Raw genomic sequence first — 41,067 nt, forward strand, 5'->3', positions numbered from 1 at the left:
GTGGAGTAGTCCGACTCGAGGCGAGACTCAAGGCAGAGCCGGCGTCGAACCATGACCACCGGGCCCCCGCGCAGGCAGCGGTCAGGGGGCAGGGGGTGGGGGTGGATCTGTGGCGCAGGCGCCGGGCTGTGCCACCAAGATCCCCGCGGACTCACTCCTGCGCGGCCCGGTGTTCACAGCGCTGACATGAACGTGCCCGGCGTCGAAGCGCCCAGCGCAGATCGTTGGAATCCTGCGGTTCTTCTGCGGCGTGCAACGCCGATGCGCCTGTGATGTCAGCGCTGTGGACACCCACACCCCGTCATGCCTCGCCTTGAGGCCACCCTCGCCTCCAGGACCACCAGCCTGTCCAAGGCTCCCGCCCGAGCGAGTGCCTCAGAAGCCACGACACTCACATGTCCCAGAAGTGAAGAGACAGCACACAATCATCTAGGAGCGGTCGTGGCCGGAGCCCTGGTCGGGGCGACGTCGGGGTCGGTGGGCTTGGTTGATGACGGCCCGGGTCCTCATGGGGTGGGGGCCAGCGTGTTCACACCGATGTCGCTGGCGCTGGTCGCGGCCGGGTTGGGGCTGGCGGCTCGCACGGCTCTGGGCTGCGGCGCCCAGATGCTGGAGTGGGGTCTGGTGGTGGCTGGCGTAGGGGTGGGACTGGCGCAGTCCTTCGGGATTGCCACGGCGATGGACACGGTGCCGGCCGAGGCGGAGGGCTCGGGAGTCGCGCTGCTTGCGGCCGAGGAAGAGGACTGGCTGGAGAGCCTTGCTGTCAGAGTCGAGCTGGTGGCCTCCACTCCAGAGCTCGAGCAGGCCCTGTGGGCGCAGTCGTCGGTCTGGACTACGGCGCTTGCCGAGCAGTTACCTACTGAGGCCCTTAGCGCCCGCGTACAGGCCCGGGCCCTGGCGGGTGCTTGCCTGGAGGGCCTGCTGGCGTGGCGTGACCGCCCCGCCTTCCCCGACACCGACTCGCTCGTCGGTGTCATCCAGGAGGCCCTCAACGCGATCCGAGTCCCGACCTCGATCCCTGCGCCCTGAGGGCAAACCATCATGTCGACCACCGCTGGCTCAGCCACCGGTACTCCTGTCGCAGGTGACCACCATTGGCTACGTGCGGGTCAGCACCGCGGACCACTCCCTCGACATGCAGCTCGACGCCTTCAACGCCGCCGACTGCACCCACGTCTTCACCGACACGGCCTCCGGCGCCCCTGACTCACGTTCCGGCCCCACCCTCGACGCCGATGCCGCCGGCCTCGCCGTCTTGGCGGTTGTCCCGCCGGTCAGGACAATGAGGCCATGAGTATGACGGCGTTGGACGACGTCCCGGAGGTGCGCAAGGCCCGCGGGGCGTTCTTCACCCCGCCGGCTATCGCTGCCTTCATCGCCAACTGGGCGATCTTGAGTTCAAGCGACACGGTCCTCGAACCCTCCATGGGGGACGCCGAGTTCCTCACTCACGCTGTCGAGCGCCTCGCCGATCTAGGCAACGGCGAACCGATAGTCTGGGGCTCTGAGCTACACGCCTACTCCGCCGAGGCCGGAATCGAGCGCGTCACGGAAGCCGGCGGTAAGGTCGTCGTCGAGGTCGGTGACTTCTTCGACCGCCCCGTGGACCAACGGTTCACTGTCGTCATTGGCAACCCGCCCTACATCCGCTTCCAGGACTTCTCCGGGCGGGAACGAGCCAAGGCCCAGTCCGCAGCTCTGCGCGGCGGCGTGGCGCTCTCGGGCCTCGCTTCAGCCTGGGCTGCTTTCACTGTCGCGTCGTCCCTCCATCTGGCCCGAGGCGGCCGCCTCGGCTTCGTCCTGCCAGCCGAACTGCTCAACGCCAACTACGCCGCACCGGTGCGCCAGTTCCTCTTCGACCACTTCACCGGTATCGAGCTTGTCACGTTCACTGAACGTGTCTTCGCTGAGGCTGAGACCGAGGCCGTACTCCTTCTCGCCTCCGGCTATGACGAGGGCACCTCCACGACGATGTCCTTCCGCCAGGTCACCAACGCCGATGCCCTCGACGACCTCGGTCCCGTCCTCACCTGGGAACCTGCGGATCCTGCAGGCAAGTGGTCGGGTGGAGTCGTCTCCGTTGACGCAACGGCCGCTCTCGTCGATGCCGCGGCAGCTGGAACCTTCACCGCCCTTGCGACGTGGGGGAGTCTCAGGCTGGGCATGGTCACCGGACGCAACACCTACTTCGCCATGACCCCCGCCATGGTCAAGGACGCCGGTCTGCGCCGTAGCGAGACGCTTACGCTCTCCCCGCCCGGGTCGAACCACCTCCGTGGTCTGACCCTGACGTCGGCGGACATGCGACGCCTAGGTGCGCAAGGCAAGCGAACCCGACTGTTCTACCCCCGCGAAGGGGCGCTCTCCGACGGCGCTCGGGCCTACCTCGACGCCGGTATCGCCAAGGGTGTCGACAATGCGTACAAGTGCCGCGTCCGCCGCGTGTGGTGGCAAGTTCCCCTGCTCAAGCCCGCGGACCTTCTGCTGACCTACATGAACGCCGACACGGTCCAGATGGTCAGCAACGAGGCCAAGGCGTACCACCTCAATTCCGTCCACGGCGTCTACCTCGCCCCCGAAAACCGAGAGCTCGGGCGTGAGCTGCTGCCTCTTGCCTCGCTGAACTCCCTCACGATGCTCTCCGCTGAGATCACGGGCCGTGCCTACGGAGGCGGGGTCCTCAAGATGGAGCCCGGCGAGGCGGCTAAGTGGCTCACCCCGTCGCCCACGACGCTTGCAGCTGCGAAGCCGGCTCTCGAGAGCATCCGCGGCACCGTGGCCGATCTCCTCGATGCTGGGGACCTCACCGCAGCCGTGTCACTCGTTGACGAGGTCCTCCTCGTCGATCACCTCTCCCTAAGCAACCAGACCGTCAAGGCGGTCCGCGACGCGCGGGACCAGCTCGCTGACCGGAGAAAGGCACGTGGTCGCAGTGTCCAGGATTGAGTCACGCCTCTTGGAAGCCCACGAGTCATGCGGTCCCAAGCCGGACGACGCCGAACCACAGTCCACGAAGAAGAACTTCAACCAGAACGTCTCGGACGCCCTTGCCATCGCCCTGGCGAGTGAGATGAGAGATCGAGGGATGGGTGGAGTACTCCCACTCCCTCGTGATCCCAGGACAGGCCATTCCGGCGGCACGGAGCGACGGATGGCTGGCGGAATCGGTGCCAAGAAGGTTGATGTCACGTGGGCGACCGATGAGGCTGGCTTAATCGCAGCGATCTCGGTCAAAACCCATTCCCTTCCGTGATGGAAAGACCCTGAACTATCAGAAGAACCTCACGAACCGTCGTGCTGACATGCTCAATGAGGCCGTCACCTTGCACCGCCGGTTTCCCTACGCCGTCTTGGCTGGGTTCTTCGTTCTCCTGGCCGATTTCAGTCCCGAGCAAGGGTTCATCCGCGCGTTTAAGGTCAACGATCTGGAGCGAGAGGTGCCGCTCGACGAGATGTTCGAGGCCCTCATCGAGCGCGTGGCTGAGCGAAACTTCGACTCGTATGAGGCTTTCGACTCCAGAGGAGCCCGGTCCTTCCCAGGACTGGGCTCCTCTGCTCCTGTTTCCGTTGACGGTTACCGTGCGTACGGGGACGTGCTGTGCGAGACTCAAGTATGGCAAAGAAGCACCCCACCATGGACCGTTCCCTGTACGAGGCCGAGCTGCTGAGGTTGCAGGCGGAGCTGGTCGAGATGCAGGAGTGGGTCAGGGCTACCGGAGCCCGCGTCGTCGTCATCTTCGAGGGCCGCGACGCGGCCGGCAAGGGCGGAGCGATCAAACGCATCACCGAGTACCTCAACCCGCGTATCGCGCGCGTGGTCGCGCTTCCTGTGCCCACCGAGCGTGAGCGCACCCAGTGGTACTTCCAGCGCTACATCGCGCACCTGCCCGCCGCCGGCGAGATCTGCCTGTTCGATCGCTCCTGGTACAACCGCGGCGGCGTCGAGCACGTCATGGGCTACTGCACCCCGGAGGAGCACCGGCGCTTCCTCCAGCAGTGCCCGGTCTTCGAGAGGATGCTCGTCGACGACGGCATCCTGCTGCGCAAGTACTGGTTCTCCGTTCCCCAGAAGGAGCAGTACAAGCGTTTCAAGTCGCGGATGACCGACCCCATGCGACGCTGGAAGCTCTCACCCACCGATCTGGAGGCCCTGCCCCGCTGGGAGGACTACTCGCGCGCCAAGGATGAGATGTTCGTCCACACGGACATTGACTCGGCGCGCTGGCACGTCGTGGAGTCCGCCGACAAGCGCAAGGCGCGCATCAACATGATCCATCACCTGCTGGAGTCCATTCCCTACGAGCACGTGGAACGTCCCATGATGAAGTTCCCCAAGAAGCCCTCGTTCCCGTCGTCGGGCTACCGCCGCACGGACCGATCCCTCCAGAGCGAGGTGCCCGACTATGCGGCCACTCTCAGCGAGTCCGACGCAACCGAGCGCTACGTGGACCTCGAGGACCAGGGGATCAGCTAGGGCCGGCGGCTCCTGCGCCCCAGCTCCTCGAAGACCTGACCGACCGGCTCACGGATGACGAGGTCGGCGCGGGAGTCATACGGCGTAGGAGTCGCGTTCATGAGGACCAGGCGCTCACCGGCGTAGTAGTCGATGAGGCCCGCCGCCGGGTAGACGACCAGGCTCGTTCCGGCCACGATCAGCAGATCCGCCTCCGAGATGGCCCGCACGGCCCCCTCCATGACCTCACTGTCCAGCATCTCCCCGTAGAACACAATGTCAGGGCGCAGCACCGAGGCGCACACGGGGCAGTGGGGGACCTCGCCGGAGCGAGCGTCGTCGACGTCGTCCAGGGTGAAGTGCTCGCCGCAGCCGGTGCAGATCAGGCGTGACCAGTTGCCGTGCAGCTCGAGGACCCGCTCGGAGCCGGCCCGCTGGTGGAGGCCGTCAATGTTCTGCGTGACCACGGCCGACAGCTTCCCGGCCCGCTCGAGATCGGCCACGAACCGGTGGGCCGCGTTGGGGGCCACGCCCTCGCGGGCGTTCTCCTGGGCGAACCACTCCCAGTAGGCCTGCGGGTGCACGGTGAAGAAGTCGATGGACAGGACCTGCTCCAGGGGGATCTCCCGGTCCTGGTGGTAGAAGCCCTTGGCGCCTCGGAAGTCGGGGATCCCCGACTCGGTCGAGACCCCGGCACCACCGAAGAAGACGATGCGTCTGGACTCTTCAATCCACTGGGCGAGCAGGCCCCGCTGGCTGTCCTGGTGATCCATGCACCCCACCCTAACGCCGGGGACCGATCCTGCACGGGCGGATCCGGTCGCGGCGCCATACGAGGCACATGCTCAGGACGCAGGCAACAGTCGACAGCGTCCCGGTGGCATAGCGCTCGAACTCGCTGGTGGTGATGAGGAGGTTGAACGCCGAGGCGATGAACAGCCACAGGGTCGAGACATACACAATGCTACGCGCGGTGCGATCACGCAGAGGGCGGCGTATCAGACCGCCGTACCTGAGGTACGCCAGACCGCAGCCGAACCAGACCAGGAAGAGTGCCAGGTTGACCGGCCTGAGGAGGAGAGGGGAGACAGTATAGGCGCCGCCCAAGACGAACCGGCCCAAGGGAAGTCCCAGAGCCAGCAGCAGCTGCAGCACGCCATTGATGAAGAACAAGACGGCGCACGTAGCCGCCAGCACAGGTGACTTCATAAGAGCGACTGTACCGGCCCATTTTCCGACGTGAGGGGCTCTGGGGCGGCCCGGTATCGGGGCGCCCGGATGTGGCCGAGTCCCGCGCTCCGTCCGGTCTTGTAGCCAATGGGGGACAAGACAGGGAACTGACCCACGGTTACCAGCCGAGTCCCTGGATATCCAGGAAGATGAATCTCAGCCTCCTCGTAGGACGCTGAGCGAAACGGCAAGGGCCCAGATCGGTGGCGGAACGGTGTGGCTACGCTCCGCCAGATCTGGGCCCTGTGCGTGCTCGTCGTGGGGGAGAGACTCAGATACCGAAGCCGACCCGGCGGGGCTCGGCCTCACCGAGCTCGACGTAGGCCAGGGAGCCGGCCGGCACGAAAACCTTGCGGCCCTTGTCGTCAGTGAGGGTGACGGCCTTGGTCTCGGCGTCGGCCACGGCGGCCAGCACCTTCTCCTGAGAGTCGGAGGTCTCCAGGGAGAGCTCGCGGCTGGCGTGCTTGATTCCGATCGTGACCTGCATGGGGCTCCTTCGCATCGTCTGTGTGCCGTATTGAGCGGCATAGCCCGTCGGGGAGAGGGGCGTGAACCTGGCTTGATCCTAGGGCGCCGCGGCTGCGCCGACCCTTCGCGCGCCCCAGGAGCCGCGGCGTTTCGCGCCACGCGGAACATGCGCCGTCGGCGCTCCCGAGTGGTGGGCCCACGACCGATGACGATCCGTTAACGGTGCGCGCTCCTATCGGTGGCCCGTGGTGAGATGGTCCCATGCCCCAGGACCCCGTCCGTCTCCTCCCGCCCGCCGAGGCGGCCGAGCTGCCCGCCGCCGACGCCGATGGGCAGCGGGTCCTGGACCGCGTGGCCGAGGGCTCCAACGTCGTCGTCCTGGGGGCACCCGGGACCGGTAAGACGTCCCTGGCCCTGCGGTTGCTGGCCGAGGCGGTCGCCGGCGGCCGAGACGCCATCCTGCTGGCCCCCACCCGTGCGCGAGCTGACTGGCTGCGTGGCCGGGCCGCCCACCTGCTGCGTGAGGGCCATGGCGACGGCGTCGTCCGAGTGCGCACTCCCGCAGCCCTCGCCCTGACGATCCTGACCACATCCTTGACCATGCGGCCCGACCCGCTGCCGCCCCCGGTGCTTCTGGCCGGAGCGGAGGAGGACTCCGCCCTGGCCTCCATGATCAGCACCGTCACCTGGCCCGGGCTCCCCACCGAGGCCACCGGGTCACGGGCGTTCCGCTCCGAGCTGCGCAACCTCCTGGCGCGCGCCGGAGAGCTCGGCGTCAGCGCCGACGACCTGGCCGACCTGGGACGCCGGCTCAATGTCCCCATCTGGGGGCCTGCCGCCCAGCTTCTGCGCACCTGGGACGCGCAGGGGCGGCCCAGCGCCGAGCGCAGGGCCCAGACCCGCAAGATGGATACGGCTCGTCTCCAGGATCGAGCCGTGGAGGCCTTGAGCTCCTGGGGCGCCGACGTCGTCACCGTCCCCCGCCCCGTCCCGGACCTCGTCCTTGTGGACGACTACCAGGACTGCACGGCCGCCACCGCCAGGCTCCTGACGGCCCTGGCGACCCCGGACCCCGACGGGCACCGGGCGCAGATCGTGGTGCTGGGGGACCCCGACGTGGCCGTGGAGACCTTCCGCGGCGGCACGCCCAGCCTGCTCATCGCCGCCGAGGACCACTCGGGGCTCGCAGCCACTCGCCTGCGACTGACCACCTGCTACCGAGGCAACTCGGCCATCTCGGAGGTGATCTGCGACCAGAGCGCCCGGGTCCCGGTGACCGGCACGACGACCCACCGGCAGACGACCCTGGCGCCCCGGTCCTCAGCAGGGTCCTCACAGAGGCCTTCCTCCGTAGGACCCGACGCTGAGCGCCCGCAGGCGGCGGCCGGCGTCGAGGTGATCCTGGCCTCCTCCGCCTGGCAGGAGCATGCCCACGTCGCCCGGGCTCTCAGGCTCGAGCACGTCCACCACGGCACCTCCTGGTCTCAGATGGCGGTCATCGTTCGCAGCGCCGCCGACGCCGAGACCCTCGCCAGGGACCTGCGCAGACGAGGCGTGCCCCTGGCCTCCCGCACACCCGCGGTCCTGCTGCGCGCAGAACCGGCCGCGGCCGCACTCCTGAACATCGTGCGCGCCGCCATCCGCGACCAGCTGGGCGGGCACGGTGAACCGCCCCAGCGCGACGCCGCCATCAACCTCCTCACCAGCCCCCTGGTGGGGCTGACCACCATGGACCTGCGCCGACTGCGCCGCAGGCTGCGCCAGGCCCCGCCGGCCGCAACCCCGCGCGCCAGTGCGGCCGAGCCCGGTGAGGTCGGGACCTCCACCGCGCCCATCACTGATCCCACTGCCGGGACCGGGCCCCGGACCGGCGGCGACGCCGCCCTCCTGGCTCTGCTGGCCGACTCCGAGCAGGCCTCCGGCTTCGCTCGGTCCCTGGACGGGCAGCCGCTGAGCGCCCAGGCGGAGCGGCTCCTCACCGCAGCCAGGATCCTTGAGGCCCTGCGCGGCGTCATTGGGAAGACCCCAGCCGACGTCCCGCGCGATGTCGAGGCCCTGCTGTGGGCCGCCTGGAAGGCCTCCGAGCGGGCCGAGGCCTGGCGCGCCACCGCCCTGCTGCCCTCGGCAAGCCCCGTGCGATCACTCCTGTCCGAGGCCGCCGAGCACGACCTCGACGTCGTCACCACCCTGTTCAAACGCGCCGAGGTCTGGGCCGAGCGCCACCCGGGCCAGGATGCTTCCAGCTTCCTGGCCGAGCTCGACGCCGAGGTCCTGCCCTCGGACTCCGTCGCCCCCCAGGGCCGGCGACCGGAGGGCGTGGCCGTCATGACCCCGGCAGGTTGCGCAGGCCAGGAGTGGGAGCTCGTCGTGGTCGTCGGGCTGGAACGGGACCGCTGGCCTGACCTGCGCCTGAGGGACTCCCTGACTCGCACCGGTCTCCTCGTCGACGCCGTCACCGACCGTCTGACCACAGACACCGCCGCACCGGGGGAAGGGAACAGCGGCAGCGGCGCCGTGGCCGCCGCCCGGGCACAGGTGCGCGCCGACGAGCGCCGCATGCTCATCATGGCCCTGTCCCGCGCCACCAGGCGCCTCCTGCTGACCGCCACCGTCGACGCCGAGCACGCCCCCTCACCCTTCCTGACCGAGATCGCCCACAGTGCCGGGATCTCCCTGACCGACGCCGACGGCTCCCCTCTCCTGACCCCCGACACCGGCGACCTCACCCTGCGCGGCCTGGTGGGGGAGCTGCGCCACGCCGCCGTCTGCGGCAACCTCGAGACGTCCACCGACGCTGAGCGCCGCCGCGGTCGGGCCGCCGTCGACCTGTTGGCCGACCTCGCCCGCCAAGGCGTGTCCGGCGCCGACCCCGCCACCTGGATCGGCGCGACCGGTCCCACCTCCACTGCCCCCCTCATCGCCGCCGGCGAGCGGATACGGGTCAGCCCCTCCGACGTCGAGGGCCTGGCCGCCTGCCCGCTCAAGTGGTTCCTGACCCGCAGCGGCGGATCGGCCCCCGCCAGCGAGGCCCAGGCCCTGGGCAGCCTCGTCCACGCGGTCGCCGAACGGGCCGAGAGCGAGCACCTGCGCGGTCCGGCCCTGCGCGAGGCCTTCGAGGAACGATTGACCGACCTCGGCTACCCCGCCACCTGGCAGGGAGGCCTGGCCGCAGACCGTGCCCGCGCCATGATCGAGCGCCTCGACGCCTACCTGGCTGACTGCGACGCCCTGGGTATTCGTGCCGACGTCGAGCAGCCGGTGCGCGCCGACGTCGACATCCCCCTGAGTGTCCTGAGCCCCGCGGTCCGCGAGCGGGCCGGCCTGCGGATACCGACGGAGGGCGGCGACGCCGTCCCGGTCACGATCTCCGGGCGCATCGACCGCCTCGAGCACCTCGGCGGCCTTTCGGCAGGTGTCCCGGAGGACACCGTCGGACCCGGCCGCAACGGCACGGTGCGCGTCATCGACCTCAAGACCGGGCAGCGCGTCCCCAAGGACGTCCAGCGCCACCCCCAGCTGGCCACCTACCGGCTGGCCCTGAGTTCGCAGGGCCTCGACGTCGTCGGCGGAGCCCTCGTGCTCCTGGGCAAGGAGCCCTCCAAACGTTCAGGGGACGGCTACGTCCTGGCTCCGCCGGGCGCAGCCCTTGACCCCAGCCCCGCAGCCCCGGAACCAGCGCAGGAGCCCGCGGAGGATCCGGGTGAGGACGAGACGAACGGTGCTGCCGACAGCAGCGAGGAGTACTGGGCCGAGGAGCTTGTGGCCGCCGCGGCCGTGGCCGGGGTGGGCCCGCAGATCGAGGCCCGCACCGGTGAGCACTGCCGTTCCTGCCGGGTCAAGGACTCCTGCCCCGTGCAGGTCGAGGGAAGGAGAGTCGTCTCATGACCCCCACCGGCCCAGACCGGCTCACTCCGCAGGCCCTGGCGGAGGCGCTCGGCATCCACACCCCCACCCAGGAGCAGGCGCGCGTCATCGCCCACCGGCTGAGCCCCCTGCTGGTGGTCGCCGGAGCCGGCTCGGGCAAGACCGCCACCATGGCCCAGCGAGTCGTCTATCTGGTTGCCACCGGGCAGGTCCGCCCCGACCAGATTCTCGGACTGACCTTCACCCGCAAGGCCACCGCCGAGCTCGACCAGCGCGTCGCCTCCCGCCTGGCCGGTCTCAGTGCGGCCGGCCTGCTGCCGGCCACCGGTCCGGAGCACGACAGGCACGACAGGGGGGTGGAGGGCACCGCTGACGCCACCGACGTCGGTGAGCCGATGATCGCCACCTACAACTCCTTCGCCGGCGCCCTGGTGCGCGACCACGGGCTGCGTATCGGCGTGGACCCCGACTCCACGCTCATCACCCAGGCCCGCTCCTGGCAGATCGTCATCTCCCTGCTCGAGGCCCGCACGCTCCCGCTGCCCAACGAGAGCCTCAGCCACAACGCGAGCGCCACCCTGGTTCTGGCAGACTCCCTGAGCCAGAACCTGCTGACCGTCGAGGAGGCCGCCACGGACCTGGCCGACCTGAGCGAGCAGCTCACCGCCCTGGCCGCCATCAAGGGCTGCAAGACCCTGGTCGGTAAGGCGCCCGCTGTCATGGCCGAGTGGGAGGCCCTGCTCGACGTCGTCGCCGAGCTGCATGCGCACAAACGTCACCATGGCCTGCTCGACTTCGGTGACCAGATCGCCCTGGCCTGCGCCATCGCCGAGTCCGTCCCCGAGGCCGCCGCCCAGGTGCGGGCCCAGTACCCCGCGGTCCTGCTTGATGAGTTCCAGGACACCTCGGTGGCCCAGGTCCGGCTCCTGTCGGCCCTCTTCGCCGACTCCGGGGTGACCGCCGTCGGCGACCCCCACCAGGCCATCTACGGGTGGCGAGGAGCCAGCGCCGCAGCCCTGGACACCTTCCACCAGCGCTTCAACCCCACTGGCACCGCCCTCCTGGAGTCCGGGACCTCACCGGCTGAGGCCACCCCCGTCCTGGAGCTGTCGACCTCCTGGCGCAACGACTCCACCATCCTGGACGTCGCCAACGTCGTCTCCGCACCCCTGCGCTCCGGCGTCGTCGAGGACGGGGACCCGGTCGGCGAGCACCTCACCGTCGCCCCCTTGCGGGCCCGCCCCGCAGCCTTCGGCCTGGAGCCCGGCGCGGTGTACGGGGCCTTCCTCCAGGATCCCGCCGAGGAGGCTCGCACGGTGGTCGCCTTCCTTGCCGAGCGCTGGTCGCCCAGTGCCGAGATGGCCGTCCTGTGCCGCACCCGGGCACAGATGGATCCCATTGCCGCCGAGCTGGAGGAGGCCGGCCTGCCCTACACGATCATCGGCCTGGGCGGGATGCTCTACGTCCCCGAGGTCGCCGACGTCCGTGCCCTGCTGACCGTGGCCTCGGACCCGGAGCGCGGGGACCGGGTGGTCAGGCTCCTGACCGGTTTCGGTATCGGCGCCCGCGACCTGCGGGCCCTGGCGTCGCTGGCCCGCGAGCTCACTCGCCCCACGACCGAAGGCGACCAGACCGGGTCGAGGGCTCACGGCGACCAGGCCGAGACCGATTCCCCACTGCTCAGCGAGGCCCTGGACACCCTGCTGCGATGGCATGAGGACGGCGCGCAGGAAGAGCAGGAGGAGTCCGCCGCGGTCCGGGACCTGACCGAGGCCGGGCGGGCCGTCGCCTTGCGCACCGCCCGGGCGATCCGACGCATCCGGGAGGCCATCTGCCTGCCCCTGCCCGACCTCGTGGCCCTGGCCGAGCAGACACTCGACCTCGACATCGAGATCGCCGCCCGAGTCGGTCACCCGATGGGCCACCGCGCCCTGGACTCCTTCCACGAGACGGCCCGGGCCTTCGCCGCCGACACGGATGCCCCCACCCTCACCGGCTTCCTGGAATGGCTCGACGCCGCCGAGGAGCACGAGGACGCCATGAGCGCCCCCGAGGTCGAGCCCTCGCCCGGGGCGGTCCAGCTCCTCACCATCCACGCCGCCAAGGGCCTGGAGTGGGACGTCGTCGCCGTGCCCGGCATGGACGAGCAGGTCTTCCCCTCCTACACCAGCGCCGTCAAGGACGATCTTCGCGTCACGGAGACCGGCTGGATGGGCTCCACCTCCACCTTCCCCTTCCCACTGCGGGCCGACGCCGGCGACCTGCCCCCCTTCACCGTGGGGGATCTCGACCCGGCTGTCACGGACAAGCCCCTCCTGACCGAGACGATGAGCGCCTACAAGGAGGCCCTCGGACGCCAGCGCCTGCGCGAGGAGCGCCGCCTGGCCTACGTGGCCTTCACCCGGGCCCGCCACGAGCTCCTCCTGACCGGCTCCCACCTGTCCAAGACCGCCTCCAAGCCCCGCCGCCCCTCACGCTTCCTCACCGAGCTCCAGCGGCGCGACCTCCTGCCTCCCTACGCGAACGGCTGGGTGGACTTCGACGAGTCCCGCCCCAACCCGCTGACCTCCCTGACCCAGGTGGGCACCTGGCCCCTCGACGCCGACGCTGCGCAGACCCTGGACAACCAGGCCCCGGATGCCGGGGAAGAGGGGACAGCGGTCGCCGACCGGCTCGCCGCTGTGCGCCGGGCCCGGCATGTGGCCGCCGCCCAGGTCGCCGCCGCCATGACTCGAACCGGCCCCGCCCAGGAGGCGCCTGCTCAAACCCAGCCCGACGACGAGACGGTGCGGCGGTGGCGACTCGAGGCGGGACTCCTCCTGGCTGAGCGCACCCGGGCCCTGTCCGGCGGGCCAGCCGTCCGCCTTCCCGAGCACCTGGCCGCCACCCGCCTGGATGACCTGCGCGCCGACCGCCGACAGTTCGCACTCGACCTGCGTCGCCCGCTCCCACCCGAGCCCCGCGCCGCAGGCCGGCTCGGAACCGTCTTCCACGACGCCGTCGCCCAGCGCCTGAGCGCACGCGGCACCCTGTTCGGCCTGGGGCAGGCGGGTGTGCCCGACAGCCTCGGACCCCAGGACCGGGACCGCATCGAGCGCTGGCTGGAGACCGCCGAGAACCTGCCGCTCCTGGAGGACTACGTCCTGGCCGAGACCGAGACGGACCGGGAGATCACCATCGGCGCCACCACCCTGCGCTGCCGCATGGACGCCGTCTTCCGCCGCAAGGACGAGGCAGGGTGGCTCATCGTCGACTGGAAGACCGGGCGCCGACAGGTGCCCGTGGACCAGCTCAGCGTCTACGTCCACGCCTGGGCTGCCTCCCAGGGCGTGCCCACCGGGTCGGTACGGGCCGCCTACGTGTACGTCGACTACCCCGGAGGACGTGTCGATGAGCTCACCGCCGAGGGCCTGCTCAGCATCGAGCAGATCCAGGCGGCCCTGACAGTGGGGTGAAGGCTCGTGAGCGGTGCGCCCGTCAGCTCTCCTCGTCGTCGACGCGCACCATCGCCACCGGGTTGGTGACGGCGTCGGGCTCAGCCGGCTCGCGAACCCCGGGCACCGGCGCCAGCCGAGGCGTGGCCGGCTCCACCAGTGGGGCGTCACCCACCTGGGCGGCCAGGTCCTCCAACATCGCCACCGCGTCATTGATGACCGGCTTGTCCCCGGTCCTCACTCCGTGCAGCAGCCAGCGTGCCAGGCTGAGCTCACTGACCAGCTCGGCGCGCTCACGCAGGTGCCGGTCAACGCCCTCGGAGCGGGCGATGTCGTAGGCGTCCTCAATGGAGTCCAGGCAGTCCACCGGTGCTGAGGAGTACACCCAGGCCAGGTCCTCGGCCGGGTCCCCCACATGCGCCTGGGACCAGCCCCGCACCGCCACCACCGTGCCACCGGCCACCAGGACGTTCTCCTCAGCGAGGTCCCCGTGGACCACGGTGGGGCGGAAGCGCCACAAGGCGGTGTCCTCCAGGGCCTGCTCCCAGCGCCCCAGCAGCGCCGGTGGAGTCCTGCCCGTCGCGGCGGTGTCGTCCAGCAGACTCAGCCAGCGCCGACGCACCTCCTCGGCGTCATAGACCGGCATGCCGGCCTCAGAGATCACCGTCATGGACAGCTCGTGGATCTCACCGAGCGCCTTGCCCAGGCCCGCCGACATCCCCGGCCCCGGTCGGAGCGTCTCGACCGGGATCGGCTTGCCCTCCACATGGGAACGGACCTGGATGTGCGCGTCCTTCTGACGCAGGGACCCGGCAGCTCGGGGAACGTCGAAGGAGAGCCGTCCGTCGTCAACGACCCGGCCGATGCGGCGCAGCACCTCGGCCTCAGCCTCCAAGGAGGCGCCCACGGCATCGGTGCGGGCCTCATGGACCTCCCAGTGGCGGCCCTGGGTGTCGATGACGCCGATGATGTGCCGCTCCGGGGTCTCGGACTGCGGAAGCGCCAGCCGAGTCGGGTTGAGGCCGCCGACGGCGACGCTCGCCATCGCCGCCAGGGCCAGCGCTGAGTGGTGAGGACGAGAAGTCTCGGCGGGCTGGGCCCGTGGGGCCGGCGTGCTGCTCTGCGGCGGCTCGGCCGAGGCCCCCGGCAGCGGGGCCACAACCACGGGCGTACGATAGTCCTCGTCGTCCTCGTCATGCTCGTCGGATCGCGGATCGGAGTGCTCAGCCTGTTGCTGGTTGCTGTCCTCATCGCCGGCCGTCGGAGCCGCAGCGCGCTCAACGTCGGAGGTCACCTCGTCGGTGAGGCTGTCGGCACCGCCGTCGACATCAGTGGTGCCGGGGGCGTCCGGGGACTGCGGAGGCTGTGACATGGTCCAACCGTAGGCGACAGGTCCTATGTCTCGCAGGACAGCCGCGCCCGTCCGCTGGCGGCAAACGTCCAGGGATGTGAGCAACAGCTTGAGGAATGTACCAGAAGGTCGACGTTATCCACAGGTTCTGCCGAGGTGGTGGCCATTTCGTGACCAGGTGTCCTAGAGTTAATCCGTGACGATGGTCACCGTCCGGTCGGTGTGTCCCGGTTCAGTGCAGAGCCCCAGGCCGGTCCTCACATCATCGTCACTCTTCTTCATACGACTCCCACGCTGAGAGGCATCATGGACGCTGCCGATCTTCTCCTGACGGAGGTTCGCGAGCTGGTGCGCGCTCGCGGCATCGACCCCCTCAAGGACGCCTCCGACCTGGAGCAGCTCGTCACCCAGGCCGAGGAGGACTATCTACGTCGCTCCGACGCCGGACTCGTCCCGCCGCTCATCGATCCCAAGGGGGCGCGCACCCACGTGCTCGACTCCATGGCGGGGCTGGGCCCGCTGCAGGGCTATCTCGATGACGAGTCCATTGAGGAGATCTGGGTCAACGCCCCCGGCCGCGTCTTCGTCGCCCGCTCCGGGCGCCCCGAGCTGACCACCACGATCCTGGAAAGTGAGGACCTCACGGTTCTGGTCGAGCGGATGCTGCGGGCCTCCGGGCGTCGCCTGGACCTGTCCAGCCCCTTCGTCGACGCCCAGCTCGCCGGGGGACAGCGGCTTCACGTTGTCATCCCGCCCATCACCTCCCAGCACTGGGCCCTCAACATCCGCAAGCACACCTCCCGTGCCTCCCGCACTGCCGACCTGGTGCGCATGGGCTCGCTGACCAGCCAGGTCGCCGCCTTCCTGGACGCCTCCGTGCAGGCCGGCCTCAACATCCTGGTCTCGGGCGCCACCCAGGCCGGCAAGACCACGATGGTCAGGGCGCTGGCCGGAGCGATCCCGGGCGCACAGCGGGTCATCTCCTGCGAGGAGGTCTTCGAGCTCGCCCTGCGCAACCGGGACTGCGTGGCCATGCAGACCCGGCCGCCCAACCTCGAGGGCGTCGGTGAGATCAGCCTGCGGCGCCTGGTCAAGGAGGCCCTGCGCATGCGCCCCGACCGCCTCCTCATCGGAGAGGTCCGAGAGGCCGAGGCGCTCGATCTGCTCATTGCCATGAACTCGGGTCTGCCGTCCATGTGCACCATCCACGCCAACTCCGCCCGGGAGGCCGTCATCAAGATCTGCACCCTCCCGCTGCTGGCGGGGGAGAACGTCTCCAGCGACTTCGTGGTCCCCACCGTCGCCAGCGCCATCGACCTGGTCGTCCACCTCGACCTGGATCGCAGTGGGCGCCGCACCGTGAGAGAGGTCGCGGCCCTGTCCGGTCGGGTTGAGAACGGCATCATCGAGCTCTCCGACGTCTTCCACCGCGACCCCACCGGCAGCCTCGTGCGGGGCGCCGGAGCGCCCGACGCCGCCGAGCGCTTCAACCGGGCCGGTCACGACCTGACAGCTCTGCTCAGCTCCCGCCCCGCAGGCTCCCAGGAGGTCTACTGATGGGCGCCGTCGCCGGGCTCCTGGGCGGTGTGGGGCTGCTCCTGATCTGGATGGCCTGCACCTCCGAGCCGCCTCAGTGGCGCTCGAGGCGCTCCCGTCGCCTGGCCGACATCCTGGTCCAGGCCGGCGCCGGCCGCACCAGCCCCACGATGTTCGTCCTGGGGTCGATCGGGCTAGGGCTGCTCATCGGCCTGGTCTTCCTGGGAATGTCCCGGGCCTGGCCGGTGGCCCTCGCCTTCACCGCCATCTTCACGGCGATCCCCTTCCTCATCATCTCCTCTCGAGCGCGCAACCGCCGTACCCGCCTGCGCGAGGTGTGGCCCGAGGCCGTCGATACCCTCGTCTCCGGCGTCCGCGCGGGCATGAGCCTGCCGGAGGCGCTGACCAACCTCGGTGAGCGCGGCCCGGAGGCCGTCCGCCCCCAGTTCCGGGCCTTCGCCACCGACTACGCCGCCTCCGCCCGCTTCGACAGCTCCCTGGACCGGCTCAAGGCCCGCTTCGCCGACCCGGTCGCCGACCGGATCGTTGAGGCCCTGCGCCTGGCCCACGAGGTCGGCGGCACCGACCTGGGGACGCTGCTGCGCTCCCTGTCGCAGATGCTGCGCGAGGACATGCGCACCCGAGGCGAGCTCGAGGCTCGCCAGTCGTGGACCGTCAACGGTGCCAAGGTCGCGGTCGCCGCCCCATGGCTGGTCCTGGCGCTGCTGTCCACCCGGCCTCAGGCAGCGGCGGCCTACGCCACCACCGCCGGAGCCGTCATTCTCCTGACCGGAGCCGTCGTCTCGGTCATCGCCTACCGGCTCATGCTGCGCCTGGGGCGGCTGCCCGAGGAGGACAGGACACTGCGATGAACCCCATGAACGCGATGCTCACCGGAGGACTCGCCGGGCTGCTGGGGGCCGTGGGCGTCTTGAGCGTCATCTCGGCTCTCCGCCGACGCCGCCCCACACTCATGGCCCGCCTGGAGCCCTACGTCCACCGCCGGCCCACGACCTCCGGCCTGCTGGCCGCTCCGGCAGGGCCGACCTCCGACGGGCGCACCGTCATCGGCCTGCTCATGGCCTCCACGGCAGGCGCTCTCAGCCTGGGCAGACTGATGGAGTCCCTGGGCTCGTCGGCCGGCTCGGTCCGGCGTCGCCTGACACGATCAGGGTCATCTCTGGGGGTCGACCAGTTCCGCCTCCAGCAGGTCCTGTGGTCGACGACGGCGCTCCTGCTCGTCCTGGCCGCAGGAGGCCTGGCGGCCCTGGTCCGCTCCGTCAACGTGCCCGCGCTCATCCTCCTGTGCCTCATGGCCACCGTGGCCGGGGCCGCTGCCCGCGACTGGTGGCTCAGCCGGGCCGTGGCGAAGCGGCTGTCACGGATCGAAGCGCAGCTGCCCGATGTCGTCGAGCTGCTGGCCCTGGCGGTGGGGGCCGGTCAGGGCCCGGTGTTGGCCATCGAGCGTATCGTCACGCTGGGCCGCGGCGACCTCGTTGACGAGCTGGGCGTCACTCTGACCGATATCCGCTCCGGCACGGTCCTGTCTACCGCCCTGGACCGTATGGAGCGGCGAGTCGGCTCCGTCCATGTCACCCGCCTGTGCGAGGCGGTCATCGTGGCCCTTGAGCGCGGCACACCACTGGCCGAGGTTCTGCGCTCCCAGGCCACCGACGTGCGTGAGGCGGCGCGCCAGGACCTCATGGAGGAGGGCGGCAGACGGGAGATCGCCCAGATGGTTCCCGTGGTCTTCCTCGTCCTGCCCATCACCGTCGTCTTCGCTCTCTTCCCGGGGCTGTTCGTCCTGAGGCTGGGGGTGTGAAGAGTATCCATCACCCTCCTGCGCCCGTGGACCCCGACCATCCATCGTCCTTTCACCCAGATTCCCGCCCGACAGCAAGGAGCAGTCATGACATGCCTCATCCCTCCCTCCCCCCACCGCACTCAGACAGGTTCCCGGTCGTGGCGTGCCGCCGGTGCGCCCCGGATCGAGCTGCGCGATGAGCGCGGTGACGTCCCCGGCTGGGTCCTGGTGACCCTCATGACCGCGGGACTCGTCGTGGCTCTGTGGACGGTGGCCGGCAGCACGCTGACCGAGGTCTTCCTCAACGCCATCGCGAAGGTGACCAGTGCGATCTGAACACGCGCCTCGCCTCGGAGTGCTTCAACGGGCTGGTCGCGCCCTGCCTCGGCCGGGTCGCCTCCGCCCGCTCGGGCAGAACGAGTCGGGCTCGGCCGTCGTCGACTTCGTCATGGTCGGTGCGCTCGTCATCATCGTGTTCGTGGCACTCCTCCAGGTGGCCCTGGGGGTCTACGCCCGCAACGTCCTCACCGACGCCGCGGGCGACGGCGCTCGTCGAGCCGCTCTGGTCGGGGGCACGGAGGCCGAGGCGCGCCAACGGGTGCAGGTCCTCACCGACGCCGCCCTCAGGCGCGGCTACGTGGACACCGTCACCGTCTCGCGGGTGTCCTCCGGTGACCTGAGGCTCGTCGAGGTCACGGTGACAGCGCCCTTTCCGGTCCTGGGGCTCCTCGGCCCCGGAGGGACACTACGGGTCACCGGGCACGCCATCGATGAGTCCTCCCTGACCCAGGAGAGGTGAGCCCGGGTGGTGTCCATGGTCGGATCGAGGCGTCGCGGGCGTCGTGCCGTGTCGCGGTCGCCGAGGACGGTCCCGGCCCGCGCCCTCATCACCGGGCGGTTCGTCAGCCGGTTCCGAGAGGCTCTCAGGGCGGGCGGTCGAAGTGTCCGGCGACTCATGAGCCAGGAGGAGGGCAATGCGATCGTCGAGTTCATCGGGTGGAGCGCCGTCCTGGTGGTGCCCGTGCTCTACCTGGTGGTGACACTCGCCCAGCTCCAGGCCACGACCTTCGCCGTCGCCTCGGCGGCCGACGCCGCCAGCCGGGTCCTGGAGGTCGACGACTCTCCCTTAGCGATGGATAACGCGCAGCTGGCCATGCAGCTGTCCCTGTCCGATCAGGGCGTTGACGCCGACTCGTCCGGCTCCCTGTCGGTCACCTGCGCTCACGGCTGCGCCCGGGGACAGGCGGCGATGGTCGAGGTCTCGGTCGGTGTGGACCTGCCGGGCTTCGCCTCGCTGGGGATCGGTCGGGATGTCGTCGTGGTGGACACTGAGCGCTCCATCACCCTGCCGGGCAAGGAGGAGCAGTGAACAGGCCGCCCGGCCCCGGGACCGTCCAGCGGCGGGTCCGTGCCCTGGTGGATCGGCTGCACCGTGAGGAGGATGGGCAGACGCTTCTCCTGGGCGTCGGGCTCATCTGCGTCGTCCTTGCGCTGCTGTTCGTCGCGGCCTCGGCCACCGCTGTCTACCTCGACCTCAAGACCCTCACGTCACTGGCGGACTCGGCTGCGGCCGCGGGGGCCGACAGCGTGGAGGCGCACCCCTACTACGGGGGTGGCGCCACGGACGCCGCCCCCGGGTCCCTCACTGACGCAGGGGTCAGGAGCAAGGCGGCCGAGGACCTGTCCGCCCAGCCGGCAGCGGCCAGGCTGGAGGGGGTCACGATCGTCAGCGCCCGGGCCGCTGACAGCCAGACCGCCGAGGTGAGGCTGCAGGCCCGCTCACGTCCGCCTTTCCTGCCCTGGGGGCTCCTTCCGGCCGAGGGCTTCACCATCACTGCCACCGGCTCTGCCCGAATGACGACGACGCAGTGAGCCGACAGACTCACTGCGTCGAAAACGGGTGGGTGGAAGGTTGCGTGTGGCAGGAGGCGGCCAGCGCCCTCAGGCCTGCTCGACGAAGTTTGCCGAGGCCACCGGGGAGGGGCGCCGGTGCAGGTGCATCCGGGACCGCAGCTCCTCCTTCTGGCGGTGCGAGAGCTGAGCGATGTAGGCCCGCTTCACCGTGAACAGGATGTTGAGGCCCACCAGGAGGTAGAAGGCGTTGGCGATGACGCTGGGCCAGGCCCCGGAGCTCGCGCAGTTGATGGTCAGCAGTACGGAGCCGGTGATGTTGAGGGCCTGATACTTGAGCGAATCGCCGGCGATCGTGCCCTTGGAGACCAGGAAGTAGGCCACGAGAAGCTCAGCGGCACCGATCCAGCCGCCGATAGAGATGAGGGAGGAGAGCACGTCGTTCACGGGGATGATTCTTCGACACCCCTGGATGAAGGTCAATCGCATCTATCTGCATGAGGGATGTAGATTTACTTCATGCGGGTGTTGCCTCAGAGACTTTCGGTTCTTTTGGCCGTCCACCGGGCCGGAGGAGTTGTCGCAGCGGCAGATTTCCTTCATATCACGCCGTCGGCCGTCTCCCAGCAGATTCGCCTCCTGGAGCGCGAGTGCGGCGTCCGGGTCCTGGACCGCACACCCACCGGAGCCGTGCTCACGGCGGCCGGGAAGGTGCTGGCGGATGCGGCCGAGCGCATTGAGGACGAGCTGACCACCGTGCGCCGTGAGCTGGCGGACCTGGATGACTCCGTCCCCTCCGGCGTGGTGCGAGTCGGGAGCTTCGCCTCTGCCGTTCGGGCGCTCCTGCTGCCTCTCTTGAGCTCTCTGGCGACCACCAACCCGGAGCTGGAGGTGATCGTCGAGGAGGTCGAGGAGCGCAGTGCCCTGTCCCGGCTGCGTCGGGGCGAGCTCGACCTGGTCCTCATCGAGCGTGACGAGCACACGCTGCCCGCGGCGCCTCGGGGCATGGCCGACATCCCGCTGCTGGACGAGTCCTGGCTCGTCGTCGTGCCGGCCGAGCAGGCGACCCCTACGACCTTGGCGGATCTGGCGCGCGCCACCTGGATCGATCTGGCCCCGGGCACCGCCGGCGCCTTTGCCCTGGACCGTCTGGAGCGCCAGCTGGGGGTGCCCTTGACGATGCGGCACGTCGCCTACGACTACGACGTCGTGCTGGCCATGGTCAGCCAGGGCCTGGGCTGCGCGCTCCTGCCCGAGCTGGCCGTCTACTCCGGGCTCGTCCCCGATGAGCTCAGCGTGGTGCGCCTGCCCGGGCTGGGCGTGCGCCAGCTGGTGGTGCGTCACCGATCGACCCGCACCGAGCCGGGCCCGGCGACACGTGCGGTGCTCGAGGCGCTGCTCTCCCAGGCTCAGGGCATTGAGCTGGGGTGAGTGGCAGACGAGGGACAACGGTGGGCGTGACCGAGCCGTCGAGCGAGCCGAGTCCACCCCGACGGCGCCCCTCGCACGTTCTGCCGTAGACTCCCCTCCGTGGCCACTGACTTCTCCGCTGAGATCGAACGACTCCGACACACCTATGCCTCCATCGCCGCGGTGACCGACCCCGAGGCCCTGCGCGCCCGGATCGCCGAGCTCTCCGAGCAGGCCTCCGCACCCGACCTGTGGGATGACCCCGACTCCGCCCAGGTGGTCACCTCCGCACTGTCCCACGCCCAGGCCGACCTCAAGCGGGTCGAGAGCCTGGGGGAGCGCATTGAGGACCTCGAGGCGATGGTCGAGCTCGCCGGCGAGGAGGAGGGCGAGGACGCCGCCGAGATCCTCGTCGAGGCCGAGACGGACCTGGCGGCCATCAGCAAGGACCTTTCCGACCTGGAGATTCGCACGCTGCTCAGCGGCGAGTACGATCCGCGCGACGCCGTCGTCACCATCCGCTCGGGCGCCGGCGGCGTGGACGCCGCCGACTTCGCCGAGATGCTCCTGCGCATGTACACCCGCTGGGCCGAGCGGCACGACTACCCCGTCAAGGTCCTCAACACCTCCTACGCCGAGGAGGCGGGCCTGAAGTCGGTCACCTTCGAGGTCCACGCCCCCTACGCCTACGGCACCCTGAGCGTCGAGGGCGGCACGCACCGCCTGGTGCGCATCAGCCCCTTCGACAACCAGGGACGCCGCCAAACCTCCTTCGCCGCCGTCGAGGTCATCCCGCTCATCGAGTCCACCGACCACATCGACATCCCCGAGACCGACATCCGCATCGACGTCTTCCGCTCCTCGGGCCCCGGCGGGCAGAGCGTCAACACCACTGACTCCGCCGTGCGCATCACCCACCTGCCCACGGGCCTGGTGGTCTCCATGCAGGACGAGAAGTCCCAGATCCAGAACCGCGCCGCCGCCATGCGCGTCCTCCAGTCGCGCCTGCTCCTGCTCAAGCAGCAGGAGGAGGACGCCAAGAAGAAGGAGCTCGCCGGGGACATCAAGGCCTCCTGGGGGGATCAGATGCGCTCCTACGTCCTCAACCCCTACCAGATGGTCAAGGACCTGCGGACCAACTTCGAGGTCGGCAACCCCGACTCGGTATTCGACGGCGACATTGACGGCTTCATCGACGCCGGCATCCGCTGGCGCAAGCAGCAGGAAACGGCCGAGGACTGAGCGGCTCGCTTCATCAGAAGCATCATCGGAGTCAGGGATCCCCCGGAGGGGTCCCTGATTTCTTATCCATGCGTCCCTGATTCCTCCGGGGTGCGATTGAGGTCGCAAAATGGTGAGCGTACCGTGAATTTCATGAGTACATCACATGGAAAACCTCGGTCGGTGGAAGTATCATCAACACTCTCGTCTCTCGAGTCCTCGGATCTCAGCGGGGATCGATCGAATCAAGGTCATCACCTCACTGTGGGCGGCAAGGTTCTGCGCATCGTCATCGCGTTTGCGATGATGTTCGCCTGCGCGCTCACGCCACCTTTACTGATCCAGATTCCTGCCGTCCGGTCCTTTGGTGTCGCGCACTCGCATCCCCAGAGCAATGTCGACGACGCAGTCATGGCTGCCCTCGTTCTGTTGCTCTATGGGACGGCAACGATTCTGGCTCTCATACTGTGCTATGTGCTGCGTCGTACTCTTGATCGCGGCCGCCGCGTCAGTCTGAATTTGCGTTTAGATCGTCGAGCCCTGTTGTGGGCGGTGGGGATGGTTCTCGTTGCAGTCGCGGTGAATCTCGCGGTCGCCGGTATTGTCCACGCCCTCGGTCTTGCTGGCGGGAATGAGGGGATGCCAAATAGGCCTTGGTGGTTTATCGCTGCGGCGATCTTCTCTCAGGCCTTTTTTCTGCAGGGTATTCCTGAAGAGATAATCTGGCGAGGCTGGCTCTTCTCCTCACTGGGCGAGACGCGTTTCGCAGCTGTATCCAGTGTCCTCGGATTCACCGTTCTTCATCTCTTATCCCAAGGAGGTCAGCAGAATCTCTTCGAGCACCTCACGTATCTCGCCTTGCCGTGCGGATTTGCGGTGACAGCATTGACTGTTCGAATGATCTCCGGGTCTACCTGGGCGGCCATCGGCGTGCACGGAGGAATTCATGTGGCGAACGACGTGTTGTCGGATCGGCTGCATCTCCCCAGCGGGTCGATCACCTGGATTATCCAAGGCCTGCTCTGGGCCGCGGTCGGCCTTCTCATTCTCGCCATCCACCGCCGTCGTCAGCGGCAGGCGGCGTTAACAGACCGGACACGTTGACCCCCTCCATCTCCAGGAGCCGTTCCTTACGGTCGACCCCTCCCGCGTATCCGCGCAGGCTCCCGTCGGAGGCGAGCACGCGGTGGCACGGCACGATGAGAACGATCGGATTGCGCCCGACCGCGCCACCCACGGCCTGGGCAGACATCTGCTTGCGGCCCATGCGATGCGCAACCTCGGCAGCGATACGGGCATAGGTGCTGGTGGCGCCGAAGGGGATGGAGAGCATGATGGAGGTGACCATCTTCTTGAAGTCGGAGCCCTCGACCCTGATCGGCGGGGTGAAACCCGGGTCGGCGCCCTCGAAGTAGGCGTCGAGCCACTGGGCCGTCTGTGTGAAGACGGGCAGGTGGGGCCGGAGTACCGCGTCGTCGCTGATCGTCGAGCGGTCGTACTTCTGACCGTCGAACCACAGACCCGTGAGGTACTCGCCGTCGCCGGCCATGGTCATGGCCCCCAACGGGGACTCGTAGCGGCTGAGGCAGGGCATCGGTCCCTCCTTCTCGTTCCTCTTCCTGCTCATGGTGTCACGCCCGGGCACGGTTCTAACTCTCATCGGCTCGCTGCGGAGCCGCGTGCACCGTCTCACCTCCGTCGTCGTCGCCATTGCTCCGGGGCTCCCTTAGGCTTGGCTACGGTGCGCAGGGCGGGACCGGTCGGTCGCCGTCGTCGCGCAGAACCTCCGCTCACACCCTGACGAAAGGCGCAGACGAGCAGTGGCTGAGTACATCTACCAGATGATCAAGGCGCGCAAGGCCCACGGTGACAAGGTCATCCTCGACGACGTCACCATGGCCTTCCTCCCCGGAGCCAAGATCGGCATGGTCGGCCCCAACGGTGCCGGCAAGTCCTCCATCCTCAAGATCATGGCCGGCATCGACCAGCCCTCCAACGGTGAGGCCCGCCTGACCCCCGGCTACAGCGTCGGCATCCTCCTGCAGGAGCCCCCGCTCAACGAGGACAAGACGGTGCTCGGCAACGTCGAGGAGGGTGTTGCCGAGATCAAGTCCAAGCTGGACCGCTACAACGAGATCAGTGCCGCCATGGCGGACCCGGACGCCGACTTCGACGCCCTTATGGCGGAGATGGGCACCCTGCAGGACGCCCTGGACGCCGCCAACGCCTGGGACCTCGACTCCCAGCTCGAGCAGGCCATGGACGCCCTGCGCTGCCCCCCGCCGAACGCCGAGGTCAAGCACCTCTCCGGTGGTGAGCGCCGCCGCGTCGCCCTGTGCAAGCTGCTCCTCGAGGCCCCCGACCTCCTCCTGCTGGACGAGCCCACCAACCACCTCGACGCCGAGTCCGTCCTCTGGCTCGAGCAGCACCTGGCCAGCTACCAGGGCGCCGTCATCGCCGTCACCCACGACCGCTACTTCCTCGACCACGTCGCCGAGTGGATCGCCGAGGTCGACCGCGGCCACCTCTACCCCTACGAGGGCAACTACTCCACTTACCTGGAGACCAAGGAGAAGCGCCTCGAGGTCCAGGGCAAGAAGGACGCCAAGCTCGCCAAGCGCCTCAAGGAGGAGCTTGAGTGGGTGCGTTCGTCGGCCAAGGGACGCCAGGCCAAGTCCAAGGCCCGTCTGGCCCGCTACGAGGAGATGGCAGCCGAGGCCGAGCGCACCCGCAAGCTCGACTTCGAGGAGATCCAGATCCCGCCGGGGCCCCGACTGGGCAGCCTGGTCCTGGAAGCCACCAACCTCAAGAAGGGCTTCGACGGACGCACCCTCATCGACGGGCTCTCCTTCACCCTGCCGCGCAACGGCATCGTCGGGGTCGTCGGCCCCAACGGCGTCGGGAAGTCCACCCTGTTCAAGACCATCGTGGGTCTGGAACCGCTCGACGGCGGAGACCTCAAGATCGGCCAGACCGTCAAGCTCTCCTACGTCGACCAGTCCCGAGCTGGCATCGACCCCAAGAAGACCCTCTGGGAGGTCGTCTCCGACGGCCTGGACTACATCCAGGTCGGCAACGTGGAGATGCCCTCGCGCGCCTACGTCGCCTCCTTCGGCTTCAAGGGGGCCGACCAGCAGAAGCCGGCCGGCGTGCTCTCCGGCGGCGAGCGCAACCGCCTCAACCTGGCCCTGACCCTCAAGCAGGGCGGCAACCTCATCCTCCTGGACGAGCCCACCAACGACCTCGACGTCGAGACCCTGGGCTCCCTGGAGAACGCCCTGCTGGAGTTCCCCGGCTGCGCCGTGGTCATCACCCACGACCGCTGGTTCCTCGACCGTGTGGCCACCCACATCCTGGCCTGGGAGGGAACGGATAAGAACCCGGCCAGCTGGTACTGGTTCGAGGGGAACTTCGCCTCCTACGAGGAGAACAAGGTTGAGCGCCTCGGCCCCGAGGCGGCCCGCCCCCACCGGGTCACCTACCGCAAGCTGACCCGCGACTGAGCGGAGCTCGCCAGGTCGGCCGCATCAGAAGGAGAAGCGCCATTCCCCCAGCCATCTGGCTGAGGGAATGGCGCTTCTCGTCCTGCTTCAGACGGCGAGTTCACGCGTCTTGTCGGTTGGTGCCGATCGCACTTAAGGTGTTGTGATGAGTAGGAACACCCTAGGGCTCATCCCCGAAGGCGGCGTTATCGGGAGGCTCCCGTTCGAGGGTGAGTGGCTGACCGAGCGCAGCCCCACAGGCCGCGTTCCCAGCCATGGGACTCACCTGTTCGCCACCACGTACGCGTTTGACTTCGTCGCCGTCGACGACGATGGTCTCACGGCTCCAGCACGCAGCCTGCGTGCGCTCTTCATCCCCGAACCGCCAGAGCTCTTCCACGCCTTCGGCCGTCCCCTGTACTCGCCCGTTGCGGGAACCGTGGTCTCCGTTCACGACGGCGAGCCCGACCACGAGGCGCGCCGCTCGATGCTGACGCTCATCCCGTACGGATTGACCCAGCCCCAGCGGATTCGGCGGGGACTGACTGCGGTCCTCGGGAATCATGTCATCATCCAGGTCGCAGAAAGCCCATACTACGTTGGGCTCGTGCACCTTCAGCGAGGCTCTGTTCGGGTGTCTCCTGATGAGCGGGTGTGCGCCGGCGATCAGATCGGCAGATGCGGTAACTCCGGGAACTCCACGCAGCCTCATCTCCACGTTCAAGCCATGGACAGCCCTGATGCTTATGCCGCGAAGGGTGTGCCGCTCCGGTTTGAGGAGTTCCGGCAACGCAGCCCGCAGCAAGGTGCTCCCTGGGAGCTTTGCCGGCAGTCATGCCCCGAGCAGGGCTCGATCATCACTCAGCCTTGAGGTGACGCCACGGAATGAACCTCGGAGCCGGCGTGATGACCGGTCGCGGGGCGCTGGGACCTGATCGTGGCGAGAAGCGGGGGACGGGCCTACGGCACAGCGCGCAGCTCCTGATCGGGGACGTACTTCTCCGACGAGGACTGCGTTCTCCTGCAAACCTCTGAGATCCGGCAGCAGTCGCATGGGGGAGAAGTACGTCCTGGACGGAGAACGCAGTCCCCGACCCATACATCGGACTCCGAGGCCGCCATGGCCGCTCACGACGGCATGCCCTCCTGAAGATGGCGGGAACCATATGCTCCCTTGTTAAGCCGGATAGCGTTCCTCGAACCACGCCACCACTGTGTCAAGATGCGGGGGCCGGCCAATGAAGTGCTGGCCGCCCTCGACCTGGACGAGTTCGACCCCCGGGGGCGCCGACGAACCGGCTGAGGGTGTCCAGAGGGACCACTTCATCCTGGTCGCCGCGAATCATCCAGCTGGGAGTGTCCAGCTTTGCGGGATGCTCCTCCACGAAACGTAGGTAGGGCCAATCGAGCACCCCGCGAGGCGTGTGGATGACGGTCTGCGCCTCCAGCTGCTCATCGGTCACCGAGTACTCGGCCATCATGTCTCGGATGTAGTACTCGAGGTCAAGAAGCGGTGAGACCAGCCAGGCGCGCTCGAAGGTCCCGGCAGGTGTGTCGCACAAGGAGAAGTAGGCCCCGATGCTGTTCGCGAGCAGACTGACCTCGGTGGACTGGCTTCGGGCCAGCCGTGCGAACGCCCGCACCTCGGGGCTCGCGTCCATAGGGGTGAAGGCCTTGTCATCCTGACGATCACCGTGGCCGGGCAGATCGAAAGTGATCAGCTGGTCGCCCCACGAGGCAATCACGTCACCGCACCGCGCCATGACGGGATCACGCTTGTTCGAGAACTGTCCGTGCACACCGACAACGGCCCGCCCACCGGGCTTCCCCCACCTCAAGGCGGGAACTCCGTCAAGGACGACTTCCTCCGGCTCACAGCTCATGGATCATCTCTCCTTCAGAACCAGAATCCCGTGAACAGCTCCATTCGGCGTAAGCCACGAGAATGTCGGGAACTCCGACCTCCCTGAAGAGAACGACGTCCAGAGCGCCTTTCTGAAGGGAGGGCGTCAGCCGGGGATGGTACTGCCGTCGTCGCCCTCGCCCATACGGATCCGCCAACGTCCCGAACCGCCGTCGGACTGAGAAGCAGCGGGCATGCGCACCATGCCCTCCTGGGCGATGGTCGACACCAGCCGGCCGGATGAGTCGAAGACCTGCGCGCGAGCCATGCCGCGGCCGCCCTGTGAGGAGGGGGAGTCCTGCACGTAGAGCAGCCAGTCGCCCATGTCCACGTCCCGGTGGAACCACTGGGCGTGGTCGAGGGTCGCCAGGCTCATGCCCTCGCTGCGCCAGGACAGTCCTTGGCTTCGCAGCACCGGCTCCAGCATCACCTGGTCGCACACGTAGGCCAGCAGCGCCCGGTGCACGGTCTGGGAGGTCTGCTCCGGGATGCGGCTGCGCGAGCGCATCCATAGGTGCTGGCCGCTGGCACGCTCCTTGGCGGGCCGCAGGTAGAGATTGCCCTCCACGTGCCTGAGGTCGAAGGCCGCCGTGCGCCCCAGGAAACGCGCCACCGGATGGTCGATGGTGCGGAAGATCTCCAGCGCGCTCGTTAAGTCCTCAGGGCGCGGAACTGAGGGGGCTGCGACATGGAGGTCAGCGCCCTCCTGCTCCTCCTGGAAGGAGGTGAGCATCGTCAGGATCGGCGTGCCCTCCTGGGAGGCGGCGGTGCGCCGTTGGGAGAAGGACCGCCCGTCGTGCAGGCGCTCGACGGCGAAGGTGATTGGCGTATCGGGCTGCCCGCCCCTCATGAAGAAGGCGTGGACCGAGTGCGGCAGGCGTTCACCGTCACCGTCGTCCTCCACCGTGGCGGCCGCGGCGAGCATGCCCTGGGCCACTACCTGACCTCCGTAGACCCGCCCTGAGAGCTGGGGCAGGGAGCCCCCGGAGAAGACATCCTCCCCGTCACCCGTCGCCAGGCTGAGGATTCGGGTCACCGACCCGAGGGGCTCCTCCGTGGCGACGGGGACGGGGTATGGGGTTGTCACAGACCGAGCTCCTCCAGGATCGGAAGCTTGGCGCGCACTGCTGCGCGCGCGTCCTCGGCCGTCGCCGCGTCCAGGGCGATCCTCGCCAGCTCCTGGCACTCGGCGAGCGTGACGGACTTCAGGACGGCGTCGACATCCGGTAGCGCGCGTGCCGTCATCGACAGGGAGGCGACTCCCAGCCCCACGAGGACGGCGGCCAGTGCCGGGTCCGCCGCGGCCTCACCGCACACGCCCACCGGACGTCCCCTGTGGGAGGCCCCCTCGCACGCGGTACTGATCAGACGCAGAACGGCCGGCTGCCAGGCCGTGGACAGATCCGCCAGCGAGGACAGCAGGCGGTCTGCCGCCATGACGTACTGGGTGAGGTCGTTGGTGCCCACGGAGGCGAAGTCGGCGTGCTCGAAGAGCTTGTCGGCCATGAGTGCGGCCGAGGGCACCTCGATCATCATGCCGGCCGTCTTCAGACCGTAGGAGCGGGCCTTCTGCGTGAAGGCCTCGGCCTCCCCGGCCGTGGAGATCATCGGGGCCATGACCCACACCTTGGCCTCGGTGGCGGCCTCGGCCTTGGCCAGCGCCTCGAGCTGGTGATCCAGGACCTCGGGGTCGCGGCGCGTCGTGCGGTAGGCGCGCACTCCGAGCGCCGGGTTGGCCTCGGTGGCGTCAGTCAGGAAGGGCAACGGCTTGTCCGCGCCGGCGTCGAGAGTACGGACCACGACCTTCTTCCCGGGGAACGCCTCCAGGACTCCCTGGTAGGCCTCCACCTGAGCCTCCACCGTGGGCTCCTCAGGCTGGTCCAGGAAGCAGAACTCGGTGCGGAACAGTCCGATGCCCATGGCTCCGGCCTCCGCGGCGCTACGGGCGCCGGCTGCGTCACCGACATTGGCCAGCAGCTGGACCTCGTGGCCGTCCTTCGTGGCTCCGTCGCCGTTGAAGACGCGCACGCGGGAGGCAAGCTCCCGCGCCCGGCGCAGAGCGTCCTCGGAGGGGTTGATGGTGATGCTTCCCTTAGTGCCGTCAACCAGGACGATGTCGCCGTCGGACAGCGCGTCGGTGACCTTCTCGCCGGTGCCGACGATCGCCGGCATGCCCAGCGCGCGCGCCAGGATCGCGGTGTGGGAGGTGGGGCCGCCCTCGGAGGTGATGAAGGCGATGACCTTCTCAGGGTCCAGCAGCGCGGTGTCGGCCGGGGCGAGGTCGGCCGCCACGAGCACGAAGGGCTCAGGCAGGCGGGGGATCCCCGGCATCGGGGACTCGGTCAGAACGGCGACGATGCGGTCGCGGACGTCCTGGACGTCACGGGTGCGCTCGGCCATGTAGCCGCCCAGGGACTCCAGCATGGCGGCCAGCGTTCCCGCCGACTCCCACACGGCGCGCTCTGGGACCAGGCGCTTCTCGCGCACCATGGCCTGCGCCGTTGAGGTCAGGGTGGGGTCGGCGGCCATCTGCGCGGTGGTCTCAAGGAGGGTTCGGGCCTCGGCCTTGGCCTCGGCCGCGGACAGCTCCAGGCCCTTCTTGACCCGTTGGGCCGCCAGCGCGATGCGCTCGCACTCCTTCTCGATGTCGCGACTGGGCTCGAGGGTCGCGATCTCGGGCTCAGGAATGGGAGGTGCCATCCTGGCGACGGGGCCGGCCACAAGGCCAGGGCTCACACCGATGCCGGACAGGGTTGTGGAGGTGGTGTCGGACACTGTCATGTGGTGCTCCTCATCGGAGACGAATGGGGATCATCGCTCATTGTGCCCCGAATGTGGTCGGAAAGAGACATTTCCGCCAGGGGAATAACGATCTCCTCTGCGGCGGCGTCGAGGCATCTATCGCGTTCTCGTAAGGTTACGTGAGTGAGCGCCGTCATGCGAGGAAGGTTCTCCGGCGCTGCCGTCCGCTGCCGTCCGCTGCCGTCTCCCGTGCGGCAGGCGCCCGCGGCTTCCGTGCACGTGCGTCTTCCTGCCGACCGGAGCTCTTCGCCGCGGAACCCGCGGAGGTGGGATAAAGTGATCGTGAGCACGAAGGACCTCAGCTGCCCGACCACGCGCATGACAGACGGGGATTGCACGAGGACGGGAACCGGGAAGGAGAAGCCATGAGTACTGCATCAGACATCGTCGCCGGTCTCGGCGGCCAGGAGAACATCACCGACCTCGAGCCGTGCATCACGCGCCTGCGCGTCGAGGTAACCGATCAGACGAAGGTTGATGAGGAGGCGCTGCGAGCGGCCGGTGCCTTCGGCGTGGTGCGTTCGGGCCGCGTCGTCCAGGTCGTCGTGGGGCCCACGGCGGACAACCTCGCCTCAGAGATCGCAGCTCTCTGACTGATCGCCTCCGTTCCCGGACGGTCTGCATGGTCGCCCGGCTCCAGTGCCTTCAGCATGGAGCCGGGCGATCTGCCTTCGCCCGCACGGCGGTCGGGCGCATGCCGGCAGCGGGACCCCCGGTCTCGCCGTCTGGTCAGCCGCCTGCCGACCGGCTGTGGGGTCTTGGGCACGCGTTCCCCGAGCTGCTCATCGGTAGTGGCGCCATCGTGCGGCCTCATGGTGAAACAGTTGCAGCAAAACGTCAGGAGATACGGTGCGGCGGGTGCACAACCCTCAGCCGTTAGGGCACACTTGGACACTGCTAGTCCTGCTAGCGCCCGCGTTCCGATCCGACCCATCCATCCCCAGGGGTGATGGCGGAGGGCAACCCTGCTCCACGCCCGCTCCATGGCGCTCTATCGCACATCTGCTCACGCAAGGCTGACCCACGCACATGAACGAGTTCAACGACGACCTGTTACCTGCTTCCGAGAGCCTCAAGCAACTGGCTGAGGCGCACGGTGTCTCCACCGAGTACTGGGACTATCACGGCAACCTTGCCTCTCCCTCAAGCGCCACTCTCAGGGCCGTACTAGCCGCGTTAGGGGTGAACACCCATTCCGAGGAGGAGATCGGGCGCGCTCTGCGAGAGGTCGAGGACGCCCCTTGGCGGCAGGCGCTTGCCCCCACAGTCGTCACGCGCGGCGGTGTGGAGTCCACCGTCCCCGTCTACGTGCCCGACGGCGCCAAGGTGCGGGTGCGCGTCGAGCTCGAGGATGGGGAGGTCCGTGAGCTGACTCAGACTGAGGACTGGACCGTGCCCCGGGAGGTGGACGGCGTCAAGCGCGGCCGCGCCTCCTTCATCCTCGGAGCCGATCTGCCCCTGGGGTGGCACCGCCTCATCGCCGAGGTCAGCCCCGGCTCCACTGACCAGGCGGCCCCGCAGGGGGCTCATGCCGCGGCGCCCGCCGACGGCGAGGCGGAGACCATCACCGTGACCTCGGCGCTGGCGGTCACCCCCAACCACCTTGATCTGCCCGAGTCTCTCGGCGATCGAGGCTGGGGAGTCATGGCCCAGCTGTACTCGACCCGCTCGCGCGGGTCGTGGGGGACCGGTGACACCGACGACCTCACCGAGCTCGCCGCCTTTCTGGGGGACCAGGGGGCCGACTTCCTGCTCATCAACCCGCTGCACGCGGCTGAGCCGGTGGCGCCGATGACCTGCTCACCTTACTTGCCGGTGACGCGCCGCTTCGTCAACCCCCTCTACATCCGGCCGGAGAACATCCCCGAAGTGGCCCGCCTGTCCGGCCCCAAGCGCTCGCTGGTGCAGTGGGCCTTCGAGGAGGTCAAGGACAGTGACCTCAGCGCCGAGCCGATCGACCGCGACGCGGCGTGGAAGGCCAAGCGCGAGGCCCTCGAGGTCATCTTCGCGGCCGGTCGCTCCTACTCCCGCCAGCGGGACTTCGAGCGTTTCCGTGCTGAGCAGGGCGAGGGACTGGAGCGCTTCGCCCTGTGGAGCGCGCTGGTGGAGAAGCACGGGCCCCTGGACACCTGGCCCGCCACGCTGCGGGAGGCGGACTCCGCCTACGTCGCCAACGAGGCGCACCAGCTGGCCGAGCGCATCGACTTCTTCGCCTGGCTGCAGTGGATCGTCGACGAGCAGCTGGCCCGTGCCCAGGCTGAGGCTCTGGCTTCGGGGATGGCCCTGGGCATCATGGATGACCTCGCGGTGGGAGTGCACTCGCAGGGAGCTGACGTGTGGTCCAACCCGGAGGCCTTCGCCTCCGGAGTCACCGTGGGGGCTCCGCCGGACATGTACAACCAGCAGGGGCAGAACTGGTCCCAGCCGCCGTGGAACCCTCAGTACCTGGTGCGCAGCGCCTACGCCCCCCTGCGTGACATGGTGCGCACAGTCCTGCGCCACGCCGGCGCGCTGCGCGTGGACCACATCATCGGCCTGTTCCGCCTGTGGTGGATCCCTGAGGGTATGGGGGCGGACCACGGCGCCTACGTGCGTTACGACCATGAGGCCATGCTCGGCGTCGTGCTCCTGGAGGCATACCGGGCCGGTGCCGTCGTCATCGGTGAGGACCTGGGGACCGTGGAGCCCTGGGCGCGCGACTACCTGGCCAGTCGTGGTGTGCTGGGAACCAGCGTCCTGTGGTTCGAGAAGCAGCACGACGGCTGGCCCCTCCAGCCTCAGGACTACCGCAGGCTCGCCCTGTCCACGGTCAACACCCATGATCTTCCCCCGACTGCCGGTTACCTGGCTGACGAGCACGTCGATCTGCGTGAGCGCCTCGGCCTGCTCACGGAGCCGGTCGAGCAGGTGCGCACCGAGGCGCGCATCGAGCGCGACCGGATGACCGCCCGACTGCGCGAGCACGGCCTGCTGGGGGACGCCCCCACCGAGCGTCAGGTCGTGGAGGCCCTGCACCGTTACGTGGTGCGCACTCCCTCGGTCCTGGTCGGCGTCGCCCTGGTTGACGGCGTGGGGGAGCGGCGCGCTCAGAACCAGCCCGGCACCGACCAGGAGTACCCCAACTGGCGGATCCCTCTGGCCGACGGCGCGGGCGAGGTCGTCCTGGTCGACGACCTGCCCGAGAACGCACGCCTGGGCAGCCTGCTGAGCGCCGTACGCGACGAGATGGCTTCTCAGGACTGATGTCACTCGGTCAGCGCCCGCCGGATCGGGCGGGCCGGAGTCGGGTGAACTGCTGAGATGCTGTGGTCCCGGCCGTCGTACTGGCGGCCGGGACCACACGTTGTTGCGGGCGAGGCCCGATGGAACCGGACCCGCGTTCGGGTCTACGCCCAGGTCATGAGCGTGTCGCCGGCTGCGACTGTGCGGTCGGGAGACACCGGCTCCAGGTCGGACTCATCGCCCTCCAGAGCGATGACCGGGACGATCGGGTTGAGCCCACCGGCCTCGATCTGAGCGGGGGACCAGCTGATGATGGGGCTGCCCGCTTCGACTCTCTGCCCCTCATCGGCCCAGAGAGTGAAGCCGCTGCCCCCCAGACTCACGGTGTCCAGCCCCAGGTGGACCAGGACGCTGCGGCCGTCATCGTTGGTGATGACGTAGGCGTGGGGGTGGATCTTCATGACGGTTCCGCTGATCGGTGCCAGGGCGCTGACCTCGCCCCCGCCAGCGGGGTCCGGGGTGATGGCCACCCCGGGGCCGACGATCTTGCCGGAGAAGACGGGGTCGGGAACATCGCTGAGGGCGACGACGACGCCGGATACCGGCGACTGGACAGTCAGGCTCACCGCAGGTCCTCGATATCCTCTGCGATCGTGTCTGCGTTGGGGCCGACCACGACCTGCACGATATCGCCGAGCTTGACGACCCCGTGCGCTCCCGCGGCCTTCAGGGCCGCCTCGTCCACGAGGGAACCGTCCTCCAGCTCGCAGCGCAGCCGCGTGATGCAGGGCTCGATCTCCACGATATTGTCGAATCCTCCGAGGGCGTCGACGATGCTCTGTGCCTGAGACATGGGTTCCTCCTGGGTCTGCCCGGGGTGTGCCGGGCTCGGTGGGTGATGGTGCCGAGATGAGGCGTCAGGACGCGGGGGAGGTGCAGTCAGGTGCGGCACCTTCGCCGGTACCGGACTAATGGTCCATACCAGTACCCCATGGTACAGGGCGCTTGGAGGTTGTCCAGTACTGACCTGCAACAGCCCAATTAGGCTACGAGCGGTCGGGGCGGAAGGCGGGTTTGGGGGCGGCCACCGGGACCCACAGGGTGTAGCGGTCGGCGCGGAACAGGGTGCGCGAGTAGTCGATGGCACAGTGCTCGTGGAAGGTGCGCCGGGTGATGTCCAGCGTCGGGGCTCCCTCCTGGACGGAGAGCAGCGCTGCTTCCTGGGCCGTGGCCGCGTGGGCCTCGATCACGTCCTCACCCCACTGCGGCGCCAGGTCGGCCTGGGTCAGCTCGGCGTAGACCGAGAAGTTAGGGTTGGTGCGCAACAGATTGGGTAGGAGTGCTGCGGGAATCCAGTTCTCCTCGATCGCCATGGGGATGGCGTTGGCTGTCAGTAGGCGACGCAGGTGATGGACCTCGGCCCCGGCCTCGAGCTCGAGCGCCTCCGCCACGGTCTCACTGGAGGCGATGGTCTTGGCCTGCAGCATGACGACGCCGGGCTCCATCCCGCGGCGTTGCATCTCCTGGGTGAAGGAGGTCAGCCGGACCTGCAGGTCAAGCTTCGGGGGCGCCACGAACGTTCCCTTGCCCTGGTGGCGCTCCAGGACACCGTCAACGACGAGGGTGTCGATGGCTTGGCGCACGGTCATGCGGGAAACCTCGAACTGCTCGCACAGCTCGCGCTCGGAGGGCACCGGGCTGCCGGTGGCGAGACCGTTCCTGACCAGGTCCAGCAGGTGATTGCGCACGATGACGTACTTTGCCGGCTTCTTACCTGCGTTTTTGGGCATGGGACTCCCCTGGTTGACAGCGGGTGGAGGCGGCCAGGAGAAGGGGTGTGCCTGCGACCACTGCTTCCGCTCCGTCGTATCGATTTTCATATCATTATGGCCGACGAGTGCGTCCCGCGCTTGACATTGAAGAGTATATCGGTTTTTCTGGTAGCACTGGTCCAGACGTGTTCGGTGTCGATCCGTCCCGACTACCACCGTCACGGTGGCTATCTCTGACGCGGCAGTGCAGCCGCGCGATCCTGAACTGGAGAACACTCATGTCAGACAAGAAGAAGACGGGCGGCGCCTTCGCCCTTGCTCAGCGTCTGGGGAGATCCCTGATGCTGCCCATTGCCACGCTTCCGGCGGCGGGTCTGCTGCTGCGTCTGGGGCAGGCGGATATGCTGGGGGCCGAGGGGCTCGCCTCGAAGCTGTCCTGGTTGCAGCCTGTCGCAGACATCTTCGCCGCGGCCGGTGGAGCGGTCTTCGATAACCTGCCCCTCATCTTCGCCGTCGGCGTCGCCGTGGGTTTCGCCAAGAAGGCCGACGGCTCCACCGGAGTGGCCGCACTGTTCGGCTTCCTCGTCTACCGGGCAGTCACCTGGACCATGTCCCCCATCATCATGGGCGAGCCCGCACCCCTGAGCAAGGAGGCCCTGGACTGCCTCCACTCCTTCGATCCCGCCAAGGGTGAGATCGCACAGGTCGGCCCCTGGAACCAGGGAGTCAAGCTCTGTGACATCCCCACCCAGACTCCCATCAACTACGGGGTCCTGGGCGGTATCGTCATCGGCATCGTCGCCGCTCTGCTCTGGCAGCGCTACTACCGCGTCAAGCTGCCCGACTGGCTGGCTTTCTTCGGCGGACGCCGCTTCGTCCCCATCGTCACCTCCGGCGCCGCGCTTGTCATCGCCCTGGTCATGTCGGCGCTCTACCCGGCCTTCAACTGGCTCATCAACGAACAGCTCGGCGGCTGGCTCATCAATGCCGGGAACTCCAAGGGCATCGCCGGCGCCCTGGCGGTCTTCGTCTTCGGTACCGTCAACCGGCTGCTCATCCCCTTCGGTCTGCACCACCTGCTCAACTCCGTGCCCTGGTTCCAGCTCGGCTCCTGCCAGACGGCCTCGGGCGGTACTGCGCACGGTGACCTCACCTGCTTCTTCCAGGGTGTGGACGGCTCGAACTCGTGGACCGGGGGCTTCATGACCGGATTCTTCCCGATCATGATGTTCGCGCTGCCCGCCGCCGCCCTGGCCATCTGGCACACGGCCAAGCCCGCCAAGCGCAAGGCGACCGGCGCCCTCATGATCTCGGTGGCCCTGACCGCCTTCATCACCGGCATCACCGAGCCCCTCGAGTACGCCTTCGCCTACGTGGCCTTCCCGATCTACGCCGTCCACGCGGTGCTGACCGGCTCCTCCCTGGCCGTCGCCAACCTGCTGGGCGCCAAGGACGGCTTCTCCTTCTCCGCAGGCGCGATCGACTACCTGCTCAACTTCGGCAAGTCCGCCGAGCTCTCCGGTGGGGTGGTGCGTGGCCCGCTCATGATCCTCATCATGGGGCTGGTCTACGCCGTCATCTACTACTTCCTCTTCAGGTTCCTCATCGTCAAGTTCGACTTCAAGACCCCCGGGCGCGAGGACGACGACGTCGACGCCTTCGCCGCTGCGCAGGCCGCCGCCGCCAAGTCCACGGGCAAGAAGTCTGCGGAGTCATCCCGGCGCTGAGCGATGCCGGTGCCGGGATGTCGGGGCCGGCACCTCACGAGATGGGGCCGAGCGCGTCATGCGCTCGGCCCCAGCTCATTGCCTCATCCTGAGCCCGCTGAGGGCCGCAGTGCGGCGCGGCTACTGCCTGCTCTGGCTCTCAGCGGCCTGCGCCCTGGCCACCCGCAGCGTGTCATCGAGGTTCTCGCGCACGATCCGTCGCAGCGCGGCCGGGGCCTGGGCGTGGGACTCCAACCAGCCCCCCAGGGCGGCGGCCGGGTCATCAGCGCCCTTCAGGCCAACCGTGGCGCAGGACCACAGCCCCGTCAGCAGGTTCTCGGCCATGTGGAAGGTGCGTGAGGACCACACCGAGTCGATGGCCTCCACATACGCCCCCACGAAGGGAGCCAGCAGCTCGGGGTGGCGCTCGACATTGGTCAGGCCCCGCAGGACGCGCACCTGGGTCTCATTGGGCATGGAGGCGTCGTCGACGAGGGCCCGCCAGGTGGCCCGCTTCGCCTCCGGGGTCGGAATCGATGCGCGGGCCTCCGCGGCGCGCTCACGTCCTGTGGTGGTGCGGTCCCGGGCCTCCTCGGTGCGGATCTGCTCCTCCCCGCTGCGGCCGGCGGCCACCAGACCGATCAGCAGGTCCCAGCGCAGGTCCTGGTCGATGTCGAGACCGCCAAGAGTCTCGCTCCCCTCCAGAAGACCGGTGACGACGTCGAGCTGCTCATCGGTGACGGCGTGAGCGGCCAGCGCCCGAACCAGCTGGAGCTGCTTGTCGCTTCTGGCCTGGGCCGCCCGCGCCAGCTCCAGTAGCCGGTCGGCCGTTCCCGGAGCCAGATCCCGGCGCACGGCCGGGGGCAGGAAACCCGACAGGCAGGTCGTGACGCGCCCCAGCAGCCCTTGGACGACCGAGGAGTGCTCCTCCACGCCCAGTGCCCGCAGCGCCGCGTCGAGGAATCGGGAGGCGGCGAGCTCGCCGTCGCGCACCATGTCCCAGGCCGAGGCCAGGACGATCGAGCGCGGCAGGGACTCGGTGAAGGACTCGATGTGCTCGAGCCCGAAGGACAGTGAGTCCTCATCGAGGCGGACCTTGGCATAGGTGAGGTCGTCGTCGTTGAGGACGAGGACATCCGCCCGCTTGGCGCCGACCAGCTCAGGCACCTCGGTCAGCTCACCGTCGACGTCGAGCTCGATGCGGTTGGTGCGCTCCAGGCTCGCCTTCGCGCCCTGGCCGGTCAGGGTGTAGCAGCCGATCACCACCCGGTGCGGGCGCAGCGAGGCCGGTGAGTCGGCGGGGATCTCCTGAAGGACGGTGGCCCGGGTGATGAGGCCGTCGGCGTCGGTGGCCAGCTGCGTGCGCAGGGTCGTCACGCCGGCCTCCTGGAGCCACAGGCGGGTCCAGGTACTCAGGTCGCGTCCCGAGACCGCCTCCAGCTCACGGAGCAGGTCGCTCAGCTCGGCGTTGGCGTAGGCGTGCGCCGCCAGGTAGCGCTGGATGCCGGCGAAGAAGTTCTCCCTGCCCACGTAGCCCACGAGCGCGGCTAGGACCGAGGCCCCCTTGGCGTAGGTGATGCCGTCGAAGTTGACCTCGACATCGTGAAGGTCGTGGATCTCCGCGGCCACGGGGTGGGTGGAGGACAGCTGGTCCTGGTTGTAGGCCCACCCCTTCTCCAGGGTCTGGAAGGTTGTCCAGGCCTGGTTCCAGCGGGTGACCTCGGCGGTGGCCAGGGTGGAGGTGTACTCGGCGAAGGACTCGTTGAGCCACAGGTCGTTCCACCAGGTCATGGTGACCATGTCCCCGAACCACATGTGGGCCAGCTCGTGCAGGATCGTCACGGCGCGCCGCTCCACGCGGGCCTCGACGGGTCTGGAACGGAAGATGTAGTCGTCACGGTGGGTGACGCAGCCGGCGTTCTCCATCGCTCCGGCGTTGAACTCGGGGACGAAGACCTGGTCGTACTTGGTGAAGGCGTAGGGGGTGGCGAACAGGTCCTCGTAGTAGGCGAAGCCTCGTTTGGTCAGGTCCAGGATCTCTTCTGAGTCCATGTGCTCGACCAGGCTCTTACGGCAGTAGACCCCCAGTAGCACGCTGCGTCCGTCGTCGGCCACGTACTCGTCGGTCGCACCGACGTAAGGCCCGGCGACGATGGCCGTGACGTAGGAGCTCATCGGCTCGGTGGGGGCGAAGACGAAGGTGTGGGCGTCTCCTGAGCCGTCGGAGGCCTCGGCGGGAACCGGCTCAGGAGTGGGGGAGTTGGACAGCACCGTCCAGCTCGACGGCGCGGTGACCGTGAAGGTGAAGGAGGCCTTGAGATCGGGCTGCTCGAAGACCGCGAATACCCGCCGGGAGTCGGGGACCTCGAACTGGCTGTAGAGATAGGTCTCGCCGTCGGCCGGGTCGGTGAAGCGGTGCAGCCCCTCTCCGGTGTGCATGTAGGCGCAGTCGGCGACGACGACCAGCTCATTGTCCGCGGCCAGATCCTTCAACGCGATGCGCGAGTCCGTGTAAACCTCGGCGGGGTCAAGCGGGAGCCCGTTGAGGGTGATGGAGTGGACCGTCGGTGCGACGAGGTCGATAAAGGTGGAGGAACCCGGTGTGGCCGTGAAGCGTGCCGTGGTGGTGGAGCCGAAGACCGTCTCACCGCGCGTGAGGTCGAGGACGACGTCGTAGCTCTGGGTCTGTACGGCTGCGCTGCGCTCGGCGGCCTCAAGGCGAGTCAGGTTCTGACCGGGCATAAGAACTCCTGTCTGAGAGGGATGCGCTGCCCAATGAGGGTGCGCCGGGTGATTGTCTCACCTTCGGATCGACACCGGCAGTGCCTGAAGCGCCGCACAACGGCGCCGGGGGACGACACGTCGCGTGTCGTCCCCCGGCGCAGAGGCTGTTCCCGCGGCTTGGGGAACGTCAGCGGATCAGGTCACAACCGGTTCAGGCCTTGTTGCGCCGACGCACCACCAGGGCAGCGCCTCCGGCTACGACCAGGAATGCGGCGATTCCGCCGAAGACCATGCCGTTGGCACCGGTGTGGGCCAGAGACTCGTCGCTGTCCTTGGCGGTCTCGCCGCCGGCCCGGTTGTCCGAGGAGGACTCCTTGGCGTTCGAGCTCAGGTTGCTGCCCTTGTCGGCCCCGGCCTTGTTGTCGCCGGCGTTGGCCTGCTTGTCGCCACCGGTCTGCTTGTCGCCACCGGTCTGCTTGTTTCCGGCGTTGGCGTTGCTGTTGCTTCCGCCGTTGTTGCCGCCACCGTTGTTCTCGGTGGTCTTCTGCTCGCTGGCCTTCTGCTCGGTGGTCTTGTCACCGCCGGCCTGCTTGTTGCCGCCACCGTTGTTCTCAGAAGCCGAGCGCTCAGTGGTGTTCTGCTCAGTGGTCTTCTGTTCAGTGCTCTGACGCTCGGAGGTCGAGCGATCGGTGGTGTTTTGCTCCGAGTTCTGACGCTCGGAGGTGGAACGCTCGGTGGTCTTCTGTTCGGTGGTCTTGTCACCGCCACCGTTGTTCTCGGTGGTCTTCTGCTCGCTGGCCTTCTGCTCGGTGGTCTTGTCGCCTCCGGCCTGCT

Annotated in this window: 36 protein-coding genes; 21 read left to right on the forward strand and 15 right to left on the reverse strand. The window is 68.6% G+C overall.

The window, feature by feature from the left end; translation table 11 throughout:
• Positions 1 to 441 precede the first annotated feature (441 nt).
• From HMPREF2883_RS04400 to HMPREF2883_RS04410, 3 genes are read left to right on the forward strand one after another with little or no spacing between them, the layout of a single operon-like run.
• On the forward strand, positions 442 to 1,029 hold the full coding sequence (locus HMPREF2883_RS04400; protein WP_070659154.1) for a hypothetical protein: 588 nt from the start codon (positions 442 to 444) through the stop codon (positions 1,027 to 1,029).
• Positions 1,030 to 1,084: 55 nt separating this feature from the next.
• The gene (locus HMPREF2883_RS04405) at positions 1,085 to 1,294 is read left to right on the forward strand and encodes a recombinase family protein (protein ID WP_070659155.1); all 210 of its coding nucleotides are present in this window, start codon (positions 1,085 to 1,087) and stop codon (positions 1,292 to 1,294) included.
• A complete protein-coding gene (locus HMPREF2883_RS04410; RefSeq protein ID WP_070659156.1) occupies positions 1,291 to 2,946 on the forward strand; it encodes an Eco57I restriction-modification methylase domain-containing protein in 1,656 nt (551 codons plus the stop codon). Before HMPREF2883_RS04405 ends, HMPREF2883_RS04410 begins: the two co-directional genes overlap by 4 nt.
• 284 nt (positions 2,947 to 3,230) lie before the next feature.
• On the opposite strand, the gene HMPREF2883_RS15045 is transcribed toward HMPREF2883_RS04410, so the two are convergent.
• Entirely contained in the window at positions 3,231 to 3,611 is a 381-nt protein-coding gene (locus HMPREF2883_RS15045) for a hypothetical protein (protein ID WP_176747145.1), read from the reverse strand.
• Positions 3,612 to 3,634: 23 nt separating this feature from the next.
• On the opposite strand from HMPREF2883_RS15045, the gene ppk2 reads away from it, so the two are divergent.
• The gene (ppk2, locus tag HMPREF2883_RS04420) at positions 3,635 to 4,474 is read left to right on the forward strand and encodes a polyphosphate kinase 2 (RefSeq protein ID WP_070659158.1); all 840 of its coding nucleotides are present in this window, start codon (positions 3,635 to 3,637) and stop codon (positions 4,472 to 4,474) included.
• Here the strand turns inward: ppk2 and HMPREF2883_RS04425 are convergent.
• From HMPREF2883_RS04425 to HMPREF2883_RS04435, 3 genes are all read right to left on the reverse strand, one after another.
• Positions 4,471 to 5,226, reverse strand: a complete 756-nt coding sequence (locus HMPREF2883_RS04425; protein ID WP_070659159.1) for an NAD-dependent protein deacylase — start codon at positions 5,224 to 5,226, stop codon at positions 4,471 to 4,473. The genes ppk2 and HMPREF2883_RS04425 overlap by 4 nt on opposite strands.
• A gap of 10 nt (positions 5,227 to 5,236) precedes the next feature.
• Entirely contained in the window at positions 5,237 to 5,662 is a 426-nt protein-coding gene (locus HMPREF2883_RS04430) for a hypothetical protein (RefSeq protein WP_070659160.1), read from the reverse strand.
• A 292-nt stretch (positions 5,663 to 5,954) separates the two neighbouring features.
• Positions 5,955 to 6,170: a DUF3107 domain-containing protein gene (locus HMPREF2883_RS04435; RefSeq protein WP_009232349.1), complete on the reverse strand. Its 216-nt coding sequence runs from the start codon at positions 6,168 to 6,170 to the stop codon at positions 5,955 to 5,957.
• A gap of 242 nt (positions 6,171 to 6,412) precedes the next feature.
• On the opposite strand from HMPREF2883_RS04435, the gene HMPREF2883_RS15750 reads away from it, so the two are divergent.
• Positions 6,413 to 10,036, forward strand: a complete 3,624-nt coding sequence (locus HMPREF2883_RS15750) for a UrvD/REP family ATP-dependent DNA helicase (protein WP_070659161.1) — start codon at positions 6,413 to 6,415, stop codon at positions 10,034 to 10,036.
• The gene (locus HMPREF2883_RS04445) at positions 10,033 to 13,470 is read left to right on the forward strand and encodes an ATP-dependent DNA helicase (protein ID WP_070659162.1); all 3,438 of its coding nucleotides are present in this window, start codon (positions 10,033 to 10,035) and stop codon (positions 13,468 to 13,470) included. The genes HMPREF2883_RS15750 and HMPREF2883_RS04445 overlap by 4 nt, the downstream gene beginning before the upstream one ends.
• A 22-nt stretch (positions 13,471 to 13,492) precedes the next feature.
• On the opposite strand, the gene HMPREF2883_RS04450 is transcribed toward HMPREF2883_RS04445, so the two are convergent.
• Complete coding sequence (locus HMPREF2883_RS04450) at positions 13,493 to 14,821, reverse strand: phosphotransferase (protein ID WP_070659163.1); 1,329 nt, start codon at positions 14,819 to 14,821, stop codon at positions 13,493 to 13,495.
• Positions 14,822 to 15,106: 285 nt separating this feature from the next.
• Between HMPREF2883_RS04450 and HMPREF2883_RS04455 the strand changes: the two genes are divergently transcribed.
• The 7 genes from HMPREF2883_RS04455 to HMPREF2883_RS04485 all read left to right on the forward strand — a co-directional run bounded on the left by HMPREF2883_RS04455 (position 15,107) and on the right by HMPREF2883_RS04485 (position 20,012).
• Positions 15,107 to 16,357 carry a TadA family conjugal transfer-associated ATPase gene (locus HMPREF2883_RS04455; RefSeq protein ID WP_070659164.1) on the forward strand — a complete coding sequence of 417 codons (1,251 nt, stop codon included), beginning with the start codon at positions 15,107 to 15,109 and terminating at the stop codon, positions 16,355 to 16,357.
• The gene (locus HMPREF2883_RS04460) at positions 16,357 to 17,208 is read left to right on the forward strand and encodes a type II secretion system F family protein (RefSeq protein WP_070659165.1); all 852 of its coding nucleotides are present in this window, start codon (positions 16,357 to 16,359) and stop codon (positions 17,206 to 17,208) included. The genes HMPREF2883_RS04455 and HMPREF2883_RS04460 overlap by 1 nt, the downstream gene beginning before the upstream one ends.
• Positions 17,205 to 18,158, forward strand: a complete 954-nt coding sequence (locus tag HMPREF2883_RS04465) for a type II secretion system F family protein (protein ID WP_083313550.1) — start codon at positions 17,205 to 17,207, stop codon at positions 18,156 to 18,158. The genes HMPREF2883_RS04460 and HMPREF2883_RS04465 overlap by 4 nt, the downstream gene beginning before the upstream one ends.
• An 87-nt stretch (positions 18,159 to 18,245) precedes the next feature.
• Positions 18,246 to 18,476, forward strand: a complete 231-nt coding sequence (locus HMPREF2883_RS04470; RefSeq protein ID WP_070659166.1) for a hypothetical protein — start codon at positions 18,246 to 18,248, stop codon at positions 18,474 to 18,476.
• Positions 18,466 to 18,939 (forward strand): TadE/TadG family type IV pilus assembly protein, encoded by a 474-nt coding sequence (locus HMPREF2883_RS04475; RefSeq protein ID WP_070659167.1) that lies wholly within the window; start codon positions 18,466 to 18,468, stop codon positions 18,937 to 18,939. Before HMPREF2883_RS04470 ends, HMPREF2883_RS04475 begins: the two co-directional genes overlap by 11 nt.
• A gap of 156 nt (positions 18,940 to 19,095) precedes the next feature.
• Entirely contained in the window at positions 19,096 to 19,509 is a 414-nt protein-coding gene (locus HMPREF2883_RS04480) for a hypothetical protein (protein ID WP_070659168.1), read from the forward strand.
• Complete coding sequence (locus tag HMPREF2883_RS04485; protein ID WP_070659169.1) at positions 19,506 to 20,012, forward strand: glycosyltransferase; 507 nt, start codon at positions 19,506 to 19,508, stop codon at positions 20,010 to 20,012. The genes HMPREF2883_RS04480 and HMPREF2883_RS04485 overlap by 4 nt, the downstream gene beginning before the upstream one ends.
• A 69-nt stretch (positions 20,013 to 20,081) precedes the next feature.
• On the opposite strand, the gene HMPREF2883_RS04490 is transcribed toward HMPREF2883_RS04485, so the two are convergent.
• Positions 20,082 to 20,480: a CBU_0592 family membrane protein gene (locus tag HMPREF2883_RS04490; RefSeq protein ID WP_070659170.1), complete on the reverse strand. Its 399-nt coding sequence runs from the start codon at positions 20,478 to 20,480 to the stop codon at positions 20,082 to 20,084.
• Between the two features lie 30 nt (positions 20,481 to 20,510).
• Here HMPREF2883_RS04490 and HMPREF2883_RS04495 point away from each other — a divergent pair, with 30 nt between their 5' ends.
• From HMPREF2883_RS04495 to HMPREF2883_RS04505, 3 genes are all read left to right on the forward strand, one after another.
• Positions 20,511 to 21,422, forward strand: a complete 912-nt coding sequence (locus HMPREF2883_RS04495) for a LysR family transcriptional regulator (RefSeq protein ID WP_070659171.1) — start codon at positions 20,511 to 20,513, stop codon at positions 21,420 to 21,422.
• A 99-nt stretch (positions 21,423 to 21,521) separates the two neighbouring features.
• Positions 21,522 to 22,643 (forward strand): peptide chain release factor 2, encoded by a 1,122-nt coding sequence (gene prfB, locus HMPREF2883_RS04500; RefSeq protein ID WP_070659172.1) that lies wholly within the window; start codon positions 21,522 to 21,524, stop codon positions 22,641 to 22,643.
• 123 nt (positions 22,644 to 22,766) lie between these two features.
• Positions 22,767 to 23,726, forward strand: a complete 960-nt coding sequence (locus HMPREF2883_RS04505; protein ID WP_256277321.1) for a CPBP family intramembrane glutamic endopeptidase — start codon at positions 22,767 to 22,769, stop codon at positions 23,724 to 23,726.
• On the opposite strand, the gene HMPREF2883_RS04510 is transcribed toward HMPREF2883_RS04505, so the two are convergent.
• The gene (locus HMPREF2883_RS04510; protein WP_070659174.1) at positions 23,665 to 24,216 is read right to left on the reverse strand and encodes a methylated-DNA--[protein]-cysteine S-methyltransferase; all 552 of its coding nucleotides are present in this window, start codon (positions 24,214 to 24,216) and stop codon (positions 23,665 to 23,667) included. The genes HMPREF2883_RS04505 and HMPREF2883_RS04510 overlap by 62 nt on opposite strands.
• 226 nt (positions 24,217 to 24,442) lie before the next feature.
• Here HMPREF2883_RS04510 and ettA point away from each other — a divergent pair, with 226 nt between their 5' ends.
• Complete coding sequence (gene ettA, locus HMPREF2883_RS04515; protein WP_070659175.1) at positions 24,443 to 26,125, forward strand: energy-dependent translational throttle protein EttA; 1,683 nt, start codon at positions 24,443 to 24,445, stop codon at positions 26,123 to 26,125.
• Positions 26,126 to 26,270: 145 nt separating this feature from the next.
• A complete protein-coding gene (locus tag HMPREF2883_RS04520) occupies positions 26,271 to 26,975 on the forward strand; it encodes a M23 family metallopeptidase (protein ID WP_070659176.1) in 705 nt (234 codons plus the stop codon).
• Positions 26,976 to 27,321: 346 nt separating this feature from the next.
• On the opposite strand, the gene HMPREF2883_RS04525 is transcribed toward HMPREF2883_RS04520, so the two are convergent.
• The 3 genes from HMPREF2883_RS04525 to ptsP all read right to left on the reverse strand — a co-directional run bounded on the left by HMPREF2883_RS04525 (position 27,322) and on the right by ptsP (position 30,788).
• Positions 27,322 to 27,987 (reverse strand): alpha/beta fold hydrolase, encoded by a 666-nt coding sequence (locus tag HMPREF2883_RS04525; protein ID WP_256277322.1) that lies wholly within the window; start codon positions 27,985 to 27,987, stop codon positions 27,322 to 27,324.
• A 126-nt stretch (positions 27,988 to 28,113) separates the two neighbouring features.
• Entirely contained in the window at positions 28,114 to 29,094 is a 981-nt protein-coding gene (locus tag HMPREF2883_RS04530) for an acyl-CoA thioesterase (RefSeq protein ID WP_070659177.1), read from the reverse strand.
• The gene (gene ptsP / locus HMPREF2883_RS04535; RefSeq protein WP_070659178.1) at positions 29,091 to 30,788 is read right to left on the reverse strand and encodes a phosphoenolpyruvate--protein phosphotransferase; all 1,698 of its coding nucleotides are present in this window, start codon (positions 30,786 to 30,788) and stop codon (positions 29,091 to 29,093) included. The genes HMPREF2883_RS04530 and ptsP overlap by 4 nt, the downstream gene beginning before the upstream one ends.
• Positions 30,789 to 31,141: 353 nt before the next feature.
• Here ptsP and HMPREF2883_RS04540 point away from each other — a divergent pair, with 353 nt between their 5' ends.
• Together HMPREF2883_RS04540 and malQ are read left to right on the forward strand one after the other, a co-directional pair.
• The gene (locus HMPREF2883_RS04540) at positions 31,142 to 31,402 is read left to right on the forward strand and encodes a PTS sugar transporter subunit IIB (protein WP_256277323.1); all 261 of its coding nucleotides are present in this window, start codon (positions 31,142 to 31,144) and stop codon (positions 31,400 to 31,402) included.
• Positions 31,403 to 31,838: 436 nt separating this feature from the next.
• Complete coding sequence (gene malQ, locus HMPREF2883_RS04545) at positions 31,839 to 34,052, forward strand: 4-alpha-glucanotransferase (protein WP_070659180.1); 2,214 nt, start codon at positions 31,839 to 31,841, stop codon at positions 34,050 to 34,052.
• Positions 34,053 to 34,195: 143 nt separating this feature from the next.
• Here malQ and HMPREF2883_RS04550 read toward each other — a convergent pair whose 3' ends face one another.
• The 3 genes from HMPREF2883_RS04550 to HMPREF2883_RS04560 form a co-directional block, all read right to left on the reverse strand.
• Positions 34,196 to 34,657 (reverse strand): PTS sugar transporter subunit IIA, encoded by a 462-nt coding sequence (locus tag HMPREF2883_RS04550; RefSeq protein ID WP_070659181.1) that lies wholly within the window; start codon positions 34,655 to 34,657, stop codon positions 34,196 to 34,198.
• Positions 34,654 to 34,884 (reverse strand): PTS sugar transporter subunit IIB, encoded by a 231-nt coding sequence (locus HMPREF2883_RS04555; RefSeq protein ID WP_070659182.1) that lies wholly within the window; start codon positions 34,882 to 34,884, stop codon positions 34,654 to 34,656. Before HMPREF2883_RS04555 ends, HMPREF2883_RS04550 begins: the two co-directional genes overlap by 4 nt.
• 193 nt (positions 34,885 to 35,077) lie before the next feature.
• Positions 35,078 to 35,821, reverse strand: a complete 744-nt coding sequence (locus HMPREF2883_RS04560; RefSeq protein WP_070659183.1) for a GntR family transcriptional regulator — start codon at positions 35,819 to 35,821, stop codon at positions 35,078 to 35,080.
• Positions 35,822 to 36,081: 260 nt separating this feature from the next.
• Between HMPREF2883_RS04560 and HMPREF2883_RS04565 the strand changes: the two genes are divergently transcribed.
• Positions 36,082 to 37,530 carry a PTS transporter subunit EIIC gene (locus HMPREF2883_RS04565; RefSeq protein WP_070659184.1) on the forward strand — a complete coding sequence of 483 codons (1,449 nt, stop codon included), beginning with the start codon at positions 36,082 to 36,084 and terminating at the stop codon, positions 37,528 to 37,530.
• Between the two features lie 120 nt (positions 37,531 to 37,650).
• Here HMPREF2883_RS04565 and pepN read toward each other — a convergent pair whose 3' ends face one another.
• Both pepN and HMPREF2883_RS04575 read right to left on the reverse strand, forming a co-directional pair.
• On the reverse strand, positions 37,651 to 40,251 hold the full coding sequence (pepN, locus tag HMPREF2883_RS04570; RefSeq protein WP_070659185.1) for an aminopeptidase N: 2,601 nt from the start codon (positions 40,249 to 40,251) through the stop codon (positions 37,651 to 37,653).
• 193 nt (positions 40,252 to 40,444) lie between these two features.
• Positions 40,445 to 41,067: LPXTG cell wall anchor domain-containing protein (locus HMPREF2883_RS04575; RefSeq protein WP_141759030.1), on the reverse strand; the 623-nt coding region annotated here is incomplete at its 5' end.

The sequence above is a fragment of the Actinomyces sp. HMSC075C01 genome, from assembly GCF_001812965.1.
In the GTDB taxonomy this organism is placed as follows: domain Bacteria; phylum Actinomycetota; class Actinomycetes; order Actinomycetales; family Actinomycetaceae; genus Actinomyces; species Actinomyces acetigenes.

Coding starts and splice junctions, on each gene's coding strand:
- HMPREF2883_RS04410 (WP_070659156.1), top strand. CDS start 1,291: ATGAGTATGACGGCGTTGGACGACGTCCCGGAGGTGCGCAAGGCCCGC.
- ppk2 (WP_070659158.1), top strand. CDS start 3,635: ATGGACCGTTCCCTGTACGAGGCCGAGCTGCTGAGGTTGCAGGCGGAG.
- HMPREF2883_RS04425 (WP_070659159.1), bottom strand. CDS start 5,226: ATGGATCACCAGGACAGCCAGCGGGGCCTGCTCGCCCAGTGGATTGAA.
- HMPREF2883_RS04430 (WP_070659160.1), bottom strand. CDS start 5,662: ATGAAGTCACCTGTGCTGGCGGCTACGTGCGCCGTCTTGTTCTTCATC.
- HMPREF2883_RS04435 (WP_009232349.1), bottom strand. CDS start 6,170: ATGCAGGTCACGATCGGAATCAAGCACGCCAGCCGCGAGCTCTCCCTG.
- HMPREF2883_RS15750 (WP_070659161.1), top strand. CDS start 6,413: ATGCCCCAGGACCCCGTCCGTCTCCTCCCGCCCGCCGAGGCGGCCGAG.
- HMPREF2883_RS04445 (WP_070659162.1), top strand. CDS start 10,033: ATGACCCCCACCGGCCCAGACCGGCTCACTCCGCAGGCCCTGGCGGAG.
- HMPREF2883_RS04450 (WP_070659163.1), bottom strand. CDS start 14,821: ATGTCACAGCCTCCGCAGTCCCCGGACGCCCCCGGCACCACTGATGTC.
- HMPREF2883_RS04455 (WP_070659164.1), top strand. CDS start 15,107: ATGGACGCTGCCGATCTTCTCCTGACGGAGGTTCGCGAGCTGGTGCGC.
- HMPREF2883_RS04460 (WP_070659165.1), top strand. CDS start 16,357: ATGGGCGCCGTCGCCGGGCTCCTGGGCGGTGTGGGGCTGCTCCTGATC.
- HMPREF2883_RS04465 (WP_083313550.1), top strand. CDS start 17,205: ATGAACCCCATGAACGCGATGCTCACCGGAGGACTCGCCGGGCTGCTG.
- HMPREF2883_RS04470 (WP_070659166.1), top strand. CDS start 18,246: ATGACATGCCTCATCCCTCCCTCCCCCCACCGCACTCAGACAGGTTCC.
- HMPREF2883_RS04480 (WP_070659168.1), top strand. CDS start 19,096: ATGAGCCAGGAGGAGGGCAATGCGATCGTCGAGTTCATCGGGTGGAGC.
- HMPREF2883_RS04490 (WP_070659170.1), bottom strand. CDS start 20,480: ATGCGATTGACCTTCATCCAGGGGTGTCGAAGAATCATCCCCGTGAAC.
- HMPREF2883_RS04495 (WP_070659171.1), top strand. CDS start 20,511: ATGCGGGTGTTGCCTCAGAGACTTTCGGTTCTTTTGGCCGTCCACCGG.
- HMPREF2883_RS04510 (WP_070659174.1), bottom strand. CDS start 24,216: ATGCCCTGCCTCAGCCGCTACGAGTCCCCGTTGGGGGCCATGACCATG.
- HMPREF2883_RS04520 (WP_070659176.1), top strand. CDS start 26,271: ATGAGTAGGAACACCCTAGGGCTCATCCCCGAAGGCGGCGTTATCGGG.
- HMPREF2883_RS04525 (WP_256277322.1), bottom strand. CDS start 27,987: ATGAGCTGTGAGCCGGAGGAAGTCGTCCTTGACGGAGTTCCCGCCTTG.
- ptsP (WP_070659178.1), bottom strand. CDS start 30,788: ATGACAGTGTCCGACACCACCTCCACAACCCTGTCCGGCATCGGTGTG.
- malQ (WP_070659180.1), top strand. CDS start 31,839: ATGAACGAGTTCAACGACGACCTGTTACCTGCTTCCGAGAGCCTCAAG.
- HMPREF2883_RS04555 (WP_070659182.1), bottom strand. CDS start 34,884: ATGTCTCAGGCACAGAGCATCGTCGACGCCCTCGGAGGATTCGACAAT.
- HMPREF2883_RS04560 (WP_070659183.1), bottom strand. CDS start 35,821: ATGCCCAAAAACGCAGGTAAGAAGCCGGCAAAGTACGTCATCGTGCGC.
- HMPREF2883_RS04565 (WP_070659184.1), top strand. CDS start 36,082: ATGTCAGACAAGAAGAAGACGGGCGGCGCCTTCGCCCTTGCTCAGCGT.
- pepN (WP_070659185.1), bottom strand. CDS start 40,251: ATGCCCGGTCAGAACCTGACTCGCCTTGAGGCCGCCGAGCGCAGCGCA.